Source organism: Actinotalea caeni (genome assembly GCF_009733795.1).
GTDB lineage: Bacteria > Actinomycetota > Actinomycetes > Actinomycetales > Beutenbergiaceae > Pseudactinotalea > Pseudactinotalea caeni.
Genome location: NZ_WNXX01000005.1, coordinates 114,435 through 171,175 on the forward strand (window position 1 = coordinate 114,435; position 56,741 = coordinate 171,175).

General features: G+C 72.9%; 51 protein-coding genes and 1 pseudogene (2 of these 52 cut by a window edge). 17 read left to right on the top strand and 35 right to left on the bottom strand.

Going from position 1 to position 56,741, the window contains the following annotated elements; genetic code table 11:
* Positions 1-939, bottom strand: partial view of a translation elongation factor 4 gene (lepA, locus tag GPA02_RS06270; protein ID WP_240133917.1) — the 5' end (the start) only. 954 nt of this gene lie to the left of the window's left edge; 939 of the gene's 1,893 nt are visible here — the first part of the coding sequence; it begins with the start codon at positions 937-939; its stop codon lies beyond the left edge, outside the window.
* A 99-nt stretch (positions 940-1,038) separates the two neighbouring features.
* The gene (locus GPA02_RS06275) at positions 1,039-1,629 is read right to left on the bottom strand and encodes a CueP family metal-binding protein (RefSeq protein WP_204986517.1); all 591 of its coding nucleotides are present in this window, start codon (positions 1,627-1,629) and stop codon (positions 1,039-1,041) included.
* 120 nt (positions 1,630-1,749) lie between these two features.
* Here GPA02_RS06275 and GPA02_RS06280 point away from each other — a divergent pair, with 120 nt between their 5' ends.
* The 6 genes from GPA02_RS06280 to GPA02_RS06305 all read left to right on the top strand — a co-directional run bounded on the left by GPA02_RS06280 (position 1,750) and on the right by GPA02_RS06305 (position 6,289).
* The gene (locus GPA02_RS06280; protein WP_156199059.1) at positions 1,750-2,427 is read left to right on the top strand and encodes a hypothetical protein; all 678 of its coding nucleotides are present in this window, start codon (positions 1,750-1,752) and stop codon (positions 2,425-2,427) included.
* Positions 2,428-2,522: 95 nt separating this feature from the next.
* Positions 2,523-3,461, top strand: a complete 939-nt coding sequence (locus tag GPA02_RS06285) for an ABC transporter ATP-binding protein (RefSeq protein ID WP_156199060.1) — start codon at positions 2,523-2,525, stop codon at positions 3,459-3,461.
* Positions 3,458-4,225: an ABC transporter permease gene (locus GPA02_RS06290; RefSeq protein ID WP_156199061.1), complete on the top strand. Its 768-nt coding sequence runs from the start codon at positions 3,458-3,460 to the stop codon at positions 4,223-4,225. The genes GPA02_RS06285 and GPA02_RS06290 overlap by 4 nt, the downstream gene beginning before the upstream one ends.
* A complete protein-coding gene (locus tag GPA02_RS06295; RefSeq protein WP_156199062.1) occupies positions 4,222-5,304 on the top strand; it encodes a sensor histidine kinase in 1,083 nt (360 codons plus the stop codon). The genes GPA02_RS06290 and GPA02_RS06295 overlap by 4 nt, the downstream gene beginning before the upstream one ends.
* Entirely contained in the window at positions 5,301-5,945 is a 645-nt protein-coding gene (locus GPA02_RS06300) for a response regulator transcription factor (protein ID WP_240133918.1), read from the top strand. Before GPA02_RS06295 ends, GPA02_RS06300 begins: the two co-directional genes overlap by 4 nt.
* A gap of 44 nt (positions 5,946-5,989) precedes the next feature.
* Positions 5,990-6,289, top strand: a complete 300-nt coding sequence (locus tag GPA02_RS06305; RefSeq protein WP_156199063.1) for a GNAT family N-acetyltransferase — start codon at positions 5,990-5,992, stop codon at positions 6,287-6,289.
* A gap of 10 nt (positions 6,290-6,299) precedes the next feature.
* On the opposite strand, the gene GPA02_RS06310 is transcribed toward GPA02_RS06305, so the two are convergent.
* The 6 genes from GPA02_RS06310 to GPA02_RS06335 form a co-directional block, all read right to left on the bottom strand.
* The gene (locus GPA02_RS06310) at positions 6,300-7,043 is read right to left on the bottom strand and encodes a hypothetical protein (protein WP_156199064.1); all 744 of its coding nucleotides are present in this window, start codon (positions 7,041-7,043) and stop codon (positions 6,300-6,302) included.
* Between the two features lie 167 nt (positions 7,044-7,210).
* Positions 7,211-8,053: a transglutaminase family protein gene (locus tag GPA02_RS06315; protein WP_156199065.1), complete on the bottom strand. Its 843-nt coding sequence runs from the start codon at positions 8,051-8,053 to the stop codon at positions 7,211-7,213.
* A complete protein-coding gene (locus GPA02_RS06320; protein WP_156199066.1) occupies positions 8,050-8,976 on the bottom strand; it encodes an alpha-E domain-containing protein in 927 nt (308 codons plus the stop codon). The genes GPA02_RS06315 and GPA02_RS06320 overlap by 4 nt, the downstream gene beginning before the upstream one ends.
* Entirely contained in the window at positions 8,976-10,565 is a 1,590-nt protein-coding gene (locus tag GPA02_RS06325; RefSeq protein WP_156199067.1) for a circularly permuted type 2 ATP-grasp protein, read from the bottom strand. The genes GPA02_RS06320 and GPA02_RS06325 overlap by 1 nt, the downstream gene beginning before the upstream one ends.
* Positions 10,566-10,624: 59 nt before the next feature.
* On the bottom strand, positions 10,625-11,263 hold the full coding sequence (locus GPA02_RS06330; protein WP_240133919.1) for a 3-oxoacid CoA-transferase subunit B: 639 nt from the start codon (positions 11,261-11,263) through the stop codon (positions 10,625-10,627).
* 3 nt (positions 11,264-11,266) lie between these two features.
* Positions 11,267-12,028: a CoA transferase subunit A gene (locus GPA02_RS06335; RefSeq protein WP_156199068.1), complete on the bottom strand. Its 762-nt coding sequence runs from the start codon at positions 12,026-12,028 to the stop codon at positions 11,267-11,269.
* Positions 12,029-12,357: 329 nt separating this feature from the next.
* Here GPA02_RS06335 and GPA02_RS06340 point away from each other — a divergent pair, with 329 nt between their 5' ends.
* From GPA02_RS06340 to rpsT, 3 genes are all read left to right on the top strand, one after another.
* Positions 12,358-13,551, top strand: coding sequence for an acetyl-CoA C-acetyltransferase (locus tag GPA02_RS06340; RefSeq protein WP_156199069.1), 1,194 nt, complete (start codon positions 12,358-12,360; stop codon positions 13,549-13,551).
* A 24-nt stretch (positions 13,552-13,575) separates the two neighbouring features.
* Positions 13,576-14,196 carry a type II toxin-antitoxin system PemK/MazF family toxin gene (locus GPA02_RS06345; protein ID WP_156199070.1) on the top strand — a complete coding sequence of 207 codons (621 nt, stop codon included), beginning with the start codon at positions 13,576-13,578 and terminating at the stop codon, positions 14,194-14,196.
* Between the two features lie 223 nt (positions 14,197-14,419).
* Positions 14,420-14,680, top strand: a complete 261-nt coding sequence (gene rpsT, locus GPA02_RS06350) for a 30S ribosomal protein S20 (protein WP_156199071.1) — start codon at positions 14,420-14,422, stop codon at positions 14,678-14,680.
* A gap of 216 nt (positions 14,681-14,896) precedes the next feature.
* Here rpsT and GPA02_RS06355 read toward each other — a convergent pair whose 3' ends face one another.
* From GPA02_RS06355 to GPA02_RS06370, 4 genes are all read right to left on the bottom strand, one after another.
* The gene (locus GPA02_RS06355) at positions 14,897-15,214 is read right to left on the bottom strand and encodes a glycine zipper domain-containing protein (protein WP_156199072.1); all 318 of its coding nucleotides are present in this window, start codon (positions 15,212-15,214) and stop codon (positions 14,897-14,899) included.
* A gap of 92 nt (positions 15,215-15,306) precedes the next feature.
* The gene (gene holA / locus GPA02_RS06360; RefSeq protein WP_156199073.1) at positions 15,307-16,323 is read right to left on the bottom strand and encodes a DNA polymerase III subunit delta; all 1,017 of its coding nucleotides are present in this window, start codon (positions 16,321-16,323) and stop codon (positions 15,307-15,309) included.
* Between the two features lie 65 nt (positions 16,324-16,388).
* Positions 16,389-17,834, bottom strand: coding sequence for a ComEC/Rec2 family competence protein (locus GPA02_RS06365; RefSeq protein ID WP_156199074.1), 1,446 nt, complete (start codon positions 17,832-17,834; stop codon positions 16,389-16,391).
* Positions 17,831-18,613: a ComEA family DNA-binding protein gene (locus GPA02_RS06370; RefSeq protein WP_156199075.1), complete on the bottom strand. Its 783-nt coding sequence runs from the start codon at positions 18,611-18,613 to the stop codon at positions 17,831-17,833. The genes GPA02_RS06365 and GPA02_RS06370 overlap by 4 nt, the downstream gene beginning before the upstream one ends.
* Before the next feature lie 148 nt (positions 18,614-18,761).
* Here GPA02_RS06370 and GPA02_RS06375 point away from each other — a divergent pair, with 148 nt between their 5' ends.
* A complete protein-coding gene (locus tag GPA02_RS06375; protein ID WP_156199076.1) occupies positions 18,762-20,714 on the top strand; it encodes a helicase HerA-like domain-containing protein in 1,953 nt (650 codons plus the stop codon).
* Positions 20,715-20,741: 27 nt separating this feature from the next.
* Here GPA02_RS06375 and GPA02_RS06380 read toward each other — a convergent pair whose 3' ends face one another.
* The gene (locus GPA02_RS06380) at positions 20,742-21,413 is read right to left on the bottom strand and encodes a lysoplasmalogenase family protein (RefSeq protein WP_156199077.1); all 672 of its coding nucleotides are present in this window, start codon (positions 21,411-21,413) and stop codon (positions 20,742-20,744) included.
* Positions 21,414-21,568: 155 nt separating this feature from the next.
* Here GPA02_RS06380 and GPA02_RS06385 point away from each other — a divergent pair, with 155 nt between their 5' ends.
* Entirely contained in the window at positions 21,569-22,009 is a 441-nt protein-coding gene (locus GPA02_RS06385; protein WP_156199078.1) for a hypothetical protein, read from the top strand.
* A 47-nt stretch (positions 22,010-22,056) separates the two neighbouring features.
* On the opposite strand, the gene GPA02_RS06390 is transcribed toward GPA02_RS06385, so the two are convergent.
* From GPA02_RS06390 to GPA02_RS06405, 4 genes are all read right to left on the bottom strand, one after another.
* Positions 22,057-22,473 carry a DUF1801 domain-containing protein gene (locus GPA02_RS06390; protein WP_156199079.1) on the bottom strand — a complete coding sequence of 139 codons (417 nt, stop codon included), beginning with the start codon at positions 22,471-22,473 and terminating at the stop codon, positions 22,057-22,059.
* A gap of 47 nt (positions 22,474-22,520) precedes the next feature.
* Positions 22,521-22,904 carry a DUF4260 domain-containing protein gene (locus GPA02_RS06395; protein WP_156199080.1) on the bottom strand — a complete coding sequence of 128 codons (384 nt, stop codon included), beginning with the start codon at positions 22,902-22,904 and terminating at the stop codon, positions 22,521-22,523.
* Positions 22,905-23,195: 291 nt separating this feature from the next.
* Positions 23,196-24,332, bottom strand: a complete 1,137-nt coding sequence (locus tag GPA02_RS06400; protein ID WP_204986518.1) for a sensor histidine kinase — start codon at positions 24,330-24,332, stop codon at positions 23,196-23,198.
* Between the two features lie 110 nt (positions 24,333-24,442).
* Positions 24,443-25,105 carry a response regulator transcription factor gene (locus GPA02_RS06405; RefSeq protein ID WP_156199082.1) on the bottom strand — a complete coding sequence of 221 codons (663 nt, stop codon included), beginning with the start codon at positions 25,103-25,105 and terminating at the stop codon, positions 24,443-24,445.
* A gap of 318 nt (positions 25,106-25,423) precedes the next feature.
* Between GPA02_RS06405 and GPA02_RS06410 the strand changes: the two genes are divergently transcribed.
* The 4 genes from GPA02_RS06410 to GPA02_RS06425 are packed head-to-tail and all read left to right on the top strand — an operon-like array spanning position 25,424 to position 28,870.
* The gene (locus tag GPA02_RS06410; RefSeq protein WP_162457716.1) at positions 25,424-25,837 is read left to right on the top strand and encodes a hypothetical protein; all 414 of its coding nucleotides are present in this window, start codon (positions 25,424-25,426) and stop codon (positions 25,835-25,837) included.
* The gene (locus tag GPA02_RS06415; RefSeq protein WP_156199084.1) at positions 25,834-26,970 is read left to right on the top strand and encodes an efflux RND transporter periplasmic adaptor subunit; all 1,137 of its coding nucleotides are present in this window, start codon (positions 25,834-25,836) and stop codon (positions 26,968-26,970) included. The genes GPA02_RS06410 and GPA02_RS06415 overlap by 4 nt, the downstream gene beginning before the upstream one ends.
* Positions 26,967-27,668 carry an ABC transporter ATP-binding protein gene (locus GPA02_RS06420; protein ID WP_156199085.1) on the top strand — a complete coding sequence of 234 codons (702 nt, stop codon included), beginning with the start codon at positions 26,967-26,969 and terminating at the stop codon, positions 27,666-27,668. The genes GPA02_RS06415 and GPA02_RS06420 overlap by 4 nt, the downstream gene beginning before the upstream one ends.
* The gene (locus tag GPA02_RS06425; RefSeq protein ID WP_156199086.1) at positions 27,665-28,870 is read left to right on the top strand and encodes an ABC transporter permease; all 1,206 of its coding nucleotides are present in this window, start codon (positions 27,665-27,667) and stop codon (positions 28,868-28,870) included. The genes GPA02_RS06420 and GPA02_RS06425 overlap by 4 nt, the downstream gene beginning before the upstream one ends.
* Positions 28,871-28,962: 92 nt before the next feature.
* On the opposite strand, the pseudogene GPA02_RS06430 reads toward GPA02_RS06425, so the two are convergent.
* From GPA02_RS06430 to GPA02_RS06500, 15 genes and pseudogenes are all read right to left on the bottom strand, one after another.
* Positions 28,963-30,209: pseudogene (locus GPA02_RS06430) on the bottom strand (IS256 family transposase).
* A gap of 158 nt (positions 30,210-30,367) precedes the next feature.
* Positions 30,368-32,959 (bottom strand): GH116 family glycosyl hydrolase, encoded by a 2,592-nt coding sequence (locus tag GPA02_RS06435; protein WP_156199087.1) that lies wholly within the window; start codon positions 32,957-32,959, stop codon positions 30,368-30,370.
* Positions 32,960-32,963: 4 nt separating this feature from the next.
* Positions 32,964-33,869 (bottom strand): carbohydrate ABC transporter permease, encoded by a 906-nt coding sequence (locus tag GPA02_RS06440; protein WP_156199088.1) that lies wholly within the window; start codon positions 33,867-33,869, stop codon positions 32,964-32,966.
* Positions 33,869-34,843 (bottom strand): carbohydrate ABC transporter permease, encoded by a 975-nt coding sequence (locus tag GPA02_RS06445; protein WP_156199089.1) that lies wholly within the window; start codon positions 34,841-34,843, stop codon positions 33,869-33,871. The genes GPA02_RS06440 and GPA02_RS06445 overlap by 1 nt, the downstream gene beginning before the upstream one ends.
* 73 nt (positions 34,844-34,916) lie before the next feature.
* Complete coding sequence (locus GPA02_RS06450) at positions 34,917-36,266, bottom strand: ABC transporter substrate-binding protein (protein ID WP_156199090.1); 1,350 nt, start codon at positions 36,264-36,266, stop codon at positions 34,917-34,919.
* Positions 36,267-36,351: 85 nt separating this feature from the next.
* Positions 36,352-37,488, bottom strand: coding sequence for a DUF4185 domain-containing protein (locus GPA02_RS06455; RefSeq protein ID WP_240133920.1), 1,137 nt, complete (start codon positions 37,486-37,488; stop codon positions 36,352-36,354).
* 14 nt (positions 37,489-37,502) lie between these two features.
* Positions 37,503-38,612 (bottom strand): glycoside hydrolase family 172 protein, encoded by a 1,110-nt coding sequence (locus tag GPA02_RS06460; protein ID WP_156199092.1) that lies wholly within the window; start codon positions 38,610-38,612, stop codon positions 37,503-37,505.
* Positions 38,613-38,628: 16 nt separating this feature from the next.
* Entirely contained in the window at positions 38,629-39,597 is a 969-nt protein-coding gene (locus GPA02_RS06465; RefSeq protein WP_156199093.1) for a ribokinase, read from the bottom strand.
* Positions 39,594-40,208 (bottom strand): KpsF/GutQ family sugar-phosphate isomerase, encoded by a 615-nt coding sequence (locus tag GPA02_RS06470; protein ID WP_156199094.1) that lies wholly within the window; start codon positions 40,206-40,208, stop codon positions 39,594-39,596. Before GPA02_RS06470 ends, GPA02_RS06465 begins: the two co-directional genes overlap by 4 nt.
* Before the next feature lie 621 nt (positions 40,209-40,829).
* A complete protein-coding gene (locus GPA02_RS06475; protein WP_156199095.1) occupies positions 40,830-41,867 on the bottom strand; it encodes a LacI family DNA-binding transcriptional regulator in 1,038 nt (345 codons plus the stop codon).
* Between the two features lie 99 nt (positions 41,868-41,966).
* Entirely contained in the window at positions 41,967-44,453 is a 2,487-nt protein-coding gene (gene leuS, locus GPA02_RS06480) for a leucine--tRNA ligase (protein ID WP_156199096.1), read from the bottom strand.
* Between the two features lie 33 nt (positions 44,454-44,486).
* Positions 44,487-47,378, bottom strand: a complete 2,892-nt coding sequence (leuS, locus tag GPA02_RS06485) for a leucine--tRNA ligase (RefSeq protein ID WP_156199097.1) — start codon at positions 47,376-47,378, stop codon at positions 44,487-44,489.
* 197 nt (positions 47,379-47,575) lie between these two features.
* The gene (locus tag GPA02_RS06490; protein WP_240133921.1) at positions 47,576-48,943 is read right to left on the bottom strand and encodes a mannitol dehydrogenase family protein; all 1,368 of its coding nucleotides are present in this window, start codon (positions 48,941-48,943) and stop codon (positions 47,576-47,578) included.
* Positions 48,940-50,349: a glucuronate isomerase gene (uxaC, locus tag GPA02_RS06495; protein WP_204986519.1), complete on the bottom strand. Its 1,410-nt coding sequence runs from the start codon at positions 50,347-50,349 to the stop codon at positions 48,940-48,942. The genes GPA02_RS06490 and uxaC overlap by 4 nt, the downstream gene beginning before the upstream one ends.
* Before the next feature lie 65 nt (positions 50,350-50,414).
* Positions 50,415-51,416 carry a LacI family DNA-binding transcriptional regulator gene (locus GPA02_RS06500; RefSeq protein WP_204986520.1) on the bottom strand — a complete coding sequence of 334 codons (1,002 nt, stop codon included), beginning with the start codon at positions 51,414-51,416 and terminating at the stop codon, positions 50,415-50,417.
* 68 nt (positions 51,417-51,484) lie between these two features.
* Between GPA02_RS06500 and GPA02_RS06505 the strand changes: the two genes are divergently transcribed.
* A complete protein-coding gene (locus GPA02_RS06505; RefSeq protein WP_156199099.1) occupies positions 51,485-52,312 on the top strand; it encodes a sugar phosphate isomerase/epimerase family protein in 828 nt (275 codons plus the stop codon).
* Positions 52,309-53,331, top strand: a complete 1,023-nt coding sequence (locus GPA02_RS06510) for a Gfo/Idh/MocA family protein (protein ID WP_156199100.1) — start codon at positions 52,309-52,311, stop codon at positions 53,329-53,331. The genes GPA02_RS06505 and GPA02_RS06510 overlap by 4 nt, the downstream gene beginning before the upstream one ends.
* Before the next feature lies 1 nt (position 53,332).
* On the opposite strand, the gene GPA02_RS06515 is transcribed toward GPA02_RS06510, so the two are convergent.
* The 3 genes from GPA02_RS06515 to GPA02_RS06525 all read right to left on the bottom strand — a co-directional run.
* On the bottom strand, positions 53,333-55,654 hold the full coding sequence (locus tag GPA02_RS06515; protein ID WP_204986521.1) for a fibronectin type III domain-containing protein: 2,322 nt from the start codon (positions 55,652-55,654) through the stop codon (positions 53,333-53,335).
* A gap of 123 nt (positions 55,655-55,777) precedes the next feature.
* Entirely contained in the window at positions 55,778-56,458 is a 681-nt protein-coding gene (locus GPA02_RS06520) for a vitamin K epoxide reductase family protein (protein ID WP_156199102.1), read from the bottom strand.
* Between the two features lie 52 nt (positions 56,459-56,510).
* Positions 56,511-56,741, bottom strand: the final stretch of a protein-coding gene (locus GPA02_RS06525; protein WP_156199103.1) for a metallophosphoesterase family protein. The gene runs 1,620 nt beyond the window's last position; only the last 231 of its 1,851 coding nucleotides appear in the window; its start codon lies beyond the right edge, outside the window; it ends in the stop codon at positions 56,511-56,513.

Sequence of the window (56,741 nt, forward strand, 5' to 3'; positions counted from 1 at the left end):
GTAGCCCGGCAGCGCCTCCGAGGCGGGCTTCGCGGCGTTGGTGACCGTGTCGCCGACGCGGGACTGGCGCACGTCCTTGACGCCGGTGATCAGGTAGCCGACCTCGCCGACGCCCAGCCCCGCCGTCGGCCTGGGCTCGGGCGAGGAGACGCCGATCTCGAGCAGCTCGTGGGTGGCACGCGTCGAGTGCATGAGGATGCGCTCGCGCGGGCTGAGGTGGCCGTCGACGACGCGCACGTAGGTGACGACGCCGCGGTAGGTGTCGTAGACGGAGTCGAAGATCATCGCCCGGGCCGGCGCGTCGGGGTCGCCGACCGGCTGCGGCACCTCGGCGACGATCCGGTCGAGCAGCGCGGGCACGCCCTCACCGGTCTTGCCGGAGACCTTGAGGCAGTCCTCGGGGTCGCCGCCGATGAGGTTGGCCAGCTCCTCGGCGTACTTCTCGGGCTGCGCGGCCGGCAGGTCGATCTTGTTGAGGACCGGGATGATCGCGAGGTCGTTCTCCATCGCGAGGTAGAGGTTTGCCAGCGTCTGCGCCTCGATGCCCTGCGCGGCGTCGACGAGCAGCACCGCACCCTCGCACGCCGCGAGCGAGCGCGAGACCTCGTAGGTGAAGTCCACGTGGCCCGGCGTGTCGATCATGTTGAGGGCGTACGGCACGACCTCACCGGTCGTCTCGTCGACGACGCCCCACGGCATCCGCACGGCCTGGCTCTTGATCGTGATGCCGCGCTCGCGCTCGATGTCCATGCGGTCGAGGTACTGCGCGCGCATCTGGCGCTCCTCGACGACACCGGTCAGCTGCAGCATCCGGTCGGCCAGCGTCGACTTGCCGTGGTCGATGTGGGCGATGATGCAGAAGTTGCGCAGGAGCTCCGGCGGCGTCGCTGCGGGAGCGATGCGGTCGGCCTGCGCGGACTGGCTCAGGATCGGGGGCAACGAGAGACCTCGGGGACTAGGGACGGAACCGGCTCCCATGGTCCCACGCCGCGACGCCCCGCCGGCCCCGGCCGTCCACCGGCACGGCGACGGTGTCGATCAGGTGAGCCGGAGCGAGGTGAGGCAGGTGAGGTCGTCCGGACCGGTCGTCACGACGACGTTCCCGGAGCGACCGCCGGCGGCGATCGTCACCTCGGCCTCGATGCCGTCGGGCAGCCAGTAGGCGACGTAGCCGTTGTCGAAGGTGCGGGTCGTCTCGTCGACGAGCACCTCGCCGGAGGCGGTGTCGACGATCGTCACGTCGACCTCGGTGTCGCCCATCTCGCCGGTGCAGGTCGTCAGGCTGTGGAACCAGCAGTCGTGCGTGCTCTCGACGTAGGGCGCCACCGAGAGGTGGAACAGACCCTCCGGCGTCGGGACGGCCACCTCGGCGCCCGCGCCGTCCGCGAGCACGACCTCGTCGGGACGCACCGACGCCAGCACGTCGGCCGGTCGCTCCTCGACCGGCATCGACTCGAGGAGCGCGACCATGTCGACGACGTCCATCGCCGCCAGGGAGTCGACGTCGAGCCGTGCGGCCGGGGTGCCACCGCCCGCGGCCGCGGCGTCGTCGTCGACGCCGCAGCCCGCGGTGGTGATCCCGAGCATCACGAGCCCCAGAAGGAGGGTGAGAAGCCGTGTGCGGGTCACGTCGTCACGCTAGGGCTCGCCACGGGGTCGGGACCGGGCCGAAGGTCCCGGGCCGGGGGCGGCGTCGCCACGGGTCGACGGCCTCGGGCCTGGACGGCACGCGTGCGTGAGAATGGGGGCATGAGCGGCCTCTCCGACACCCTGGCGGCGCTGGCGCGCGGCGGTGGCCAGCTACTGCGGGTGCCGACCGCGCTGCTGCTCGGCTGGGCCGGCCTCGTGCTGCTGGTGCTCGCGCTCGAGGTGTGGGCGCTGCTCGGACCGGCCGGGGGGCCGGGGCCGGTGGGGTCTGCGCTGCTGGTCGCGCTGGTGGCGCTCCTCGCTGTGCCGGTCGTCGTGCTCGCGGTGCGTCGACGCCGCTGGCTACGGCTGACCCGGCAGGCGAGCGCGGAGGCCGCGTCCGCCACGGTGGTCGTCGGCGGCTCGACCGACCTCGTCACGATCGACGCGCTCGGCGACCGGGTCGAGGACGAGATCTCGGGCATGGACGGCGAGGAGGACGTGCGCGCGGTCATGGACGCGTTCACCGAGATCCAGCAGCCGGAGGCGAGCAGCCGTGGGGCCGGCGCCCGCATGACGCGCGCGCTCGGCGTCGGCCGGCTCGCGGTGATCGGGCGGGTGTTCGGGCGCATGGAGCGTGCCCAGCGGGCGCTGCTCGCGGCCGCGGGCGGCCCGGTGCGGGCTCCCTACCTCGTCGACGACCTGCGGGTGACGGTCGCGGCGCTGCTGGGCACGGTGGCGACCGCCGTCGTCGGCGGGCTGGCGGCGCTCGTGCTCGCCGCGGTGCTGCTGGCCCGCTGAGCGGGTGCCCGGGTGCCCGGGCATGACAGCTGTCACGGTGACGACCGTGACGGGCGGGGCTGTCGCGCACCCGCCGCGCGCGCCACGCTGGACGCATGACCACGACCACCGAGCCGGCGATCGACCTCGTCGGCGTCACGAAGACCTTCACACCCGTGGGCAGACCGCCCGTCGAGGCCGTGCGCGGCATCGACCTGCGGGTCGGCCGCGGTGAGATCGTCGCCTTCCTCGGCCCGAACGGCGCCGGCAAGACGACCACCTTGGACATGGTGCTGGGGCTGACCCAGCCCACGGCCGGTCGGGTCGCCGTGCACGGCCGACCGGCCCGCACCGCCGTGCTGGAGGGGCGGGTGTCCGCCGTGCTGCAGAGCGGCGGCCTGCTGCACGACCTGACGGTGCGCGAGACCGTGCAGGTGATCGCGTCGGCGTACCGGCAGCCGCGAGACGTCGACGAGGTGCTCGAGCGCACCGGTCTGACGGCGCTGGCCCGGCGACGGGTGAGCAAGTGCTCGGGCGGCGAGCAGCAGCGGCTGCGGTTCGCGCTCGCCCTGCTGCCCGACCCCGACCTGCTCGTCCTGGACGAGCCCACGGCCGGCATGGACGTCGGTGCCCGGCACGAGTTCTGGGCCACGATGCGCGCCGAGGTCGAGGGCGGCCGCACGGTCGTGTTCGCGACCCACTATCTCGAGGAGGCGGACGCCTTCGCCCAGCGGATCGTCATGGTCGCGCGCGGCAGGGTCGTCGCCGACGGGTCGACGGCGGAGATCCGCGCCCGCGCGACCGGTCGCACGGTCTCGGCGACGCTGCCCGCGGCAACCGCCCAGCAGGCGGTCGCCACGCTGCGGCGCCGCCCCGACGTCGTCGCCGCCGACCTCGCCGGCGACCGGGTCACCGTGCGCACCGGCGACGCGGACGCCGTCGCGCTCGCGCTGCTGACCGATCTGGGCGGCTCCGGGCTGGAGATCACGACCGGCTCGCTCGACGACGCCTTCCTCGCCCTGACCGCCGACGACCTCGTGGGAGCCGACCGATGACCGCCGTCTACTACGCGATGGAGCTGCGCCGCACCGGCCGCGACGTCGTCAACCTGTTCTTCACCGCGGTGCTGCCCGCGTTCCTGTACGTGATCTTCGGCGCGAGCCAGGACTACTCGACCGACATGCTGCCCACCGGGCGCGGGAACGTCGCGATGTACATCATGGTGTCGATGGCCGCCTACGGCGCCGTGACCGCGACGACCGGCATCGGCGGCATGGCCGCCGTCGAGCGCATGCAGGGCTGGGGCCGCCAGCTCGGGCTCACGCCGATGCGCGACAGCCAGTACGTGCTGGTCAAGGCCCAGCTGGGGCTGACGATCGCGCTGATCCCGGTCGCGCTCATCTACGTCATCGGGTTCGCCACGGGCGCCGCCGGGGAGCTGCGCGCCTGGCTGCTCAGCGGCGTGCTCGTGCTCGCCGGCGCCGCGCTGTTCTCGCTGTACGGGCTCGTGTTCGGGCTGGCGTTCCGCACCGAGGGTGCGGTCAGCGCGGCGAGCGGCTCGCTCGTCATCCTGGCGTTCCTCGGGAACCTCTTCTTCCCGCTCTCCGGCACGATGCTCACGATCGCCAAGCTGACGCCGCTGTACGGCATCGTGGCGCTGGCGCGGGAGCCGCTGACGGAGGGCTGGCTGGTGGCGACCGACGGCGCCGCGCCCGTGCACGACCCGCTCTGGGTGCCGGTGGCTAATGTCGCGGTGTGGCTGACGATCCTCACCGTGCTGGCGGTGCTCCTGGTGCGGCGGGGACGCGCCCGCCAGTGACCACGGAGACGGCGCAGACGCAGCTCGTCAGCCACCCCTGGCAGCGCTGGGGCTGGCTCGCGGGCGGCGTCTGGCTGCTGTTCCTGGCCTTCCCGGTGACGACGATCCTCGAGCGCCACGCCGGCGGCGGGCAGCGCGCCCTGGGACTGGTGCTGGTGGCGTTGTTCGCGGTCGTCTACGCGCTCGGTTTCGTCCGGCTGTTCCGCTCGGACTACCCGGTACCCGGCGCCTGGCCGCTGCTGGTCGTGCTCGTCGCGCTGATCGGCGGCGTCGCGACCGTCATCGGGACCGACGCGATGGCCATGGCACCGTTCGCGGTCGCGTGGGTCGCGTGGTCGCAGCCGTGGCCGCGCGGCGGCTGGTACGCCGCGGGGCTCACGGCGCTGGGGCTGCTGGTGCTCGCGCTCGCGCCGGGCGACGACGGCGTCTACGTGCTCCCGCTGCTGCTCGTGCTCGGCTTCAGCGCGCTCATGCGGGTCTTCGACACCTTCACCGAGCGGCAGGCGGAGATCGGCGAGGCGCTGGCCGTCGTCGCCGAGCGCGAGCGGGTCGCGCGCGACGTCCACGACGTGCTGGGGCACTCGCTCACCGCGATCTCGGTCAAGGCCGAGCTGGCGAGCCGGATGCTCGAGGTGGACCAGACGCGCGCCGCCCGCGAGCTCGCCGAGGTGCAGGAGCTCGCACGCGACGCGCTCGCCGAGATCCGCTCGACCGTCGCGGGGCTGCGGGCGACACGCATCGAGGACGAGCTCGAGACGGCGCGGGAGACCCTCACGGCCTCCGGGATCACGCCGGAGGTCGTCGGCGACCCGGACGACGTCGGCGTCGCGCAGCGGATCGTGCTCGCCTGGGCGGTCCGCGAGGCGGTCACGAACGTCATCCGGCACTCGCGCGCGAGCCGGTGCCGCATCGCGCTCGGGCCGCGCTCGCTCGTCGTCACCGACGACGGCGTCGGCGCCACCGGGCCCGAGGGCAACGGTCTGCGGGGCCTGCGCGAGCGCGTGAGCGCCTCGGGCGGGACCGTCACCTCCGGCCCCGGCCCGGACGGCCGGGGCCACGAGCTGCGGGTGGAGCTGTGAGCGCGCCGTCGACGCCGGACGGCGCGGGAGCCGGCGCGATCCGGGTGCTGCTCGCCGACGACCAGGCCCTCGTGCGCGGCGCGCTCGCCGCGCTGCTCGCCCTCGAGCGCGACATCGAGGTGGTGGCCGAGGTCGGGCGCGGCGACGAGGTGGTCCCGGCCGCGCAGGCGAGCGGGCCCGACGTCTGCGTGCTCGACATCGAGATGCCGGGCGCCGACGGCATCGAGGCGACGGCGGCCGTCCGCCGCGCCCTGCCCGGCTGCCGGGTGCTGGTCGTGACGACCTTCGGCCGGCCCGGCTACCTCAAGCGGGCGCTCGCGGCCGGCGCGACCGGGTTCGTCGTCAAGGACACCCCCGCGCGCCAGCTGGCCGACGCCGTCCGGCGGGTCCACGCGGGGCTGCGGGTCATCGACCCCGCGCTCGCGGCGTCCTCGCTCGTCGAGGGCGACAACCCGCTGACCGAGCGCGAGCAGGACGTGCTGCGGCTCGCGCTCACCGGTGCCGCGGTGGCCGACATCGCGGGCGGTCTGCACCTGTCGCAGGGCACCGTCCGCAACTACCTGTCGTCGGCAATCGGCAAGACCGGCACCACCACGAGGTACGAGGCGGCGCGCGTGGCGCAGGAGCGCGGCTGGCTCTAGCCCGACGACCGCCGCGCGCGGCTGTCGGCGGGTAGCGTCGGCGGATGACCACGCTCCCCGGGCCGTCCGTCGCCGACAACGACAGCAAGCAGCGCTACGAGGCCACGCTCGCCGACGGCGAGGTCGCCGGCTACGCCGCCTACGAGCGCGCCGACGGCGTCACCACGTTCACGCACACGGTCGTCGAGCCGCAGCACGAGGGCAAGGGCATCGGGTCCGCGCTCGTGCGCGCGGCGCTCGAGGCGGAGCGGGCCGCCGGCCGCCGCATCGTGCCGCAGTGCTCGTTCGTGCGTGCCTTCGTCGAGCGCCACCCCGAGCACGCGGACCTCGTCGCGGGGTCCTGAGCCCGGCCGCTCAGCCCTGCGGCACCGGCCGCAGGAGGCCGTGGACCACGACGTGCTCCGGCGCCAGCCAGGGCGCGACGACCTCGTGCACCGCCGCGACGACGTCGTCGGAGGCGACCTCGACGGAGACCTCGAGGACGCCGTCGACGCCCGTGCCCGACCCGAGCACCTCGACGCCGGCGTCCTCGGAGTGCAGCGCCTCCTGGGCCGCCGCCGTGTCGGCGCGCGTCGGCACGTCGCGCTCGACGACGCACAGCCACCCCGGCCACACCCCGCGGAGCGCGGCGTGCGCGGCCTCGGCGTCGTGCCCGGAGGCGAGCACGACGTTGAGGGCCGACGAGCCGTCGGAGACGTAGGAGGTCGCGTAGCCGTCGAGCCCCTCGGCCGCGAGGAGGAGCGCGTCACGGGCCGCGAACCCTTCCTCGTCGTCGGGGTCGAACGACTCGTCGCCGCCGCGGTAGGGGTCGTCGCACAGCGCCGGGAACATCTCCTCGGCGCCGGGCTGCTCCGGCACCGCCCAGGCCGGCGGCTCGGCGGCGACCGGCTCGGTCAGCGTGAACGTCTCGCCGTCGTAGGTGCCGACCAGCCAGCCGGTGCCCCACGTCGTGCCCGACGCGCTCTGGGCGTCGGGGACCTCGTCCCAGTCGAGCCCCGCGACCGTCGGGCCGCCGCACTGCGGCGGGAAGGACTCCATGACACCGCCCAGGCACAGGACCGGGTCGTCCTCGCCCTGCTGCAGGACGGTCGCCTGCACGCCCTACTCCGTCGCGTCGTCGGTGCCGCCGTCGGCGGGTGCCGTGCCGGGCGCTCCTGCGCAACCGGCCACCACGGCCGCAGCGACACCGGACAGGACGACGAACCCCCGAGCTCTCATGCCCGGTACGTGTGGCGGGAGCGGCGTGCGTTGCAGCCGTCTCGATCTCACGCCTCGCGCGTGATGCGGACCTCGACCGACTGCTCGGAGCGGCCGCCGCCGGAGTACACGCCCTTCAGCGGCGCGACGTCGCCGTACTCGCGGCCGCGGGCGACGACGACGTGGTGGTCGTCGGCCGGCGTGCGGTTGGTCGGGTCGAACCCGACCCAGTCCCCCACCCAGTACTCCACCCAGGCGTGCGACTCCCCCGACACCGGCACGCCCGGCTCCGACGCCGCCGCGAGCGGGTGCAGGTACCCGGAGACGTAGCGCGCCGGGATGCCGACCGCACGGAGCGCGGCCGCGCCGAGGTGGGCGATGTCCTGGCAGACGCCCGTGCGTGCCTGCCACGCCTCGCTGGCGCGGGTGTGCACGCCGGTGACCCCGGGCACGTACTCGACCTCGTCGCGCACGCCGGTGAGGATCGCCGTCGCGGCCTCCGACGGCGTCCGGCCGCCGACGAGGTCGTGGGCCAGCTCGACCAGGTCGGGCGCGGGCTCGGTCACCGGCGTCGCGTCGAGCTGCTCGCACATCCGGTCGGCGGTCGCGGGGTCGCGCAGCACGTCCCAGCCGACCGGCTCGGCCGGCGGCGGCGTGGGCGAGACGTCGACGCGCGACTCGGCGAGCACGACCAGGCCCTCGTGCGGCGTCAGCACCTCGAAGGCGGTGACCTCGGTGCCCCAGTAGTCGGTGTAGGTCGACTGGTGGGTCGCCGGCGTCGCGGTGACGCGGGCGGCCAGCACGTTCTGGCGCGGCAGCTGGAGGGGCCGCATGCGCGCCTCGTTGTAGGACGCCGTCACGGTGCGGGCGTAGCTGAAGGTCGTGCGGTGCACGATGTGCAGCCGGGTCACCACGGGTCTCCGATCCAGTCGTCGGACACCCCGGAGGGGAAGTAGCGCAGCTTGATCGCGTCCGAGGCCTCCGAGCAGGCGCGCTGCACGTCGGCCATCTCCTCCGGCAGGTTGCCCAGCAGCTTGAGCATCGGTCGGTACTCCAGGCCGGACCGGATCCGGCCGAGCACGGTGCGGGCGTCCTCCTCGCCGCGGCGGCGGGCGCCGCGCTCGAGGGTCTCCAGGCAGGACTCCGCGCGCATGAGCGAGTACACGACCGAGCGCGGGAACGAGGGGTCGAGCAGCAGGAACTCGGCGGCGAGCCTGTCGGCCTCCCGGCCGCGGTAGGTGCGCAGGTAGGCCTCGTAGGCGCCGCACGAGCGGAGCATCGTCGTCCACCCGGGCGCCGCGCTGCCCGCGACCGCGCGGGTGGCGATGAGCCGGGCGGTCATGTCCGCGCGCTCGATCGAGCGGCCGAGCACGAGGAACTGGTGCGAGGCGTCGCGCGGGGTCGTCGCGTCGACGACGCCGCCGACGAGCGCGGCGCGCTCGCGCACCCACGCGAAGAACTCCGGCGGTGTCCACCGGGTGGTGCGGCGCAGCGCGTTCCAGGTCGTGTTGAGGCCCTCCCACAGCTCGGAGGAGAGCACCTCACGGGCGCGGCGCGCGTTCTCGCGGGCCGCCGTCAGCGACCCCGCGATCGATCCGGGCGAGGTCCGGTCCCACGCGAGGGTGTCGAGCACGTCCTGCCGCGTGACGACGACGTCCTCGGCGGGCGCGGTGGCACCCATGACAGCGAGCAGCGAGCGGCACGCGAGGTCCTCCTCGACCCAGGGGTCCTCCAGCAGCAGCTGCAGGTGGGCGTCGAGGATGCGGGCGGTGTCGTCGGCCCGCTCGACGTAGCGGCCGATCCAGAACAGCGACTCGGCGATGCGCGAGAGCATCAGGCCTCACCGCCCGCTCGGGTCTGCTGCTGCTGCTCCTGCTGCGGGTGCTGGCCCTGCGCGGTGTCGTGCGGGTTGGTGTCCAGCGGCACCCCCGTGACCGGCTGCGCCGCGGGCGGCTCGGCCGCCACGGTCGTGCGGCGTCGGCCGCTGCCGAGCACCCAGGTGTCCTTCGAGCCGCCGCCCTGCGAGGAGTTGACGACCAGCTGGCCCTCGGCGAGCGCGACGCGGGTCAGCCCGCCCGGCAGCACCCACACGTTCTCGCCGTCGTTGACGGCGAAGGGCCGCAGGTCGACGTGCCGCGGCCGCAGCGAGTCGCCCGCGAGCGTCGGCACCGTCGACAGCTGCACGACCGGCTGCGCGATCCAGCCGCGCGGGTCGGCGCGCAGCCGGGTGCGGGCGGCGTCGAGCTCCGCGCGGCTGGCGGCCGGGCCGATGATGATGCCCTTGCCGCCGGAACCGTCCACGGGCTTGACGACGAGCTCGGGCAGCCGGTCGAGCACCTCGGCCAGCGCCTCGGGCTCCTCGAGCCGCCACGTGTCGACGTTGGCGAGGATGGGCTCCTCGCCCAGGTAGTAGCGGATGAGGTCGGGCACGTAGGTGTAGACGAGCTTGTCGTCCGCGACGCCGTTGCCGACCATGTTCGCGATCGTCACCGTGCCGGCGCGCGCGGCGTTGATGAGCCCCGGGCAGCCCAGCAGCGAGTCGGGCCGGAACGCCACCGGGTCGAGGAACTCGTCGTCGACGCGGCGGTAGATGACGTCGACGCGGCGCCGACCCTCGGTCGTGCGCATGTAGACGCGGTCGCCCGCGCACACGAGGTCGCGGCCCTCGACGAGCTCGACCCCCATGAGACGCGCGAGCAGCGAGTGCTCGAAGTAGGCGGAGTTGTAGGCGCCCGGGGTCAGCACGACGACGACCGGGTCGTCGACGCCGGGCGGCGCGGCGGCCGTGAGCGCGGCGAGCAGCCGGCGCGGGTAGTCGGCGACCGGCCGGATCCGCATGCGCGAGAACAGCTCGGGGAACGACTGCGCCATCGCGCGGCGGTTGGAGAGCACGTAGGAGACGCCGCTCGGCACCCGCACGTTGTCCTCGAGCACGCGCCAGCCGTCGGCGCTGTCACGGATGACGTCGATGCCCGCGACGTGCACCCGCACCCCGTTGGCCGGGTGGATGCCCATCGCGGCCCGGTGGAAGTGCGCCGAGGAGAGGATCAGCCGGCGTGGCAGCACGCCGTCGGCGATGACCTTCTGCTCGCCGTAGACGTCGGCGAGCAGGGCCTCCAGCGCCCGCACCCGTTGGGCGATCCCGGGCGCGAGGTGGTCCCACTCGGCGCCGTCGAGGACGCGCGGCACCGCGTCGAGCGGGAACGGCCGCTCCTCTCCTCCGATGTCGAACGTGACGCCCTGGTTGAGGTAGCTGCGGGCGAGCGCGTCGGCACGCAGCCGCAGCTCGTCGGCGTCGAGCGCACCCATCGTGCGGTGCACGTGCTGGTAGGGCGCGCGGATGCCGTCGGCGCCGTCCGGCTCGGGCCCCATCATCTCGTCCCAGGCGGCTCCGCGGGGGTAGCCCTCGAACAGATCCGCCATGCCGACGAACCTACCGCCCGCAGATGTCGTGCACGTGTCGTCGACGGGCCACGACCGCCTCAGCCCAGCTCGACACGCAGGGGCGGCTCGGTGGCCGCGAGCACCTCCTCGGTGGAGACGCCGGGGGCGAGCTCGCACAGCACCAGCCCGTCCGTCTCGACGTCGATCACCGCGAGGTCGGTGATCACCCGGTCGACGACGCCGCGACCGGTCAGCGGCAGCGAGCACTCGTGCACGATCTTCGGGCTGCCGTCCTTGGCGACGTGCTCCATCAGCACGATCACCCGCTGGGCGCCGTGCACGAGGTCCATGGCACCGCCGGGGCCCTTGACCATCTTCCCGGGGATCATCCAGTTCGCCAGGTCTCCGCCGGCGGAGACCTGCATGCCGCCGAGGATCGCGGCGTCGATCTTGCCGCCGCGGATCATTGCGAAGCTGGTCGCGGAGTCGAAGAACGCCGCGCCCGGCAACGTCGTCACGGTCTCCTTGCCGGCGTTGATGAGGTCGGGGTCGACGGCGTCCTCGGTCGGGTACGGACCGACCCCGAGGATGCCGTTCTCCGACTGCAGCACGACCGTGACGCCGTCGGGCACGTGGTTGGGGATCAGCGTGGGCAGCCCGATGCCGAGGTTGACGTAGGAGCCGTCGGCGAGCTCGGCGGCCGCCCGCGCGGCCATCTCCTGCCTGGTCAGCGCCACCGCTCAGCCCTCCCGTACCGTGCGGCGCTCGATCCGCTTCTCGACGTCGGTGCCCACCTCGACCACGCGGTGCACGAACACCCCGGGCAGGTGGACGTCGTCGGGCGGGATGTCGCCGGTCTCGACGAGCTCCTCGACCTCGGCGACGCACAGCCGGCCGGCCATCGCGGCGAGCGGGTTGAAGTTGCGCGCCGAGGCGTGGAAGACGAGGTTCCCGGCGCGGTCGCCGCGCCGGGCGTGCACCAGCGCGACGTCGCACGTGATCGCCTCCTCCAGCACGTACGGCTTGCCGTCGAAGGTGCGGACCTCCTTCGGCGGGCTGGCCACCGCGACGCCGCCGGCGCCGTCGTAGCGGCGCGGCAGACCGCCCTCGGCGACCTGCGTGCCCACCCCGGTCCGGGTGAAGAACGCCGCGATGCCGGCGCCGCCGGCGCGCAGCTTCTCCGCGAGCGTGCCCTGCGGCGTCAGCTCGACCTCGAGCTCGCCCGCGAGGAACCGGCGCTCGAACTCCTTGTTCTCCCCGACGTAGGAGGAGGTCATCTTCACGATCCGGCCGGCGTCCAGCAGCAGCCCGAGACCCCAGTCGTCGACGCCGCAGTTGTTGCTCACCACCGACAGACCGCTCGTGCCCTGCGCCAGCAGCGCCCTGATCAGCTCCATCGGGTTGCCGCACAGCCCGAACCCGCCGACGGCGAGCGAGGCGCCGTCGGGGATGTCGGCGACCGCCGCCGCCGGGTCCGGCACGACCTTGTCCAGCCCGCGCATGCCCTGTGGTTCTCCCTGTGGGGATCCTGCCCCCATGCCGCTCCTCCCACCCGGCCGGAGCGGCGCACCACGGTGCGGCGCCGCCCGGTCCGGCGTGATCGTCTCGTGGTTCGTCCGCGACGTCACGGACCCTCGGTGGCGCCAGTCTCCCTCACGGCGACCGCGTGCGGGGTGCAGTCGGGCGCGCGCCGTGGGGTCGGCGCCCCGGGGGCCGAGCCCGCCGCGCGCCGGGTCCGCGCGGCTCCGACCCGGCCCACCGCCGCGAGGCAGACGTCCGCCCGGGCGGGCGGTGCGACACTGGCAGCACCCCCGAGCAAAGGAGCTGACGGATGACCTCCGGCACGAGCACGAACCCGACCGACGTCGTCGTGGTGGGCGCGGCACGCACCCCCTACGCGAAGATGGCAGGCGCACTCGCGTCGATGACCGCGGTGGAGCTGGGAGCGCACGCGATCGCGGCGGCGGTGGAGCGGGCCGGTGTCGCCCCGGCCGCGGTCGACGCCGTGCTGATGGGGCAGGTGCTCCAGGCCGGGACCGGGCAGAACCCTGCCCGGCAGGCGGCGCTCGGTGCGGGTCTCGACCCGCGCGTGCACGCCAGCGCCGTCAACAAGGTCTGCCTGTCCGGCCTGACGGCGGTGATCGACGGCGCCCGGATGCTGCGCGCCGGCGACGCGGAGGTCGTGGTCGCGGGCGGCATGGAGTCGATGACGCACGCTCCCCACCTGCTGCCGGGCACCCGCACCGGCTGGCTCTACGGCGACCGCACCGCGCTCGACCACCTCGCCCACGACGGCCTCACCGACGCCGTCGACGGCGGCCCGATGGGTGCGCTCACCGAGCGCGGCAACACTGCACGCGGGCTCACCCGCGAGGAGCAGGACGCCGTCGCGCTCGCGTCGCACCAGCGGGCGGCCGCCGCGGCGGCGCTGCTCGCCGAGGAGATCACGCCGGTGACGATCCGCTCGCGCACGGGCGATGTCGTCGTCGACGCGGACGAGGGTGTGCGGCCGGACACCTCGGCCGAGGGGCTGGCGCGGCTGCGCCCGGCGTTCGCGCCGGACGGCACCATCACGGCGGGCAACGCCTCCCAGCTCAGCGACGGTGCCGCCGCCGTCGTGCTCACCACCGCGGCTCGCGCGGCCGCCGAGGGGCTGACCGTGCTCGCGACGCTCGGGGCCAGCGGGCAGGTCGCGGGGCCGGACAACCACCTGCACAGCCAGCCGGCGCGCGCGATCACCAAGGCGCTGGAGCGCGCCGGGTGGGGTGCGGGCGACCTCGACCTCGTCGAGATCAACGAGGCCTTCGCGGCGGTGTCGGTCGCGTCGACGCGGGAGCTGGGGCTGGATCCCGAGCGCGTCAACGTGCACGGCGGAGCGATCGCGCTGGGCCACCCGATCGGGTCCTCGGGTACCCGGCTGGTGGTGCACGCGGCCATGGAGCTCGCCCGCCGCGGCGGCGGCCGGGCCGCGGTCGCGCTGTGCGGCGGGGGTGGCCAGGGGGACGCGCTGCTGCTGCACCGCTGACGGCTGCCGCTACCCTCGGGCGCCATGAGCCTGCTCTCGCGCGCCGTCCGGGTCGCCCGCCAGGTGCTGGAGACCACGGTGCGCGAGCGCGCCCGCGGTCGGTCCGGCGCCACCGCCACCGATGGCAGCGGAGGTCGCGGGCAGGGCGCGGCCACGGGCAGGGCCAGCGGCAGCGGACGCTCGCGGCCGGGCCCGGCGACCCCGTGGGAGACGCCCGCCGAGATGCGGACCGTCACGGTCTACGACGGCCCGCTGCCGCCGCTGGAGTACGCCCCGGAGGCCGACGACGAGGCCGATCCCGGGGAGCTGGTCTGGGCGTGGGTGCCCTACGACGAGAACGACGGGCGCGGCAAGGACCGGCCGGTCCTCGTGATCGCCCGGCACCGTGGTGGCTACCTGGGGCTGCAGACGACGTCGAAGGACCACGACCGGGACCGCGAGCAGGAGGCGCGCTGGGGTCGTCACTGGTTCGACATCGGGCGGGGTGCGTGGGACAGCCAGGGTCGCGAGTCCGAGGTCCGCCTCGACCGCGTCCTGCACCTCCCCGCGGACGCGGTGCGGCGCGAGGGCGCGAGCCTGGACCGCCGGACCTACGACGCCGTCGCCGCCGCGCTGCTGGCGCTGCGGGAGCGGCAGGGCCGCTGAGCGTGCCGCCCGGCCGGCGGTGACGCACGCGACACCGCGCGACCGCCCCGACCTGCTATTCTTGCCTGTCGGGTTCGCCGTTGGTTCGGCGTGCCCACACAGCGCAAACGCGGAAGCCCAGAGGCTCCCAACCCTCGTGTCCGTCTCCGCGACGCAGCGCCGACACCCTCTTCGACGTAGTCCGATCGCGCGAGCGAACCACCGAAAGAGTTCGAGTACACACGTGGCAAACATCAAGTCCCAGATCAAGCGGATCCGCACGAACGAGAAGGCGCGCCTGCGCAACAAGGCCGTCAAGTCGGAGCTGAAGACGCACGTCCGGCACGTCCGCGAGGCGATCGCCGCCGGCGACAAGGAGGCCGCGGCCGCCGCTCTCGTCGTGGCGTCCAAGCAGCTGGACAAGGCCGCCAGCAAGGGCGTCATCCACCTCAACCAGGCCGCGAACCGCAAGTCGGCGCTGGCCAAGCAGGTCGCCGCTCTCTGAGCAGCACCACCCAGACACCGCGACGGCGTCACCCCTGGAGGGGTGGCGCCGTCGTCGTCGTTCTGGCGGTGATCGGTCCGCCGACCGGCACGGGCGCGGCTCGGTCGGTCCACCGCCGTCCGACACGTCGTCCTGGCTGATCGGTCCGCCGGACCGGCGTCGGTGTCCGGCTCGGTCGATCCGACGCCGCCCGACGCGGCGCTGTCTCGGCGGTGCTCAGGGGGCCGGTTCGTCGTCGACCGACCCGGCCTCGCTCGACCCGTCGTCGTCCGACGGCGCATCGGCCTGCTGCTGGTCGGCACCGCCGGCGGCACGTTGGGCGTCGAGGGCGATGCCGAGCGCGAGTCCGATGCTCATGCCGATGGCGATGCCGAGGCCGATGTTCCTCAGCGCGACACCGAGGGCGGCGCCGATCGCCACCCCGATGGCGAGGCCGGACCCGATCCACGGCCGGCTCTGTCCCGGCTGCTCCTGCTGGTCCTGCGCCTCGGGCTGCTCGTCGTGGTCCTGCGCTCCGGGCTGCTCCTCGGTCATGCCACGAGCATCGTCGGAGCGGCCTGGTGCGTCCTCCCCCGGCGGCCGGACAGCGGGCTCGGGTCGCTCCCCCGCGGTGCGGAACCGCCCGCTCAGCGGTTCTCGCGGGCGTCGGCGACCCGGAGCACCGCGCGCTCGACGGCGAACTGCGGCTCCCGGCTCTCACCCTTGACCTCGGCGTCGGCGTCGGCCACGGCGGTGATCGCCGCGGCGAGGCCTTCCGGGGTCCAGCCGGTGAGCTCGCGGCGGGCCCGGTCGACCTGCCAGGGCGCGAGCCCGAGCTCGGCGGCGCTCGCGCCGCCTCTCCCCCGGGCCGCGGCCACCTTGGCCAGCGTGCGCAGCTTCATCGCCAGCGCGGCGACCAGCGGCACCGGGTCGGACCCGGTCGCGAGCGCGTGGCGCAGCAGCGTGACCGCCTCGGCGCCCTGACCGGCGATGGCGGCGTCGGCCACGCGGAACCCGGTCGCCTCGACACGGCCGCCGTAGTAGCGCTGCACGACGTCGGGGGTGATCGCGCCGGTGGTGTCCTCGACGAGCTGCTGCACGCCGGACGCGAGCTCGCGCAGGTCGGAGCCGAGCGCCTCGACGAGCGCACGCACGGCGTCGGCGCTCGCTCGCCGCCCCGCGCTCTTGAACCGACGGCTGACGAAGTCGACCTTCTCGGAGTCGCGCTTGAGCGGGTCGCACTGGACGACCGGGAGGCCGGCGGCGGCGATCGCGTCGAGGAGCTTCTTGCCGCGCACGCCCTTGGTGTGGCGCAGCACGATGCTGACCTCGCCCAGCTCGGGCTCGATCCGCTCGAGGTAGGCCAGGCCGTCGGTGATGAAGGCGTCGGACGCGGCGTCGACGGCGTCGACGACGACGTGCCGACGCTCCTCGAACAGCGAGGGGCTGGTGATGACGTCGAGCTGGTGGGGCTGGTACGCGGCGGCGTCGATCCGGGTGACCTCCACCTGCGGGTCACGCTCCTTGGCGAGCGCGAGCAGGTGGTCGGTGACCGCGTCCACGAAGTAGCCCTCCGCACCCTTGACGAGCACGAGCGGTGCGAGCGGGATGGCGTCGAGGTCGAGCGGGCTGAGACCCGCCGGCTTCCGGCGTGACGGTGGCACGGGGCCAGCCTGCCATCTCCCCGGGACACCCTGTGTCGGCGGGCCCGGCTGGGAGCGGCCCCGGCTCACGACGCGCTGCGCGACATCGGGCGCCGTCGCACCAGCACCGCCACCAGCACGACGCCGGCGACGACGGCGACCCACCACGGCAGGGTGGCCAGCGGCAGCCGTGCGCACCAGGTCGCGACCGCGGCCACCCAGGCGGTGGCGACGCCAGCCAGCCCGGCCAGGCTCGCAGCGGCCGACGCCGACACCGGGGCGACCAGGGTCGCGGCCAGCCCCAGCACGGTCGCGGGTGGGACCGCGGGCGCCGCGAGCGTGTTGGCCAGCACCGCGTGCACCGGCATCCGGGGCTGGAGCAGAGCCAGCGCCGGTAGGCACGCCAGCTGCGCGGCCAGCGGGACCGCGAGCGCGACCGCGAGCGGGCGCGGCAGCACGCGGGACAGCCAGGCCGCCAGCGGGCCGGACCCGAGCAGCAGCCCTGCCGTCGCGAGCACCGACAGCACGAACCCGAACGAGCTCGCGAGCCACGGGTCGACGGCGAGCAGCACCAGCACGCTCGTCCACAGCGCCGGCAGCGCCGCCCGTGGTCGCGCGAGCAGCAGCCCGAGCAGGAGCACGGCACCCATCGCCGCCGACCGCAGCACGCTGGCGGAGGGGTGCACGAGCAGCACCAGCCCGACCAGCACGACCCCTGCCACGCCGGCGCGCCACGGCCGCGGCAGCCGCACCAGGGTGGCCATGACCAGCCCCAGCACCATCGCGACGTGGGCTCCGGAGACGGCGGTCACGTGGGTGAGGCTGACCGTGCGCAGGTCCTCCGCGAGCGCCACCGGGAGCGCGCGGTCGTCGCCGAGCGCGATGCCGGGCACGAGCCCGCGCGCCTGCGAGTCGAGCCCCTCGACCGCTCGGAGCAGCCCCGCGCGGAGCCGGGCGACCCCCGCCGCCACCGGCGGCGCCCGTGCGAGCAGGACCGGCGGCTCGTGCGGCACCAGCAGCGCCCCCGCCGGGTCGCCCGGCGCGGTCGGTGCGACGCGGGCGCGCGCCTGCACCCGCGACCCGACGACGACCTCCCACCAGGAGCCGTCGGCCAGGACGAGCACCGGCACCCCTCGGGCGGTGCCGCCCTCCACCGCGGCAAGGGTAGCGCGCACCAGCAGTGTGTCGTCGCCGACGCGACGTGGCTCGCCGTCGATCCGCAGGGTCGCCACGACGCTCGTGCGCAGCAGCGGCTCGACGGTGGCTCGTCGCAGCTCCGACCGTGCCCCCGCCCAGGCCAGCGCCACGGTGACGACGACCGCGGTGAGGAGCAGGCTCGCCGCCGCCCTCCCCGGAGCGGCCCGACGGTGCCGGCCTCGCTGCGGTGTCCGCAGTCGCGCGGTCGCTGCGACGACGACCGCGAGCCCGGCCAGCACGAGCACCGCGACCCCCTCGGGCCGCAGCCGGGTGGCGGTCAGGCACGCGCACCAGCCGAGCACGGCGGCGGGCAGCAGGCGCAGGTCGCGCGTCACACGGTCACCAGGTCCCGGATGCGCGCGAGCGTGGCCGGGCCGATGCCGGCGACGTCGATGAGCGCGTCGACGCTGGCGAACGGGCCGTGCGCGGTGCGGTGATCGACGATCCGACCCGCGAGGGCGGGGCCGATGCCCGGCAGCGTCTCGAGCGTGGTGGTGTCGGCGGTGTTGACGTCGACCAGGCCGGCCTGCTGCGTCCCACCTGCGCCGCCAGGCTCGCCCCCGGCGACGGGCACCGGCGGTGTCTCGCCCTCGGCGGGCACGTAGAGCTGCTGCCCGTCGGTCACCGGTGCCGCGAGGTTGAGCGCGTCGAGGTCGGCCGCGTCGGTGGCACCGCCAGCGGCCTCGAGGGCATCGGCCGCCCGGGAGCCGGCGGGGAGCTCGACGAGGCCGGGTGCGGCGACCGCACCGGCCACGTGCACGACGACGGCCCCCGGCTGCTCCTCCTGCATCGCCGCACCGTTCGCGCCGGCCGTCGGGCCGCCGGTCGGCTCCGCAGCGCCGGCAGCGGGCTGCGTGGTGGCCGGCGGCGCCGGGTCCGCCGTCGGCGCCTGCGGCGCGGCGGGCGCCGCGGTCCAGCTGAGGACGAGGACCGTGACGCCGGCGACCACGAGCACCAGCAGCACGGCGGCGACCCGCACCGCAGCACCGGTGCGGGTCGCCCATCGGCCCGTGCGGGTGTGGCGCGGAGCCGCCTCGGTCCCCGAGCCGCTCTCGGCGCCCTCGTAGGCCACGCGCAGGTACCGCTGCAGCCGGGCCGCCACCTGGTCGTGCATGGCGACCGACGCTAGGGAGCGCACCGTCCGGCCGCGCTCCCGGTCCGGGGCTGCTGTGGACGGAGCGTCACCAGCGCGACCCTGTGGACGAGCACGCGCGTCGGCGACGCGTCGGCAACGCGCGTCGTCGTCTCACTAGGCTGCGGCCATGAGCAACGAGGCAGAGCTCGCGGCGCTGCGTGCCGCAGCGGCACAGGCGGCCGCCGAGGCCGCGGAGGCGCGTGCGGCGGCAGCCCAGGCCGCGCTGGAGGCGGCGGAGGCCGCGGCGGCCGGCGGGGCACCGGCGGCGTCGGGCGAGCCTACCGAGCCCACCGATGACGCGGCCGAGCCGGCGACGACGCCCGCCGAGGCCGCGCCCGCCGACGACGCGAGCGACGCGCCGGCCGAGACCGGCACGGCGGAGGAGCCCGCGTCCCCGACCGCCGAGGCGAGCGACGCGACCACCGAGAGCACGCCGTCGGTCGGCTCCGAGGTCCCAGGGCTGTCCGAGCACGCCGCCACGATCGCGGCCGGCTACGCCTTCGAGGGCGGCGTGCTGCCGCTCGGTGCGCTGATCGAGGACGGCGAGCCGGTGCCGCAGGCCCAGATCGGCCTGCCGCTGGCGATGATGAACCGGCACGGCCTGGTCGCGGGCGCGACCGGTACCGGCAAGACCCGCACGCTGCAGGGGATGGCCGAGGGGCTCAGCGCGGCCGGCGTCCCGGTGTTCCTCGCCGACATCAAGGGCGACCTCTCGGGGCTGGCGGTCGAGGGCGAGGGCAACGAGAAGCTGCTCGCCCGCACGCGCGCCCTCGGGCAGGACTGGACGCCGGCGAGCTTCCCGGTCGAGTTCTACTCGCTCGGCGGCCTCGGCCACGGCGTGCCGATCCGCACGACCGTCACCGACTTCGGCCCGCTGCTGCTGTCGAAGGTGCTCGGCCTCAACGACACCCAGGAGTCCTCGCTCGGCCTGATCTTCCACTGGGCCGACACCCAGGGGCTGGCGCTGCTGGACCTCAAGGACCTGCAGTCGACGATCGCGTACCTCACCAGCGAGGACGGCAAGGACGAGCTCAAGGGCATCGGCGGCGTCTCGTCGGCGACTGCGGGGGTGATCCTGCGCGAGATCGTCGCCCTGCAGGCGCAGGGCGCCGACGTGTTCTTCGGCGAGCCGGCGTTCCGCACCACCGATCTGCTGCGGCTGGCGCCGGACGGCCGCGGCGTCATCTCGGCGCTCGAGCTGCCCGACGTGCAGGACCGCCCCGCGCTGTTCTCGACCTTCCTCATGTGGCTGCTGGCGGATCTGTTCGGCGACCTCCCCGAGGTCGGCGACGCCGAGAAGCCGAAGCTGGTCTTCTTCTTCGACGAGGCGCACCTGCTGTTCAACGGGGCCTCGAAGGAGTTCCTCGCCCAGGTCGTGCAGACGGTCCGGCTGATCCGGTCCAAGGGCGTGGGCATCTTCTTCGTCACGCAGACGCCGAAGGACGTGCCCGCCGACGTGCTCGCCCAGCTCGGCAACCGGGTGCAGCACGCGCTGCGCGCGTTCACGCCCGACGACGCCAAGGCGCTGCGGGCGACCGCCCGCACCTTCCCGACGTCGGACTACGACCTCGAGGAGGTGCTCACGAGCATGGGCACCGGCGAGGCGGTCGTCACCGTCCTCACCGAGAAGGGTGCGCCGACGCCGGTGGCGTGGACACGGCTGCGCGCACCGCAGGCCTCGATGGAGCCCGCCCCGGAGGCGACCCTGACGTCGATCATCGAGGCCTCCCCCGCCATGGCCGAGTACGGCACACCCGTCGACAACGTCAGCGCCTACGAGATGCTCGTGCGCCGCATCGACCAGGAGCGCGAGGCCCGCGAGGCCGCCGAGCGAGCCGAGGCCGCGGCCAAGGAGGCCGAGAAGGAACGCATCGCAGCCGAGAAGCGCGCCGCCAAGGAGGCGGAGGCGGCCGAGAAGGCGCGGCTCAAGGCCGAGGCAGCGGCGGCCGCCCGTGCCGCCAAGGAGGCGGAGCGCAGCGCCCGCAGCCGGCGCACCGCCCTCGACTCGTTGCTGCGCTCCGCAGGGTCGACGATCGGTCGCGAGATCACGCGCTCGATCTTCGGCACCCGACGCCGCTGAGCGGCGGTCCCGCACGACGGCGAGCGCTCAGTCGCCCGGCGGCTCCTCGAGCAGCGTGAGCACCGCGAGGAGGAGCAGCACCTGCGCGGGCACGTAGGTGCCGATGACGACGGCGGTCTGCACCGCCGTCGGGAGGTCGACGACGAACCGGCCGAGCCCGAGCGTGAGGTCGGAGACCATGAACAGCAGCCCGCCGAGCGCGCCGCGGCGACCGCCCGCCGTCGCGAGCACGGCCATGAGCGTGAGCGCGGCCGCGTAGACCACGACCGGGCCGGCCAGCACCGGCCCGGCGGCCGGGGCGACGACGGCGGCTCCCGCCACCCCGAGCAGCAGGTACGGCAGCGCGGCCGGTCCTCGGAGCGCGCTGCGCCGACGTGTCGGCCACAGCGCCACGAGGTAGCACAGGTGCGCGAGGAGGAAGCAGCCGAGCAGCAGCAGGAAGTCCGTGCCACCGAGCACGTCGCCCTGCCAGGACAGCACGAGCCCGGCCAGCCACCAGCGGCCCCGGCGGCGGCGCGCCCCGCCCGCGAGCACGAGCCCGACCGCCAGCGGCGGCAGGTACAGCCACTGCGCGTAGCCGAGCCAGCCGACGTCGAAGGAGTCCGCGGCGATCTTCGCCACGCAGGCGAGCAGGCTGACCGCGACCGCCGCCCGGAGGGCCGCCGGCGCACCTGGGCGTCGGGTGGTGGTCGCCGTCATGCGCCGAGCATGCCCGACCGTCGCCACCTCCCGGGACCGTTCTCGACACGGCTCGCCGGAGCCGAGCAGGAATCGAGAAGCACCGGCACGCTCGGCTGCGTAGCGTCGTCGTCACCAGGCAGGGGGGACCCCTGGAACGAGAGGGAGGTTGCACGATGGCGCAGAAGACGACGGCCGACGGACTCAGCCAGGCGGAGCGCGAGGCGGTCAAGCAGCGCGCGAAGGAGCTGCGCGAGCAGGCGAAGGCCGGCAAGAACCGCGAGGCGGGCACCACAGCGGTGCGCGAGGCGATCGACAAGCTCGAGGGCACCGACAAGCAGATCGCCGAGGGCATGTACGCGGTCGTGAGCGACGCCGCGCCCGACCTGGTGCCGAAGACCTACTACGGCATGCCCGGCTTCGCGAACGCCGACGGCAAGATGGTCGTGTTCGTGCAGCCCGCCGCGAAGTTCGGCACCCGGTACGCGACGCTCGGCTTCGAGCAGCCGGCCCACCTCGACGACGGCGACATGTGGGCGACCGCGCTCGCGATCACCGCGTGGACCGACGACGTCGAGCGTCGGGTGCGCGAGCTGGTCACCCGCGCCGTCTCCTGACGGCGGCGCCACCGCGAGCGGCGTCGCCCCGGCGTGGGTGACGCCGCTCAGTCGTCGTCGGGGCGTGCGAAGGCGATCGCGACGAGCTCGCGGAGCACCGCCTGGTCGACGTCGGCCAGGCGCTTGACGTAGACGCAGCCGGCACCCTCGCTGTAGGAGCCGAGCGACGGCAGCCGCTGCTGCGCCTCCGGGCGGTCCTTGATGCCGTACGGGACCAGCGAGGTCGTGCGGGGCGAGAACGCGACCTTGGGCCAGTCGCCGTGGGTGCGCGGGTTGGTGGGCGAGCGGTAGTGGTAGCTGCCGTAGCCGATCATCGACGGCCCCCACATGACCGGTTCGACGCCGGTCACCTCGCTCATCAGCGCCGCGAGCGCAACGCCGTCCTCGCGGCGCACGGCCGGGGTCACGCCGGCGAGGAAGTCGGTGACCGGCACGTCGGTGGGCCGGGTCGTGGGTTCAGCCATGCGCCCACTATGGACCCGGCCGCCGAAGGCGTCCACGCGCCGCCCGGTCACAACGGCTCGGGCTGCCGCCGGCCGATCCGGCCGAGGTGCGTGTGCTGGAAGTCCTCGAGCTTGAGCCCGTAGCCGAGGGCGCGGTCGACCGCGACGTGGAAGCCCCAGCACGCGGCCACCAGCGCGAGCCAGAGGACGTCGCGACCCGCCAGCTGCAGCACGAGGTAGAGCGCGATCGCGAGCGCCGGGCCCATGTAGCTGTGGGCCAGGTTGTAGGTGAGCGCACCCGTGCGGGGACCGCGCAGGTACCCGAGAGCGGACACGTCGACGAGAAGGAAGGTGGCGAGCAGCAGCCACCAGGGCTGCTGCGTGGCGACCATCGCGAGGACGATCGCCACGGCGAGCGCACCGTTCTCGACGCGCTGGATGGTGATGGTCATGGGTGCTGCTCCTGCCTCGTGGTCCGCTGCGGCGGCCGTCGTCACGTCGGAGGTTCTCACGTGCTCCCCCTAGGTGCGTGACGCCACGGCGACGGAGATCGCGCCGGTCAAGTCTCAACTGTGGACGCCACCAACGAGGCCGCGCGGCAACTGAAATCGGTTGGAGGTCCGGCAATGCTGTGACGGGTCAGGCAGGCCAGCGATCCGATTCATGCGCGGAGGAACGCGGCCTGACATGCAGCGCGATCCCACCTCTGCGGTGCAGACTCGGCCGGGGCTCAGCCTGCGTCGTCACGCTCCGCGATCCCATGCCACGGAGACGCAGAGCCCCCCGCCCGGCTGCGGCTGGATGTCAAGGGTCGCACGGTGGGCCCTGGCGATGGCGTGGACGATGGACAGTCCGAGTCCGTACCCGTGCCCGTCCGCGTGCGAGGTGCGAACGCGGTCGAGACGCCGGAACGGTTCGAGCAGGGCGTCGACGGACTCCTCGGGGACGGTGTCTCCTGTGTTGGTGATCTTGAGCTCGACCATCCCGTTGCTGGTACTGGTGCTGATGTGCACGGAGCCGCCGGGGCGGTTGTAGCGGATCGCGTTGTCGAGCAGGTTTGCTATGAGGCGCTCGATCAGCCGGGGGTCGCCGACCACGGATGCGGGCGAGAGCTTGGCATCGAGCGTGAGGTTCTGTTGTTTCGCGGGCGATTGGCTGTGAGCCAGGCAGTCACGAACGAGGGAGGCGAGATCGATGGGTTCGGAGCTGCGGACTCCGGCCTGTCCTCTCGCGAGAGTGAGTAGGGCGTCGATGATCTGCTCCTGCTGCGCGCCGGCCGCGAGCACGCGTTCGTGGGCGGCGCGAAGGGATTCGATTGTGGCAGCTGGGTCGTCTAGGGCGACCTGGGCCACTGTGCGTTGCCGGGCGAGCGGTGTGCGGAGTTCGTGCGACGCGTTGGCGACGAAGATGCGTTGTGCCCGGAACGAGTCGTCCAATCGCGTGAGCAATCCGTCGATGGTGTCGCCGAGTTCGGTGAGCTCGTCTCGGGGGCCATCCAGGGAGAGGCGTTCGTCGAGGTTCTGAGCGGTGATACGTCGTGTCGTCGCCGTGATGGCGCGGAGAGGGCGCAGCGCTCTGGTGGCGACGATCCAGCCGAGCACGACCGAGACCAACGTCATGATGCCCAGCGCGATCGCGGATTGGCCGAGCAGCGTGAGCATCCGCTGGGTGTGCTGCTGCGCCGCGCGGTCGCGAAACTCGGCGGGGTCGAGACCCGGAGGCGTCAGCCCTGGGTCGTCGCCCGTCGTCTCCGGCTGACCGAGCGGCGGAGCACCGTCGAGGTCGACGTCGACGACCACCTCGGTGCCGTCGGGCTGGACAAGAGTGAGCGACTCCGATCGGGTCGTCTGGTCGACAAGACCATAGGTGATCGCGAGCATTGTCGCGCCGCAAGCCAGAAAGAGAACCGCGTAGAGCGCGGTGAGTCGCGCCCTGATCGGCAGTCGAAAGTGCCTCGACCGGGGACGTGGACGGCCGCGAGGTCCAGTCCTCATGAGACGATCACCCGGTAGCCGGACCTTGCGACGGTCTCGATCACGGGTGGATCGCCGAGTTTGGCCCGCAGTCTGCTCACCGTGATCTTGACGGCGTTGGTGAAGGGATCGGCGTTCTCGTCCCAGACACGTTCGAGGAGCTCCTCGGCAGAGACCGTGCGTCCCCCTGCCGTTACCAGCAGCTCGAGCACGCCGAACTCCTTGGGTGTGAGATCTCGCGGTTGGTCGTGCCGAAAAGCTCGTCGCCTGGCGGTGTCGACGACCAAGTCGCCGACGCGCAGCGCCGGAGGGTGCGCAGGCTGGGAGCGCCGCGCCAGTGCGCCAATCCGGGTAACGAGGACCTCGAAATCGAATGGCTTGGCGAGGTAGTCGTCGGCGCCCAGATCCAGGCCGTCCACCAGGTCACCCGCGGAGCCCGCCGCCGTGAGCATGAGGATCCGACTGCGACCGCCTCTTTCCACCAGCCGCGCGCAGACATCGTCGCCATGCATGGAGGGTAAGTCTCTGTCTAGGACGATCACGTCGTAGTCGTTCAGCTCGGCCCGTTCGAGACCCGAAGAGCCGTCGTAGGCGACGTCCACGGCCATGTTCCGACGCCGCAGCCCGATGGTCACGGCATCCGCCAACTCTGTGTCGTCGTCGATCACCAAGATCCGCATGCATCCAGGATGCGCCCGATCCGGTTTCGGAGCGGTTTCACCACCCATGTGTAGAAGCCCAGAAGACCCAACGCGGTCCCGCGCAGCGATACCTCCCCGAAACCACGGCGGTCCTAGAAACGGAGCATCACCGAACCGAAAGGACTCACCGACATGACCAGATCAACATCGCCGGCACGGACGCGGGCGCAAGCGCGCGGCGCAGTCTTGGCCGCATTGACCGTTGCTCTTCTTCTCACCGGGTGCGCGCCAGACAGCGGATCACCGTCGGGTGACGACTCCGCAGGGGGAAGCACTCCAGCTGGAGCCGCAGACGCAGTGGCCTACGCGCAGTGCATGCGCGACAATGGCGTTCCCGGCTTCCCCGACCCGGACTCGGACGGCGGGTTCGACGTCGTCGCGGACGAACTCGGGGTCCCGATCGACTCGGACCAGTACCGGGACGCGGAGCAGACCTGTGCACCGCTGCTGCCTACCCAGGGTTCCCACGTGCAGGACGAGGACTACCAGGCTGTGCTGCGGTACGCGCAGTGCATGCGCGATGAGGGCGTTCCCGGCTACCCGGACCCGCCGGCACCGGCACAGGGACCGGACACCCAGCGCGGGGACAGTGGTGACGGCGCCGCCATCGACCGCAACTCCCCGCAATTCCAGGCCGCACACGAAGCCTGCAAGAGCCTGTTGCCCGGTGGTGGCGAGGAGCCGGGCATGACGGAAGGGAACGCACCGTGACCACGACGGATGTGCCCCCTCCCGCGGACGATCTGGTGGTTCCGGAGCGGTCTCGCGGCACCCGCCGCCGGCGCCGGATCATCGTGGCAGCAGCCGTCATCGTCGTCCTCGCCATCGGCGGCGGTGTCCTCGCCGCAACCCTCTGGCATCGGTCGAGCCCCGCCCCGGCGGCTTCCGCCCCCGCACCCGCGACAGCAGCAGTCGAACGTCGGACCATCGCCGCACAACAGCAGGTCAGCGGGACCCTTGGCTATGCGGGCGATCTCGATGTGATCGGTCAGCTGTCCGGAACGATCACCGCGCTCCCGACGCCCGGCACCGTCATCGAACCGGGCGGCATCTTGTATCGCGTCGACGGCAAACCGGTCGTCCTCCTCGCAGGCGACACCCCGGCCTGGCGCGCATTCGAGTGGGGAACAACCGGAGTCGACGCCCAGCAACTGAACGCGGCCCTGGTCGAACTCGGCTATGCCGACGGCCTCGACATCGACCCCGAATGCGACGAGATCACCTGGCGCAGCCAGCAAGCCATCAAGAGATTCCAAGCGGCCTTCGGATTGCGAGAGTCGGGATCGCTCGACTTCGGACAAGTGGTGTTCCTGCCCAGCGCCGTGCGCGTCACGGCGACCCCGTTGACCCTCGGCGCGCCCGCCGGGGCAGGGCAGACCGTCATCGAGGGAACCTCCACCACGCCGCAGGTCGAGGCCGAAGTACCCGTCTCGCTCCTTGCTCACGTCAAAGTGGGCGATGCCGTGGCCGTCACTCTGCCCGACCTCACCACTGCATCCGGCACTGTCACCGACGTCGGCGCGGTCGCCACCCAACAGGAGAGCGGCTCCGCAACCGTCCCGGTGCGCGCGGCCCTCACAGATCCGGGCACCGCCTCCGGCCTGGACCAGGCACCGGTGCTCGTCGCGATCACGACCGAGACCGTCGAGGACGTGCTGACCGTCCCGGTCACCGCACTTCTCGCTCTCTCGGGCGGCGAGTACGCGGTCGAAGTGCTCGAAACCGGCGGCGACAGTCACCTTGTCACCGTCGAGCTCGGCCTGTTCGACAGCGCCGGCGGACTCGTCCAAGTCTCCGGCGACGGCCTTCGCGCTGGCCAGCGAGTCGTGGTGCCTGCAGCATGACCCCCGTCATCGAGCTGATCGGCGTGACACGCACCTACCCCGGCGAACCGCCGGTTGCCGCCCTCCGCGGCGTCGACCTCACCATCGAGCCGGGAGAGCTCGTCGGCATCGTCGGCCCCTCCGGATCCGGCAAGACGACCTTGCTGCAGATCATGGGCACTCTCGACCGACCCACGGCCGGAAAGGTTCGCGTCGCGGGCCGCGACACCTCCGACCTCGACGACCGGCAGCTCTCCACCCTCCGTTCAGCGCGCATCGGATTCGTCTTCCAGCAGTTCTTCCTGGACGAGCATCAGAGCGTGCTCGACAACGTCGCCGACGGACTCCTGTACGCGGGAACCCCAGCCAGCACCCGCCGCAGGCTAGGGCGCGAAGCGCTGACACAGGTCGGCCTCGAGCACAGGACCGACGCTCTTCCCTCGCAGTTGTCTGGAGGACAGCGGCAACGCGTCGCGATCGCTCGAGCCCTCATTGGCGAACCCGACATCGTCCTCGCGGACGAACCCACCGGAAACCTCGACAGCACCACGGGGAACGCGATCCTCGCCCTCCTCGACGCCCTCAACCGGCGCGGCACCACCATCGTGGTCATCACCCACGACCTCGCCATCGCCGCCCGCCTGCCCAGGCGCGTGGAGATCCTCGATGGCCGCATCGTCAGCGACACGGTCCGAGCCCACCGCAAGGAGAACGCATGACCACCGACGACGACCTCTCGCCTCGACGGCTGCGCCCGCGGGACGTGCTCCGCGTCAGCAGCATCGGCATCAGAACCCGGAAAGTCCGCGCCGCGCTGTCCGCCCTAGGGATCGCGATCGGTACAGCATCGATCGTCGGCGTCCTCGGACTCTCCTCCTCGTCGCAGGCAGGACTGCTCGCCGAGATCGACTCGCTCGGCACCAATCTCCTCACCGTCAGCACCGGGCGTGACCTCTCCGGCGACGCGGCCGCCCTCCCGGTCGATGCGCCCGACCGGATCGGTCGGATCGCCGATGTGACCGACGTCGAGTCGACCGCAGCGATCGACATCCCCATCTACCGAAACCCGTTCATCCCGGCCGTCAACACCAACAGTCTCGCTCTGCGCGCCGCCACCCCGGGACTGCCAGACGCGATCGGTGCTGCCGTCGCCCACGGCGACTTCCTCAACCCCGCCACCGGGAGGCTTCCCGTCGTGGTCCTCGGCTCCACAGCGGCGCGGCGTCTCGGCATCACCAGCGTCCACCCGGGAGCGCGCCTCTGGATCGACCGGCAATGGTTTTCCATCGCCGGCATTCTGGCCCCGGCGACCCTGGCGCCGGAGATCGATTCATCCGTGCTCGTCGGGTTCGCTGCCGCGCAGAACTATCTCGGCTTCGATGGACACCCCACCACAATCTACGTGCGCACAGACACCGAACAGGTCGCGGCGGTTCACGCTCTCCTCGCCCGCACCGCGAATCCGGAGAACCCCAACGAAGTCGCCGTCAGCCGCCCCTCGGACGCCCTGCTCGCCCGCGCCCAGGCAGAGAGCGCGCTCAACTCGCTGTTCCTCGGACTCGGTGCCATCTCGCTGCTGGTCGGAACTGTTGGCGTCGCCAACACGATGATCGTCTCGGTCCTCGAACGGCGTGGCGAGATCGGCTTGCGTCGCGCACTCGGCGCCACCAGAGGACACATCCGCACTCAGTTCTTCAACGAGGCGATCCTGCTCTCACTCATCGGCGGAGCCATCGGAGTGCTGGTCGGAGCACTCGCGACCGTCGTCTACGCGACCAGCAAAGGCTGGCTCGTCGTCATCCCGCCGCTCGCCTGGACCGGCGGGCTCGGCTCCGCACTGGTCATCGGAGCCATCGCAGGCCTCCTCCCTGCCATACGTGCTGCGCGTATGTCACCCACCGAGGCGCTGTGGGCCTCGTAACAAGCGATGCCAGGCGATTAGGCGCAGAATCCAACTCGCTGGGTCAAGTCCCCGGTAGTGGTGTAGTCGCTTCGTGACCCTTCGGTGCTGGGTCAGGCGCTGAGTTCGAGGATGCTGTCTGTCGCCTCCTCTGCTCCGGTGTCGGGGAGGAGGTGCAGGCGGCTCTTGGCGAGGATGTCGAGGCCGAGGTAGCGGCGGCCTTCGGCCCATTCGTCGGTCTGCTCGGCGAGGACGGCGCCGACGAAGCGGACGATGGCGTCGCGGTTGGGGAAGATGCCGACGCTGTCGGTGCGGCGGCGGATCTCGCGATTGAGACGCTCGTTGGGGTTGTTCGACCAGATCTGCGACCAGAGGCCTTCGGGGAACTCGGTGAACGCGAGGATGTCTGCCCGCGCATTGTCGAGGTGTGAGAAGGCGTCGGGCAGCTTGTCTTCGACGTAGTCGAGGAGCCGGTCGAACTGGGCGTTGACCGCGGCGGCGTCGGGTTGGTCGTAGACGGAGTGCAGCATCGCCTTGACTGCGGGCCAGAGGGACTTCGGGGTGACCGACATCAGGTTCGCGGCGTAGTGGGTGCGGCAGCGCTGCCAGGCCGCTCCCGGCAGGTTCGCCGCGATCGCCTCGACCAGCCCTTGGTGGGCGGCGGAGGTGACGAGGCGGACTCCGGTGAGGCCGCGGGCGACGAGATCGGCGAAGAACTGGTTCCAAGCCGACGCTGTCTCGGCCGTGGCGACGCGCATGCCCAGGACCTCGCGGCGGCCATCGGCGTTGACTCCGGTGGCGACCAGGACGACCGCGTTGATCACCCGCCCGCCTTCGCGGACCTTCATCGTGAGGGCGTCGGCGGCGACGAACGTGAACGGCCCGGCATCCCCGAGGGGGCGGTGGCGGAACTGGTCGACGTGCTCGTCGAGATCAGCCGCCATGCGGGACACCTGCGACTTGGACAGGGAGTCGATGCCGAGGGTTTGACCAGCTTGTCCATCCGGCGGGTGGAGACGCCGGCGAGGTAGCAGTCGGCGACGACGGTGATCAGCGCCGCCTCGGCGCGCTTGCGGCGCTCCAGCAGCCATTCCGGGAAGTAGGTGCCCTTGCGCAGCTTGGGGACGGCGACGTCGATCGTGCCGACGCGGGTGTCCAGCTCGCGGTGCCGGTAGCCGTTGCGCTGCGTCACCCGGTCCGGGGACGCCGTGCCCCATTCGGCGCCGCAGACGGCGTCCGCGTCCGCGGACAGCAGCGCGTTGATCATCGTCTGCAGCAGCTGACGCATCAGATCCGGCGACGCCTCGGCGAGGGCTTCACCGAGCAGGCCGGCAGGGTCGACAATGTGAGGAGCGGTCATCGTGATGACTCCATTCGAGAGGGTTGTAGGAGATTCCTCGAAGGATCACACGGTGACCGCGCCCACGTTCACAACGAGGCCGGCCACCGAGCGGTTACACCACTATGCGGGACGCCACTATCGCGCCGGCGGTCCTGGCGAACGCCCGCTGACGCCGCTCAGAGCACCGCCGACTCCCCCGCCGCGAGCCTGACCTGCACCTCGCGCGCGTCGTCGAGGTCCAGACGCAGCCGGTCGACGGCGAGGTGCCCCGCGGTGCAGGCGAGCCGCAGCGCGCCGTCCTCGTCGGCGCGGACCGCGCCCCAGCCGTCGTGCAGCACCACGGGCCAGCTCGTGCCCGGCGTCGGCCGGCGCAGCGTCAGCGTGCGGGTGCGGGCGTCCCACCGCTGCCCGGTACGGGCCTCGAGCACGCTCCACCCCGAGAGCGCGCGCACGTAGTGGTCGCCGCACTCGATCTCGTTGTACGGGTTGCGGCGACGGCCGTCGTAGCGGCCCCACACGCCGTCGAGGATCCTGCGGGACTCGGTGTGCAGGCCCTCGATCTCGCAGTGCGCGGCGACCTGGTACTCGATGCCGGTCCACACCTCGTCGCAGTAGCGCGTGGGGATCTCCGGGCGACCGCCGGTGGGCCAGGAGCACATGACCAGGCCGCTCTCGTCGCCGTCGGCGTAGGTGCGGTACGGGTGCTCGAAACCGTGGAAGTCCGGGCGCAGGTTGTGCTCGACCACCGACCGCAGCGCGGTCCGCACGTGGTCGGGCGGCAGCAGGTACCCGAGATCGAGCAGGTGCGCCCACCACTGCCCGATCAGCTGGTCGGACAAGCAGCCCTCGCCCCACTGGAACGCGACCGGGTCGCCGTCCTCGAGGACCTGCCGGTAGTACGCACCGGTGAACAGCGCCTGGTCGTACCCGGCGCTGCCGGCACGGAACCGCTGCTGCCACGCCTGCGCCCTGGCGTCGTCCCCCACGGTGCGTGCGAGCTCCTCGGCGGCCCGCAGCGCCGCCAGCCAGTACGTGCCCATAAAGGTGTTGAGGCCCGCGAGGTCGATGTCATGCGTCGAGGGCTGGATGCCGTGCAGCATCCCGGTCTCCTCCGGGTCCCACCGCCGCGCCACGTGGTCCATGAGTCGCACGACCTTGGGCCAGTACCGCGCGAGCCACTCCTCGCCGACCCCGTTGCGGACCTGCTGGTAGACCTTGAGCACCGAGGCGAGCATGCCGTCGAGCGCGGGCTCCTCCGGGCCGCCGATCGGACGGTCCCACAGCTGCCCCAGCGACGTCGGCAGGATCACCCGGTGCGGGATGAACCCCTCGGGCGCCTGCATGACGTCGAGCTCGGTCTCGCGCATGCTGCGGTCGAGCTCGGGCCACAGCCGCGCCAGCCCCTGCGCGTAGGCGAGCACGTGCGTGCAGTTGAGCGGGCAGGAGCCGCCGACGTCGCCCGACCACATGGTCGTCGACGCGCCCTGGACGCCCTCGAACGCGTACACCTCACCGGAGGCGACGCGGAAGAACGACGGGCTGCGCACGATCGACGCCTGCGCCGCGAGGTGCTCGACCTCGTCGTCTCGCAGGCCCGAGTCGAGCAGCGTCGCCGTCCAGCCTCGGGTGCGCTCGCGCAGGTCGTCCCAGTCCCGGTGCACGAGATCGGCGACCTCGCGCGCGTCGCGGAACCGCGTCGTGCAGTGGTTGCCGAGCCACTGCGGCTCGGTGCCCCACTCGGGCCTGATGCCGCCGAACTGGGTGAAGTTCGCGTACCGGTTCGGCAGCCACCACGCGAGGCTCACCCGCACCCGGCGCGTCTCCCCCGGCGGCACGTGCACCTGCGCGGCCAGACCGCCGTTCCACGTGCTGCCCTCGGGGCTCGGCCCAGCGCTCGTCCACGACGCGGTGGGCTGCGGGTCCGCCATGTCCGGCGGGACGTGCGCCCAGTCGTGCGGCCCGAAGGGTTGCCGCTGCCGCAGGAAGTCGAGGAACTGCTCGGGCGCGCTCCAGTGCGGCAGCGCGGTCGTCAGCGGCGCGTCGGCGCTCACCACGACCTGGCCCGCACCCGGGTGCCGCTGGGGCAGCGACGGGTTCTCCATGACGAGGTGCGTCCAGCGGGCGTGCCCGCCGCCGTCCCCGCCCGCCTGCTCGACGACGGAGCGGTCCACGCGGTTGACGTTGCCGCCGTAGCCGGGCGCCCGGACGCCATCGGGCTGCAGGGTGCCGTCGATCCCGAGCGGGTTCTGCATCGCGACGCCGAGCCACGCGTTGACCGGGACGTCGCTGACGTTGGTGACCGACACCGTCAGCATCGCGACCGGCAACGAGCTGGTCTCGACGTCGAGCGGCACCATCGGCGTGAAGGCCTCCATCGAGACCTGCACGGGCAACGTGTCGTCGACGTAGTCGATCTCCGCCACCGGGTACGTGGCACGGAACCGGGTCCGCTGCACCCCGCCGTGCCGGGCCAGCAGCCGCCGCTGCCACCGCGGCACCAGGTCGTCGTTGACGAGCGGGGTGTCCGTGCTGCGCAGCGGTGCGGGCGCCTGCAGCACCCGCACCGCGTCGAACGGCGGCTCCCACTGGCTCACCCGCAGGGCGAGGAAGGAGTACGGCAGGTCGCCGCGGTGGTTGCCGATGTTGTGCAGCTGCCACTGCCGCAGCGCGCCGTCGGCGCAGATGCTCACGTTGCCGGTCCCGATGCCGCCGAGCGGCATCGCGACGTGCGGGCCCTCCTCGTTGCTCAGCTCGCGCGCGTTCGCCATGCGTCTACTTCAGCCCCGCGATCTTGATGCCGCCGATGATGTGCCGCTGGAAGACGAGGAACAGGATCATCACCGGCAGCGCGGCCAGCGTGGAGCCCGCCATCAGCATGCCCAGCTCGGCGGCCCGCTCGGAGCGGAACGTCGCCAGGAACTGCTGGATCTGGTAGAGGTCGCGGCTTGTGATCGTCATGATCGGCCACACGTAGGAGTTCCAGAACGCGAGGAACGACGTCATGCCGACCACGACGAACACCGGCTTGCTCATCGGCAGGAAGATGTGGCGGTAGATGCCCCACTTGGACGCGCCGTCGAGCGTCGCGGCCTCCTCGAGCGCCATCGGCACGTTGAGGTAGTACTGCCGCATGAAGAACAGGTGCGCCGCCGACGCCGCGCCCGGGATGACGAGCACCGCGATCGTGTCGAGCATCCGCAGCCGGGTGACGACGACGAACGAGGTCAGCAGGATCGCCATGCCGGGGATGAACATCGTCGTGATGACGTAGACCCACAGCACGTTCTTGAAGGCGAACTCCAGCCGGGCGAACGCGTACGCGCCGAGCGAGTTGACGGTCAGCGAGAGGAGCGTGAACAGGATCGCCCCGCCGAAGGTCACGCTCATCGACCGCACGAACTCGGGGTCGGCGAGGATCTGCTGGTAGTTCTCGACGCGCCACACCTCGGGGAAGAACTGGAACGGTGTCGCGACGACCTCGGTGCGGCTCTTGAAGCCCGCGATCACCATCCACGCCAGCGGGAACAGCGCGAGCAGCACCAGCAGGGCGCCGGCGGCGATCTTGCCGGTCAGCACCGCCACGCCCTTGGCGCCGGTGTCGCGGCGGCCGCGCGGCCGCCGCGTCGTCCTGCCGATCTCGCTGATCGCCGGCGCGGTCACCGGAGTGTCGACCGCCATCAGCCGTCCACCGCCTTCTCGGAGTTGAGCACCCGGAAGATCACCGCCGAGATGCTGCCCAGCACGACCATCAGCAGGATCGCCGCGGCGATCGAGTAGCCGACGTAGGTGTCGTTGCGGAAGTGCTGGAAGATGTACAGGTTCGGGAGCAGGGTCCGCTCGAGCGGGCCGCCGTCGGTCATCACCAGCGGCAGCTCGAACTGCTGGACCGCCGCGGTGAAGCCGGTGATGAGCAGGAACAGGAAGATGTTCTTCATCAGCGGGATCGTCACGAAGAACGTCTTCTGGAACCAGTTCGCGCCGTCGAGGTCCGCCGCCTCGTAGTAGGTCGCGGGGATGTCGACCATGCCCGCGAGCATGATGAGCGAGCAGATGCCCAGCCCCAGCCAGATCGCGGGGACCGCCAGCGCCGGCAGCGCCGTCGCGACGTTGCCCAGCCACGCCTGCTTCTCGACACCGAACAGCCCGACGAACGCGTTGAGGATGCCGCCCTGGTAGTTGTAGATGAGCACGAAGATGATCGAGGCGATGACGCCGGAGACGATCGTTGGGATGTAGATGCTCACCTTGAGCAGCGTCGCGACCCGGCCGCTGACCGTTCTGACGAGGCTCGCGAACAGGAACGCGATGACGAGCTGGACCGGCACGACCATCACCGCGAACAGCAGGCCCCGCCCGACCGACTCGATGAACGTGCGGTCGCCCAGCACGTTCATGTAGTTGCGCCAGCCCACCGGGATCGGGTCGGTGTAGAAGCTCCAGTTGTAGAAGCTGAGGTACACCGCGTAGACGACCGGCCAGACGACGAAGATCGTCAGCAGGATCACGACCGGCGCGAGCATGAGGTACGCCATCTTGTTGCTGCGGGCGTTCATGCCCGTGCGCGCCCGTGGCTGCTTCCCGCTGGGCCGGCCGCGGCGGCGTGCCGCAGCGGTGCCGAGCGTCGTGGGCTCGGCCTGGACCGTCTGGGTCATCGTCGACCTCCTTCGTGGTCGGTGGCGCGGCTCCGGCCCGGCCGCCGTGCGCGGCCGGACCGGAGCCGAGAGGTCACGGCTGGGGAGCCGTGCCCGCCAGCTGGTTGGCCTCGATCAGCCGGTTGATCTCCGCCTCGGCGTCGGCGAGCGCGGTGCTGACGTCGGTGCCCTGCATCGCCTGCTCGAGCGCCGTCGCGAACGCCATCGAGATGTCCCACGGGTAGGACGCCTCGGGCTTGGAGAACGGCACGATCTGCTCGGCGATCGTCGCCGCCCACGGGTTCTCCGAGGACGCCGCGGCCTCGATCAGTGCCTCGTTGACGCTCGCACGGGGCGAGTACTTCGAGAACTGGGTGCCGGCGAAGTACTCGAGCAGCTGCTCGTCGTCACCGCCGCCGAGGGTGGCCTCGATGAACGCCGCGGCCTCCTCCGGGACCTCGCTCTTGGCATCGACGACCCACGTCCAGCCGCCGAGCGTGGCGGTCGGGGCCTCCGGGTCGCCGTGGAAGCTCGGCATCGGCGCGGCGCCGATGTTGCCGACCATCTCCGGGAAGTCGTTGATGAGCACGCTGGCGAACCAGGAGCCGCCCATGTTCATCGCGAGGTGACCCTCGCCGAGCGGGTTGGCGTCGGCGTACCCGGCCAGCGCCTGCTGCGGCATCGACCCGGCCTTGTACATGTCCTGCCACGCCTGCAGCAGCGGCGCGTACTCGTCACCGACCTGCGCCTCGCTCCAGTCGTCGCTGATCGGCAGGTGGCCGGCCACGTTCCACTGCAGGCCCCAGGTGCTCCAGCCCATGTCGCCCGCGGACTGCGCGGCGCCGAAGCCGTAGACGTCACCGGTCGTCAGCTGGGCGGCGTAGTCCTGCAGCTCCTCCCACGTCGTGGGCGGACCGTCGATGCCGGCCTCCTCGAAGAGGTCGGTGCGGTACCAGAGCACCGCCGAGGGCTCGACGAGCATCGGGAACGCGTAGTGCTCGCCCTCGACCGAGATCGACGCCAGCACGTCCTCCTGGACGTCGGACCACACGTCGTCGCCGATGTAGGGCGACAGCGAGGTGATCTGGCCGGTCGTGGCGGCCGAGACGACGCCGTTGTAGGCGATCGTGTACATGTCGGGCGCGTTGCCGGCGGCCTGGGCCGCCGTCATGCGCTGCTCCCAGGCGTCGCCGGGGACCTGGGTGAGGTTGACGTGGATCTCGTCCTGGGACTCGTTGAAGGCGTCGACGGCGGCCTCGTACCACTCGTTCTCGACGTCCTGGAAGCTCAGCTGCCAGAACTCGACCGTGGTGGCGCCCTCGGGGGCGTCGTCGCCGCCGGTGTCGGCCGGCTGCCCGGGTGTGCCGGACCCGCAGGCCGCGGTGAGCGCGAGCGCGCCAGCAGCGGCTGCCAGCCCTGCTGCTCGGAACCTGTTGATGCGCATCTGCCATCCTCCTCGATGACGGTGGGGGTGCTCGGTGGTTGTGGTGCGTGGGTCGTGATCGGGTGCGGGTGTCGGTTCTCGTGTCTCAGCCAGGGGCGGTCTCCAGCTCTGCGCGGTACCAGAAGACGTTGTAGGGGTCCCAGATCGACAGCGTGAACCAGAGGGTGCGGCCGTCGTCGCTGACGTAGCGGGGGTTGAGGTAGGGCCCGTACAGCCCGGGCGTCTCGGCCTGCGTCGTCAGCACGTGCGGGTCGCTCCACGGACCCCAGGGGGTGAGTCCCTCGAACAGGACGGCGTCGCCGTTGTCGACCATGGTGGTCAGCAGCCACCGCTGCGTCTGCTCGTGGTACATCACCGAGAGCTCGCCGACCGACCGGTCGAGCACCGTGACGGCGTCGCCCATGTCGGCCGACCACGTCGGGGCGCCGTCGGCGTCGATGCCGGCGAAGTAGGTGTAGGCGTCGACGTCCTCGACCGCCTCGGTCGTCGCCGGCACCCGCATCAGCTGCACGCCGCCGAAGCGGCCGGACGGGATGCCCCAGAGGTAGACGTGGTCGGTGCCGCCGTCGTCGACGGTCACCGCGGCGACCTGCACGAAGTTCCCCTCGCCCGGCCAGCGCGGCGCCTCGAGCACCTCCCATGTCTGCCCGTCGTCGGTGCTGCGGACCAGCCCGGCGTGGTCGGCGTCCCAGCGACCCGGCTCGCCCCAGAAGGTCACCGACATGTAGTAGAGGTAGATCGCGCCGTCGACGGCGAAGCCGTACGTCGGGATCTTCGTCACCTCGCCGCCGCCGGTGTTGGGGTGCTTGTCGCCGACGGCGACCTCGGCGGCCAGCCCGACGTCGTCGAGGACCCAGCCGTCGAAGGTCAGGCCGTCGCTCGGGTCGTCGTCGGTCGTGTAGGCGATGGCGTTGGAGCGCCAGTTGCCGCCGCCGCCCCCGGTCGTGCCGGGGTCACGGGTGCCGAAGGTGTCGCCGAAGACCAGGTAGGTGACGTCGTCGACGTTGACCATCGAGCCGAGGTCGGTGCCCGCGACGGCGACCGATTCGGTGTCGTTGATCGCTCCCGGGCCGGTGAGCTGCGCGACCTGGGTGACGCCGCTCACGCCGGTGACGACGAACGGGCGGTCGGTGCCGGTGCTCAGCTCCACACCGTCGCCCCCGCCGCCGGCGCACGAGGCCGCGAGCGCCGTCGCGCCCACCGTCGCCAGCACCGCCGTCATCCGTCGCACCGCCCTCATGCCAGCCTCGGGAGCCGCTGCTCGACCGGCAGCAGCGTCAGCCCGCGGGCAGGCTCCTCGGCGTACCAGTACGCGGTGGAGGACAGGTCGTCGCTGCGGCGGTTGTCGTGGCCGTGCTCGATCGTCACCCGGATCGAGGACGTGAACGTGACCGGGTCCTCGACGTGGAACCGGTACAGCGAGATCTGGCCGGACCAGTTCTCGCCACCGGGCAGCGTGATGCCGTGGTACGGCGCCGCGTAGGCCTGGCTGGGGCACCACGCGGTGTTGAAGTAGTCCTCGGTGCCGGTGCCGTGCAGCCGCGGCGGCCACGGCTCGCCGTCGACGAAGATCATGTCGTCGCCCTCGCCGTACCAGTTCCAGTCGCTGGTGTGGCGCAGGTTGGTGACGTTGAGGACGCACCCGACGTAGTGACCGCGGCCGACGGTGTCGAGGATCGTGTAGTTGCCCTCGCCGCCGATGTTGTGACCGCCGAAGAGGAACTCCGGGTTGGTCATCGAGCCCTGCTCGACGCCGTCGGTCGGGTTCTCCCGGTTCCAGCTGGCGTGGAACCGGCCCAGGCCGGGCTCGAGCTCGGCGAACGCGTCGTAGTCGATGTAGTAGTAGAACGCCATCGCCTCCGACTCGCACTCGCTCGTGAGCTCGAAGCGCGCGCGGGTGGCGAACGGCATGTGGAAGAAGGAGTTGAAGCCCTTGCCGTCCTCGGGGCTCATCTGCAGCGGCGCCGAGGCGAAGTTGACGCTGCGGGCGTGGCCCACGCCGAAGAAGTCCCCGAGCGGCACCAGCACGCTGGGCTCGGCGGCGTCGTCCCAGTAGATCCGCAGCACCAGCCGGCGCAGGTAGTCGTGGTCGGCGGTGTCGGGGCCGGCGGGGCGCAGCGGAGCGACGGTCACCCAGATGTGGTTGACAGAGCCGGCACCGCGGATGTCGGCGAGCGTGACGGTCTCGCCGGGCTGGACGGTGAGGCGGTCGTCGTTGCCGCCGGTGACGTCCCAGCTCGACACCCGCATCCGACGGTGCTCGCGCAGCCGCGGCAGGTCGCGCAGGCTGCTGCCGTAGCCGCCGTAGCGGCCGGCGCCGGCGGGCGTCGGGTGGTCGGTCGTCATCGGTTCTCTCCTCGTGTCATGCCAGTGCGTGGTCGGTGCGGCCGAGCAGGTGGTCGACCTCGTCGACGCGCGGTGCCGACGGCGCCCCGCCGTGCCGCTGCACGCTGAGCGCCGCGGCGGCGTTGGCGCGCAGCACGGCCTCGCGCAGCGGGTCGCCGGCCGCGAGCCGGGCGCCGAGGTTGCCGCAGAAGGTGTCGCCGGCGCCGATCGTGTCCACGGCGTCGACCGCCAGCGCGGGTACGTGCTCGGGGGCGGCGTCCCCCTCGAGCAGCAGCACGCCCTCGGAGCCGAGGGTGACGACGAGGGCGCCGGGGCGGCCCTGCCACCAGGCGGTCGCGACGTCGGCGACCGGGGTGTCGGCGTCGGCGTGCGCGAGCTGGCGCAGCTCGACCTCGTTGGGCACGAGCACGTCGACCATCGCGAGCAGGTCGGCGGGCAGCTCCTGGTACGGGGCGGGGTTGAGCACGACGCGGACGCCTGAGCCGTGCGCGATCCGGACCGCGGCGAGCGTCGCGGGCATCGGGAGCTCGAGCTGCACGAGCAGCACGTCGGCGCCGGCGATCGCACCGGAGGCCGCGGCGACGTCGTGCCGGGTGACGTGCAGGTTCGCGCGCGGCACGATGACGATCGAGTTCTGGCCGCCGTCCTCGACGACCGGCAGGCCGACGCCGGTGCCGGAGCCCGCGTCGGCGAGCACGTGGTCGGCCGCGATGCCCTCGGCGTGCAGGAACGCGCGGAACTCCTCGCCGAAGGAGTCGTCGCCCAGCCGGCCGATGACGCCGACCTCGGCGCCGGCCCGGCGCGCGGCGACGGCCTGGTTGAAGCCCTTGCCGCCGACGAAGGTCTCGAAGCTGCTGCCGACCACGGTCTCGCCGGGGCCCGGTCGCACCGGGGCGGTGACGACGAGGTCGTACATGAAGGACGCCAGCACGCACACGCGCGGCGCGGCGTCGGTGGGCGTGGTGCCGGTGGTCGCGGCGCTCATCGGGCCGCTCCCAGCTGGGCGCCGAGCGAGCCGCCGGGGTGCCGCTGGGCGAAGTCGGCGGGCGTGAAGCCGCTGAGCGTCATCAGCGCGGCGGCGAGCGCGTCGCCGATCGCGAGCGTGACGGTCGCCGAGGAGGTGGGTGCGAGCCCGAGCGGGTCGGCCTCCCGCTCGACGCGGATGTCGAGGTGGACGTCGCACAGCAGCGCGAGCGTCGAGGAGGGGTCGCGGGTCATCGCGATCCGGGGCACGCCCCACGCCTGCAGCATCCGCGCGAAGTGGTTGACCTCGGCGGTCTCGCCGGAGTTGGAGATGAGGATCGCGACGTCGGCGGGGGTCGCCGTCCCCGAGTCGCCGTGCAGCGCCTCGGTGGCGTGCACGAACTGCGCCGGCGTGCCGGTCGAGGCGAGCGTGGCCGCCATCTTGGCGCCGATGTGCCCCGACTTCCCGAGCCCGGAGACGAGCACGCGCCCCTGCGCGCGCCGGATCAGCCGCACGGCCTCGGCGAGCTCGGGCGCCACGCGCTCGGCCGCCGCGGACACCGCGTCGGCCTCGATGCGCATCGCCCGCACCCCCGCCGACACAGCCGCGACGACGTCGTCCTGCTCGCCCATGAAGCCTGGTCCTCCTCGACTCAGGAATCGATTTCTCAGCAGAGTAAACGATTACTCGCCGGGGGGGAAGCGGGCGGAGGTCACGGTTCGATCACGGCCGCCCCGCCGCCTCCACCTCCCGCCGAGACGACGAGGGCCCGCCCACCCAGGTTTCACCGCACTGTGGAACAGCCGCCACTTTCACCGCACTGTGGAACAGCCGCCACTTTCACCGCACTGTGGAACACGGCCCGGTTTCACCGCGCTTTGGAACAGCCGCTACTTTCACCGCACTTTGAAACACGGCCCGGTGTCACCGCACTCTGGAACACGGCCCGGGTTTCACCGCACTTCTTGCCGCCGCCATGCTTCACCGCTCTTGCCGCCGCCGTGCTTCACCGCACGTCCTGCCGCGGGCTCCACACACCTCCGGCCACGCCGTGGACGCACCGCCGTCCTCCCGCCCATCCGCGCCGAACGATCTCTCGAGCGCGACGTCGCGCCCGTCGTAGCGACTCGCCGTCGCGGCCGTTCCGACGTCGTGTGGCCGCCGTCGCTGTTGCAAAGTGCGGTGAAAGCGGGCGATGTTCCAAAGTGCGGTGAAAGTGAGGGGTGGGCGGGCCCCATCCGACCCGGCCGGGGTCAGCGGGGGCGGCGGGGGCCGGCGCTGTGGCGGACGAGGAGGCGCGGGGTGAGCAGGAGGTGGAGCGCAGGGGCGTCGGGGGCCTGACCGCGCAGCAGCAGCTGCTCGGCCGCCCGCTCCCCCATCTCCTCGACCGGCTGCGCCACCAGCGTGACGCTGGGGCGGACCATGCGGGTCCAGCGGTCGTCGTCGACCCCGACGAGCGAGATGTCCTCCGGCATCCGCAGCGCGCTCTCCTGGATCGCGCGGTAGGCGCCCGCGGTCACCGGGCCGTTGGTGGCGAAGATCGCGTCCGGACGGCGGTCCCCCGCCAACAGCTCGCGCACCATCGCCTCGGCCTCGTCGGCCCTGAGGTCGGAGCGGAGCATGCGGCGGTCGTCGTGCGGGATGCCGGCCTCGTCGAGCGCGTCGAGCGCGCCGCGCAGCCGGTCCTCGGTGGTGCTGACGCCCGAGGGTCCGGCGAGGCACACGATGTCGCGGTGCCCGAGCTCGAGCAGGTGCTGCGCGGCCATCCGGCCGGCGCGCACGTTGTCGAGCAGGATCGTGTCGCCCGGGAAGTCGTGCACCCGGCGGTCGACGGCGATCGTCGGGATCCCGGCGGCGAGCAGCGGCGACAGGTCGGACTCCTGCTCCGACGTCACCGACACGACGACGCCCGCCATCCGCTGCGCGATCGCGGTGGCGAGGTAGCCCTGCTCGCGCGCGAGCTGCTCGTCGGTGTTGCACAGCATCACCGAGTGCCCCGACCGCACCGCCACGTGCTCGACCGCCGCCACCAGCGAGGTGAAGAACGGGTTCTGCAGGTCGGAGACGATCGCTGCCCAGACGTCGGTGCGCTGGCGGCGCAGCGCCCGGCCGTTGGGGTTGGGCACGTAGCCAGAGGCCTTGGCGGCCTCACGGACGCGGCGCGCGAGCTCCGGGTCGACCGTCGAGGCGCCGTTGAGCACGCGGGAGACCGTCGCGCTCGAGACACCGGCTGCGCGCGCGACATCGGTGATCCGCACCGCGGCGGGTGCCCCCGAAGGTCGCCTGCTCACGCGGTGATCGTCCCACGGAAGCGCGCTCGCGCACGCGCGGACCGCCGTCGGACCGGCGCTCGGGTCCAGGCACGGCCGCCCGCCACGCGTCTCGCCCGCTCAGCCGACGACGACGTTGACCAGCGACGGCGGCCGCACGATCACGCGGCGCACCTCCCGGCCGTCGACGTGCTCGGCCACCGCCGCGAGCGCACGCTCGCGCAGGTCGGCCTCGGAGACGTCCGGCTGCACCTCCAGCCGCGCCCGGACCTTGCCCATCACCTGCACGACGGCGGTGACGGTCTCCTGCACGAGCAGGCTCTCGTCGACCTCGGGCCAGCGCGTGCGCGCGACCGTCGGCTCGTGGCCGAGCCGCGCCCACATGTCCTCGGCGGTGTACGGCGCGACGAGCGAGAGCAGGATCGCGACGGTCTCGACGGCCTCCCGCACCGCAGGGTCGGCGCCGCCCGGGCCGGCGTCGATCGCCTTGCGGGTGGCGTTGACGAGCTCCATCGTGCGGGCGACGACGACGTTGAACCGCCGCGCCTCGATCAGCTCCTCGGCCGCACGCACGGTGCGATGCGTCAACCGCCGCAGCTCGGCGTCGCCCGCCGTGGGGTCGGTGCCGGGCGCGGAGGTGACGTCGCCCGCGAGCCGCCAGGCGCGCTGCAGGAACCGCAGGGAGCCGCCGGGCGACATGTCCGCCCAGTCGATGTCGTCCTCGGGCGGCCCGGCGAAGACCAGGGTGAGCCGGACGGCGTCGACCCCGTAGGCGTCGATCATCGACCCGAGGTCGACGCCGTTGCCCAGCGACTTGCTCATCGCCTTGCCCTGGTTGATGACCTGGCCCTGGTTGAGCAGGGTCGCGAACGGCTCGGTGACCTCGACCATGCCCATGTCGTGGAGCACCTTGACGAAGAACCGCGAGTACAGCAGGTGCAGGATCGCGTGCTCGACGCCGCCGACGTAGGAGTGCGCGGGCATCCACGGCCGCACGCGCTCGGGGTCGAACGGGCGGGTCTCCTCGTCCGGCGAGCAGTAGCGCAGGAAGTACCACGAGGAGTCGACGAAGGTGTCCATCGTGTCGGTGTCGCGGCGCGCGTCGCCGCCGCAGCGCGGGCACGGCACCTCCACCCAGTCGGTGGCGTTCGCCAGCGGCGACCGGCCGCCCTCCTGTCGCAGCTGGTCGCCGACGAGGTCGGGCAGCCGTACCGGCAGCTGGTCGTCGGGGACGGGCACCTCGCCGCAGCCCGGGCAGTGCACGACCGGGATCGGTGCGCCCCAGAACCGCTGCCGCGAAAGCAGCCAGTCGCGCAGCCGGTAGGTGACCGCGCGCGTGCCGAGGCCGCGCCGCTCCAGGTGGTCGATCATCGCCCGGGTCGCCTCGGGGACCGTCATCCCGTCGAGGTCGATGCCGTCGCCGGCGGAGGCGATGACGACGCCGTCGCCGGTGTAGGGGCCCTCGAAGCCCTCCGGGAAGCCCTCGGGCGGCTGCACGGTGTGGACCACCGGCAGGCCGTGCGCGACGGCGAACGCGTGGTCGCGCTCGTCGCCTCCCGGCACGGCCATGATCGCGCCCGTGCCGTAGTCGGCCAGCACGTAGTCGGCTGCCCAGACCGGGATCCGCTGCCCCGTCACGGGGTTGACGGCGTACCGGCCCAGGAACACCCCGGTCTTGGGTCGGTCGGCCGCGAGCCGCTCGATGTCGGAGGCTCGGCGGACCTCCTCCAGGTAGGACTCGAACGCCGCGCGCTGCTCGTCGGTGACCAGCTCGGCCGCCAGCGGCGCGTCGGCGGCGACGACGAAGAAGGTCGCGCCGAACAGCGTGTCCGGGCGCGTGGTGAACACGGTGACCGGCTCTTCGCGGCCCTCGATCGTGAACCTCACGTGCGCGCCCTCGGACCGGCCAATCCAGTTGCGCTGCATCGTCAGCACCCGGTCCGGCCAGGCGCCCTGCAGGTCCTCCATGTCGTCGAGGAGCCGCTGCGCGTAGTCGGTGACCTTGAAGAACCACTGGGTCAGCTCGCGCTTGGTGACGGCGGTGCCGCACCGCTCGCAGTGCCCGCCGACCACCTGCTCGTTGGCCAGCACCGTCTGGTCCTGGGGGCACCAGTTGACCGGGGACGCCTTGCGGTAGGCCAGCCCGCGCTCGTAGAAGCGCAGGAACAGCCACTGCGTCCACCGGTAGTACTCCGGGTCGGAGGTGTGCAGCCGCCGCGACCAGTCGAACGCGAGGCCGTACCGGCGGATCGACTCCGCCTGGGTCTCGATGTTGGCGTAGGTCCACGCGCGCGGGTCGGCGCCGTTGCGGATCGCGGCGTTCTCCGCGGGGAGCCCGAAGGAGTCCCACCCGATCGGGTTGAGCACGTCGTAGCCGCGCAGCCACCAGTACCGCGCGAGCACGTCGTTGAGCGCGAACACCTCGGCGTGACCCATGTGCAGGTCACCGCTCGGGTAGGGGAACATCGTCAGCGCGTAGCGCTTCTCCGCACCCGGGGCGGCGGTCCCCGCGCGGAACGGGTCGAGCCGCTCCCACACGGGTCGCCAGCGCTCCTGGATCGCGGCGACGTCGTAGACCTCCGGGTCGGTCCGTGCCTCGGCACTCATCCGCCTCACCCCTCCGTGCACGCCCCCGGACGGTCAGCCCGGGACGACGTTGACCAGCCTCGGCGCCCGCACGATCACCTTGCGCACGGCGCGCCCCTCCAGCGCCCGCCTGGCGCCCGCGGTCGCGAGCGCCAGCTCGGTCAGCTCCTCCTCGCCGATCGACGGCGACACCTCGAGCCGGTCGCGGACCTTGCCGGCGACCTGCACGACGCAGGTGACGGTCTCCTCGACCAGCAAGGACGCGTCCGCCTCCGGGAACGGCTCGTACGCCAGCGAGCGGGCGTGCCCGAGCCGCGACCACAGCTCCTCGGCGATGTGGGGCGCGACCGGCGCGACCATGAGCACGAGCGGCTCGACCGCCTCGCGCGGCACGGCGGGCATCCCCACCAGATGGTTGTTGAGCGTGATCAGCTTGGCGATCGCGGTGTTGGGGCGCATCGCGGCGTACTCGGTGCGGACGTCGTCGACGGTCCGGGCCACGAGACGGCGGGTCTCGTCGTCGGCCGGGTCGTCGGTGACGCGCAGCGCACCTGTCTCCTCGTCGACGACGTTGCGCCACAGCCGCTGCAGGAACCGCTGCGCACCGACGACCGCGCGGGTCTCCCACGCGCGCGACTGGTCCAGCGGACCCATCGACATCTCGTACACGCGGAAGGTGTCGGCGCCGTAGGCGGCGTACATCTCGTCGGGCGTCACCATGTTCTTCAGCGACTTGCCCATCTTCCCGTACTCGCGGGTGACGGGCTCGCCGCGCCAGGTGAAGACCGGCTCGCCGTCGGGGCCCTCGGAGGTCTCGACCTCCTCGGCGGGGACGTACACGCCGCGCGCGTCGGTGTAGGCGTAGGCCTGGATGTAGCCCTGGTTGAACAGTGTGTGGAAGGGCTCGGAGCTGGACACGTGGCCGAGGTCGTAGAGCACCTTCTGCCAGAACCGTGCGTAGAGCAGGTGCAGCACGGCGTGCTCGACGCCGCCGACGTACAGGTCGACGCCGCCCGTGGCCTCGCCGGGTCGCGGGCCCATCCAGTACCGGTCGATCTCGGGGTCGACGAGCGCACGGTCGTTGCGCGGGTCCAGGTAGCGCAGCTCGTACCAGCACGAGCCCGCCCAGTTCGGCATCGTCGAGGTCTCGCGCCGGTAGGTGCGTGGGCCGTCCCCGAGGTCGAGCTCGACCTCGACCCACTCGGGCAGCCGCGACAGCGGCGACTCCGGCTCGGAGTCGGCGTCCTCGGGGTCGAACGTGCGCGGCGAGTAGTCGGGCACGTCCGGCAGCTCGACCGGCAGCATGCTGTCGGGCAGCACGTGCGGGCGGCCGTCGGCGTCGTAGACGACCGGGAACGGCTCGCCCCAGTAGCGCTGCCGGCTGAACAGCCAGTCCCGCAGCCGGTAGGTGACGGTGCCCGCGCCGAGCCCCTTGGCCTCCAGCCACGCGACGATCGCCGTCTTGGCCTCCTCGAGGCCCAGGCCGTCCAGCGAGATCTCGTCGTTGGCGGAGTTGATCGCCGGCCCGTCGCCCGTGTAGGCCTCGCCCTCCCAGCCCTCGGGCGGCTGCACGGTGCGCACGACCGGCAGCCCGAAGCGGGCGGCGAACTCCCAGTCGCGCTCGTCCTGGGCGGGCACCGCCATGATCGCGCCGGTGCCGTAGCCCATGAGCACGTAGTCGGCGACGAAGACCGGGATCCGACCGCCCGTGACGGGGTTGACCGCGTGGCTGCCGGTGAACACACCGGTCTTGTCGCGGCCCTCGGTCTGGCGGTCGAGCTCGGTCTTGCGGGCGGCCGCGCGGCGGTAGGCCTCGACGGCGTCGCGCGGGCTGTCGTGCCCGCCGCGCCACTCCTCGGGGGTGCCCTCGGGCCAGGCGTCGGCGTCGGCCAGCGCCCCGACCAGCGGGTGCTCGGGCGCCACGACCATGAAGGTCGCGCCGAACAGCGTGTCGGGGCGGGTGGTGAAGACGGTGAGGTCGCCGGCATCGGTGGCGAACCGGACGTGCGCACCCGAGGAGCGGCCGATCCAGTTGCGCTGCATCGTCTTGACCTTCTCGGGCCAGTCGATCAGCTCGAGGTCGTCGATCAGCCGGTCGGCGTAGGCGGTGATCCGCAGCATCCACTGCTTGAGGTTGCGCTGGAACACCGGGAAGTTGCCGCGCTCGCTGCGACCGTCGGCGGTGACCTCCTCGTTCGACAGCACGGTGCCCAGCCCGGGCGCCCAGTTGACCGGGGAGTCCGACACGTAGGCCAGCCGCAGCGTGGCGAGGTAGTCCTCGCGCTCGCCGGCGTCCAGCGCGTGCCAGTCACGGCCGTCGGGCAGCGTCCGCTCGCCGGCGTCCAGCTCGGCCACCAGCTCGGCGATCGGGCGCGCACGCCCGGAGCCGCCGTCGGGGCGCGGCGCCGTCTCGTCGTAGAACGACTCGAACAGCTGCGTGAAGATCCACTGCGTCCAGCGCACGTAGTCGGGGTCGGTGGTGGCGAACGTGCGGCGGTCGTCGTGGGCCAGCCCCAGCCGGCGCAGCTGGGCGCGCATCGTCGCGATGTTCTGCTCGGTCGTGATGCGCGGGTGCTGCCCGGTCTGCACCGCGTACTGCTCGGCGGGCAGCCCGAACGCGTCGTAGGCCAGCGCGTGCAGCACGTTCTTGCCCTGCATGCGCTGGAACCGCCCGACGACGTCGGTCGCGATGTAGCCCAGCGGGTGCCCGACGTGCAGCCCCTTGCCGGAGGGGTAGGGGAACATGTCGAGGACGTAGAACTTCTCCGCCGCGGCGTCACCGGCGAGGTCGCCGGTGGGGTTCGGCGCGTGGAACGTGCCCTCGCGCTGCCAGCGGTCCTGCCAGCGCAGCTCGATCTGCTCCGCGAGCGCCGCGGTGTACCGGTAGGGCGGCACGTCGGCTGTCGCGTCCTGCGTCGTGGTGGTCTCGCTGCTGTGGCTCGTCACGTCGGTCCTCGTGTGTGGCGCTCGTCGTCAGGTGGCTCCCGGGCACAAAAAAGCCCCTCGGGCGAGGGGCGGCCGCGGCGGAGAAGGTGTCTCGCCGCGGCTAGGTAAGGAGCAGCCTGGAGCGCATGGGGGTCATGCTACCCCGCCCCCCGGACTCCTCGCGCGGGCCGGGGCGCGCCGCCCGGCCCGCGCAGTCGTCACCGCGCGTGGATCTCCTCCACCTGGGTCAGCACGGCGGCGGTGAGCTCGTCGTCGCCGCCGAGGCCCAGCAGCTCGAGCACGGCCGGCACCGCCTCGGGCAGCTCGCCACCGGTCGCGGCCGCGAGCGCGGCGTCCACGGTGGCGTCCTTGACCGGGGCGCCCTCGCCGCGCAGGTGCAGCACCCAGCCCGCGAGCGTCGTCGCGCCCCCGGTCGGCACCCGCCCGGCTGCCCGCTCGGCGGCGACCACCGGCACGGTGCGCACCGGCAGCTTCTGGGAGCCGTCGTAGGCGATCTGTGCGGTCAGGTGGCGCACGCGCGGGTTCGCGTAGCGCTCCAGCAGCGCGTCGGTGTAGGCGGTCATCTCCGCGCCCGGCAGCGCGAGGTGGCGCGCGGCCTCGGCCCACCACTGCTCGACCCAGCCGCGGCACGCGGGGTCGGCGATCGCACGGTCGATCGTCTCGTGGCCGCGGATCGAGCCGACGTAGGCGAGCTGGCTGTGCGAGCCGTTGAGCAGCCAGAGCTTGCGACGCTCGTGCAGCTCGACGTCGTCGACCAGCTGTGCGCCGGCGTCCTCCCAGCGCGGCCGGCCGGCCGGGAACGTCCCGCTGACCACCCACTCGGAGAACGGCTCGGTCGGGACCGGTGAGGCGTCGTCGGCGCCGGTCGCGGCGCGCGCGACCGCACGGTCGTCGTCGGTGGTCGCGGGCGTGATCCGGTCGACCATCGAGGTGGCGAAGTCGACGTGCTCGTCCACCCACGCGACCAGCCCCGGCTCGACGGCGTCGGCCAGGCTGCGCACGACCCGCGCGAGCGCCTCGCCGTTGCTGGGCAGGTTGTCGCACGACATGAGCGTGATCGGCCCGGCGCCGGCCGCCCGGCGCGCCAGCAGCCCGGCGACGAGCTTCGCGGGCGCGGTCGAGACGGCCGCGCGCGGGTCGGCACGCAGCGCCACGACGTCGGCCGCGACGTCCGGGTGCGCCAGGTCGGCGGCGCCGTCCGGACCGCGGCGGTAGCCGGCCTCGGTCACCGTGAGCGTGACGACGGCGACAGCCGGGTCGGCGAGGTAGCCGAGCAGGGCCTCGTGCTCGTCGGCGCGGTGCACCGCCACGATCGAGGAGATCACCTCGGTCTCGTCGCCGTCGGGCCCCTTGGTGATGAGCGTGTACAGCCCGTCCTGGGGCCCGAGGGCGTCGGCGGCGTCCGGGCGCCGCCCGGTGAACGCCGCGATCCCCCACGCGTCGGCGTCGGGCGCGTGGTGGGTGTACCAGGCGACGTGGGCGCGGTAGAAGTTGCCGACCCCCAGGTGCACGATCCGCACGGGGGCGGCCGCCGGCATGCCCGGCAGCGCACGCGAGAGCCTCACAGCTTGAACACCTTCCGCGGGTTGGTGGCCACCAGGTCGTGGATCGCCTCGTGCGCCTCGTCGAGGTCGAGCAGGTGCTCGGCGACGAGTCCTGCGAGGTAGCCGGCGTCGAGCCGGCGCGACATGTCGTGCCGCGCCGGGATCGAGCAGAAGGCGCGGGTGTCGTCGATGAAGCCAGAGGTGCGGGAGAACCCTGCGGTCTCGGTGACGGCGGCGCGGAACCGGCGGATCGCCTCGGGCGCGTCGATGAACCACCACGGCACCCCGACGTAGACGCTCGGGTAGAACCCGGCGAGCGGCGCGAGCTCGCGCGAGTAGGTCGTCTCGTCGATCGTGAACAGCACCAGGTGCAGGTTCGGGTGCGTGCCGTAGGCGTTGAGCAGCGGCTCCAGCGCCCGTGTGTACTCGACCGCGACCGGGATGTCGCACCCGACGTCGGGCCCGAACCGCTCGTAGGTCGCGCGGTGGTGGTTGCGGCGCACGCCCGGGTGCAGCGTCATCACGAGGCCGTCCTCGCACGACATCCGCGCCATCTCGCTGATCATGTGCCGCCGGAAGGCGGTGGCCTCGGCGGCCGAGATCGTGCCGGCGCGCGCGGCGTCGTACAGACGCGACGCCTCGGCGTCGTCGAGCACGAGGGTCTCGGCGTCCTCCACGCCGTGGTCGGCCGACACCGCGCCGTGCTCGACGAAGTAGCGCCGGCGCGCCTCGAGCGCCGCGACGTACCCGGCGTAGGAGCCGACGTCGGTGCCCGCGGTCTCGCCGAGCCGGTCGACGCGCTCGTTCCAGGTGCTCTCGTGCGGGTCGAGGTAGCGGTCCGGCCGGAACGTCGGCACGACCCGACCGGCGAACGTCTCGTCGGCGGCGAGCGCGTCGTGCGGGGCCAGGTCGTCGCACGGGTCGTCGGTGGTGGCGAGCACCTCGATGCCGAACCGCTCGAACAGGGCGCGCGGGCGGAACTCCGGCTGCGCGATCTTCTCGGCGATCGTGTCGTAGATGCTGTCCGCGGTCGCGGCGCTGGGTCGCTCGGTGACGCCGAAGATGCCGGCGAGCTCGTCGAGGAGCCAGTACCGCACGGGCGTGCCCCGGTAGGCGCTCCAGTGCTCGCACAGCAGCCGGAACGCGCGTCGCGAGTCCGCCTCGTCGAGCGGGCCGCGGCCCACCCCGAGGTCCTCGAGCGGCACGCCGTGCGCGTGCAGCATCCGGTTGACGTAGTGGTCCGGCGTGATCAGCAGCGACGTGGGGTCGCGGAACGGCACGTCCTCGCTCAGCCACTGCGGGGGCACGTGGCCGTGCGGGCTGATGATCGGCAGCCGCGCCACCCCCTCGTACAGCTCGCGAGCCACGGCGCGCGTCGCCGGGTCCGTCGGGAGCAGACGGTCGGGGTGCAGGTCGAGTCCTGGCATGCTGCACATCGTCGGGGCGGGCCGACCGGCGCGGCCACCGATTGCCACGCCTTGCTCCACCCGCCTCAGGAGCGCCCGGCCACCGGCCCGGTGCTCGCGCGCGTGACCAGCTTGGTCGGCAGCAGCAGCGGCTCGGTGCTGGAGCTGCGGGCGCCCCCGACGAACGCCAGCACGTGCCGCACGCCGCGCGACCCGAGCGCGCGCTGCGGCGCCGCCACCGTGGTGAGCCCCGGCGTGACGATCTCGGCCGACGGCGTGTTGTCGAAGCCGATGACGCTGACGTCCTGCGGGACCTCCTTGCCCATCGTCTGGACGCCGCGCATGAAGCCGATCGCCACGAGGTCGTTGTAGGCGACGACGGCGCTGGTCGGGTGCGCGGCCCACGCCGCCGCCGCCCGGACCCCGCCGTTGAGGGTGGGGGCGACCGGGCCGACCCGCCGCACCGTGATGCCGAGCTCGGTGCGGGCGTCGCGCAGCGCGCGCCACCGGACGCCGTCGGGCCAGGCGGCCTCCGGGCCGGCGAGGTAGGTGACCTGCTTGTGTCCGAGCGCCGCGAGGTGCTCGGCCGCGCGGCGCATGCCGCGGCCGTGGTCGACCATGACGCTCGGCAGCCCGCCCACCTCGCGGTTGAGGACGACGGTGGGCTTGACCTTGGCGACCTGGCGGACCGCGGTGTCCGACATCCGCGAGCTCGCCAGCAGCACGCCGTCGACGCTCTGGAGGATCTTGTCGAGCAGCTCGCGCTCCCGGCCGGCGGACTCGCGGGTGTCCGCGAGCACCATCGCGTAGCCCGCCTCCGCCGCCGCCTCCTCCGCGCCACGGGCGACCTCGGAGAAGACCGGGTTGCCGATGTCGGCCAGCAGCACCGCGATCATCGACGTCGTGCGGGTCGAGAGCGCGCGCGCCTGCGGGTTCGCCCGGTAGCCGAGCTCGGCGGCGACCGTCCGGATGCGCTCCGCGGTCTCGGCGTTGACCCGGCCGGGCCGCGAGAAGGCGCGCGAGACCGTCGACGGTGCGACGCCAGCGGCGCGTGCGACGTCGTAGATCGTGGTGGGCCGGTCCGCCATCGCGGGAACGCTACAACACGCGGCAACCGATTGCCATACGGGAGCCGGCGGGGGTTGCATGGTGCCCCATGTGGACGTTGAGCGGCTTCGCCGACGAGATCTCGCCCGACCTGCAGACCCAGCTCGACACCGTGACCGACCTGGGCCTGACGCACATCGAGCTGCGCAGCGTCTGGGAGGTCAACGTGCTCGACCTCACCGCCGCGCAGCGCGCCGAGGTGGCCTCGGCGCTGCAGGAGCGCGGGCTGCGGCTGTCCTCGATCGGCTCCCCCATCGGCAAGATCGGCATCACCGACGACTTCGCGCCCCACCTGGACCGGATGCGGCACGCCGCCGACGTCGCGCTGGAGATGCGGGCGCCGTTCGTGCGGATCTTCAGCTTCTTCATCCCCGAGGGCGACGACCCCGCCGCGCACCGCGACGAGGTGATGCGGCGCATGACCGCGCTCGCCGAGGTGGCCGCCGAGGCCGGCGTCATGCTGGTCCACGAGAACGAGAAGCACATCTACGGCGACGTGCCGCAGCGCTGCCTCGACATCGTGCGCACGGTCGACAACGACCACCTGCGCCTCGCCTGGGACGCGGCCAACTTCGTGCAGTGCGGCGTCCGGCCGTTCACCGACGGCTACGAGCTGCTGCGGCCCTGCACCGAGTACGTGCAGATCAAGGACGCGCTGCTCGCCGACGGCCAGGTGGTGCCTGCCGGTGCGGGCGACGGCGAGGTCCGCGAGACGATCCGGGCGCTCGCGGCCGACGGCTTCGACGGGTTCTTCTCGCTCGAGCCGCACCTGGCCGCGGCCGGCACCTTCGGCGGCTACTCCGGGCCGGACCTGTGGCGCGCGGCGCACGCGGCGTTCACGGCCATCCTCGACGAGGAGGGCATCCCCTACGCATGAGCGAGGCGAGCGAGCACCCGACCAGGCGCGCCGTCGTCGTCGGCGGCGGCGAGATCTCCCGGGTGCACCTGCGCGCGCTCGCCGGGATGGGTGTGGAGGTGGCCGCGGTCGTCGACCACGACGCCGACCGCGCGCAGCGGGCGGCGGCACCACTGGGCGCGGCCGCCCACACCGCTCTCGACGCCGCGCTGACCGACGGCGGCGTCGGGCCCGTCGACGTCGTGCACGTGTGCACGCCGCACGACCAGCACCTGCCGGTCGTGCTCGCGGCGCTCGCGCGCGGTACCCACGTGCTCGTGGAGAAGCCGCTCGCGCACACGCTCGCCGATGCCGAGCGCGTCGTCGCGGCGGCCGAGGCGGGGTCGCGCAAGGTCGGCGTCGTCCTCCAGAACCGCTACAACGCGACCACCCGCGCGATGAAGGAGGTGCTGGCCGGCGGCTCGCTCGGCCCGGTGCTGGGCGCATCGGCGACCGTGGTGTGGAGCCGGACCGCCGACTACTACGCCGGCAAGCGCTGGGCGGGGCAGCGCCCCCGCTCGGGCGGCGGCGTCCTCATCAACCAGGCGATCCACACCGTCGACCTCGTGCAGTGGCTGCTGGGCCCGGTGACGTCGGTGAGCGGCCGCGCGTTCCGGCTGCTGCCGATCGACGGCGTCGACGTCGAGGACACCGCGGCGATCGCGATGACGCACGCTGGTGCGCACGGCGCCGAGGTGCGCAGCACGTTCTTCGCCACCGCGGCCAACGCCGTCAACGAGCCGGTCACGATCGACGTCACGTGCGAGCGCGGCTCGCTGTCGTTGCGCGGCGACCTCACGGTCACCGACGCCCAGGGCGGCGAGACGGTCGTCTCCGACTCCCCCGCGGTCGCGGGCGCCCCGGCGTACTGGGGGCGCTCGCACGAGGCGCTCATCGGCGACTTCTACGCCCGCCTGGACGAGCCCGAGCCGTTCTGGATCGGTCCGCGCGAGGCGCTCGAGGCGCAGCGCATCCTCAGCGAGGTCTACGCCCGGTCCTGAGTCACCTCTCGCAACCCACGCCGTCGCCGTTGCCATCGAGACCATACGGGTCGACACCGCGCTTCTTCACGTACACCGGGCCGCGCACGTACGCGGGCCCGTTGCCGCTGCCACCCGCGCAGTCGACGTCGGAGGCGATCGGCACGCAGGCGCCCGAGTAGGCGGGGTGGCACGAGCTGGAGCTCGCGGGCTTCCGCGGCGTCAGCGTGAGCGTGCTGCTCCACGCGCTGCGACCGACCGCGTTCGTGGCGGCGACCCGGAACCTGTAGGACGTGCCGTTCGCCAGACCCGTGATGGTGCGGCTACGGGCCGAGGCACCGACGGTGGCGACCGTGCGCCACGTGCCGCCGGAGTACCGCTGCACCACGTAGCCGGTGATCGCGGCCCCGTTGCTGCTGGGCGCGGTCCAGCGGATCGTCACCTTCCCCGCGGCGGCGGTCCCGCTGACGGCCGGCTTGGAGGGGACCGTGCGCGGCTTCGTGCTCACCTTGGCCGACGCAGGCGACTTCCCCGCGGCGTTCACCGCGATCACCCGCACGTAGTAGCGCGTGCCGTTCTTGAGCTTCCTGATCGTGTAGCTCGTCGCCGTCGGCTTGATGCTGCTGGACGCGGTCTTCCACGTCGTCCCGTTCGTGGAGTACTGCACCACGTACGCCGTGCGCGAGGCGCCGCCCGACGACGACGGCGCCGCCCACCGGACGGTGATCGCCGCCTTGCCGGGCGTCAGCCGCACCGAGCGCGGCGCGGACGGCACCGTGCGCGGCTTCGTGCTCACCTTGGCCGACGCGGGCGACTTGCCGACCGCGTTCACCGCGATCACCCGCACGTAGTAGCGCGTGCCGTTCGTCAGCTTGCTGATCGTGTAGCTCGTGGCCGACGGCTTGACCGTGCTCGAGGCCGTCTTCCACGTCGTGCCGTTGGTCGAGTACTGCACCACGTAGGCCGTGCGGTCGGTCCCGCCCGACGACGACGGCGCCGTCCAGCGCACCGTGATCGCCGCCTTGCCCGGGGTCAGCTTGACAGAGCGCGGCGCCGACGGCGTGGCCCAGGTCGTCGCGCTCGCGGTGCCCGAGACCGGGCTCGTCCCCGCGGCGTTCACCGCTCGCACGCGCACGTGGTAGCGGGTGCCCGCCGCGAGGCCGCTGATCGTGTGGCTCGTGGCCGAGGGCTTGACCGTGCTCGAGGCCGTCTTCCACGTCGTGCCGTTGGTCGAGTACTGCACCACGTACGCGGTGACGGCCGCGCCGCCGTCGTCGACGGGTGCGGACCAGGAGACCGTGACGGCCGCCTTGCCGGGGGTCACCGTGACCCGCTGCGGCGCGGACGCGACGGTCCGGGGCGTCACCTCGACGACCGACGAGGGTGCGGAGCGACCGACGGCGTTCTCGGCGACGACCCGCGCCCGGTGCACGACGCCGTTGACCAGCGACGCGATCGTGGCCGACGTCGCGCCCGGGGCGAGCTCCGCCCCCGTCACCCAGGTGGCGCCCGCGTCGTCGGACACCTCGACGAGGTAGCGCGTGAGCGGCGCACCGCCGTCGGAGGTGGGGTGCGTCCACGTCAGCGTCATCGCGGCGGCCCCCGCGGTCACCGAGACCACGGCAGGGGCCGCCGGCACGCCCAGCGGCGTCGCCCACACGACCTCCGACCAGGTGCCCGGCCCGACCGCGTTGGCGGCCCGTACCCGGAACCCGAACGGGACGCCCGCCGTCAGACCCGTGACGGTGTGCGACGTCGCCGCGGCACCGAGCGCGCCGGCCGCGCTCGTCCACGACACGCCGTCGGTCGTCGTCTCCAGCTCGTGGTGCGTCGCCGCGGAGCGGCCACCGGCCGGGGCCGCGCCCCACGTGACGGTGACACTGCCGGTGCCAGGTGTCGCGGCAGGTGCGAGCGGTGCGAGCGGGGAGGCGTCGGCGACCACGGTGCACGCGTCGCCGTCGCCGACGCCCTCGGACGTGCGCGGCGCGACCTCGATGACGTGCTCACGCCCGGGCTCCAGCCCGTCCGCGAGGTACGCGGTCTCGACGACGCCCTCGGTGACGACAGGGTCGGCGCCCGACGGCGTCACGACCACGGTGTAGTCCTCCGCCTCGGCGACGGCGTCCCACGACGCCTGCACCGCGCCGTCGAGGACCGTGCACGTCAGACCGAGGTCGGCGGTGCCGACCTCGCTGCCCTCGCTGCCGTCCTCGGGGTCGTCGGCCAGGGCCGACGTCGCGCCACCGGTCACCAGCACCGCCGCCACCAGCGTCGCCGTCGTCCGGGCCCCCAGCCGGACGAGGAACCGACGCACCTCCTCGCGCGTCGACATCACGTTCTCCACCGCACACCGACCATTCGTTCGACCAGCCTGCAGCCCCTGCAGTGGCGTCACGGTAGACCACGAAGGCGCCTCGCGCGAGACGTCCTTACGCGCGGCGCGGTGGTGTCGCGCCGAGCGGGTTGCTCAGAGCAGCGAGGACCACCGGTCCGCGAGCGCGATGAGCGCGACCGCGACGACCAGCAACCACCACAGCGCGGTCAGCACCCACCTGTACTGGACGAGCAGCGCGCGCAGCCCCGACCCCGCCGGGAGCGCACCGTTCTGCGTCGAGCGCGCCACCGTGTGCACGAACAGCGGGATCATCACCGCCCAGACCAGCGCGCACCACGGGCAGATCGCGCGGATCGAGAACAACGCCTGGTACTGGAGCCAGGTGACGAACCCGATGCCGAACAGGGTGCCGCCGAGCAGGCCGCGCCAGTACCAGCGCGGCAGCCGCACACCACCGAGCAGCAGCGCACCGGTGGCGACGACCACGGGGAACGCGAGCATCCCGATGACGACGTTCGGGAACCCGAAGGCGCTCGCCTGGGGGCTGCCGAGGAACGCGCCGCAGGTGAGGAACGGGTTGATGTCGCAGATCAGCGTCGCGTCCGGGTCCTTGAGCTTGTGGATGTACTCGATCGTGAGCATCGCGGCGGCGAACGCGCCGAGCACGCCGGTGACGACCAGCAGCAGGCCGTAGCCGCGCGAGGCGCCGCCGGCGCGCTGGTGCTCGGTGCCGGCCCACCGGTCCTCGAGCGGCTCCAGGTCCCCGGCGGCGTCGTCCGGCTCGAGCCTTGTCTCGTCCGCTGTCGTGCTCACCGAACCCACTCCTCACCGCGCGACGTCCTCTGCCGGGCCAGGATAGGTCCGCTCACCCGGCGTCGGTGTCCCACGGCCCCTCCCCCGCCGGCGGCACCGGGATCTCGACGGGCTCCTGCGGCATCGGCGGGAACGACTGCCACGGGCCCAGTGTGACCGTGCGGTCGGTGTCGATCACGACCAGTCGGAAGTCCAGCGGCCGGTGGTTCGCGCGGTCCCACCGGATCGTCGTCAGCGTCGCGGGGTTCTGCAGCGGGCCGATGGTCGGCGTGTCCTTCGTCGC

Excerpts from the sequence above, each read along its gene's own strand:
- GPA02_RS06280 (WP_156199059.1), top strand. The coding sequence starts at position 1,750 with ATGAGCGGCCTCTCCGACACCCTGGCGGCGCTGGCGCGCGGCGGTGGC.
- GPA02_RS06285 (WP_156199060.1), top strand. The coding sequence starts at position 2,523 with ATGACCACGACCACCGAGCCGGCGATCGACCTCGTCGGCGTCACGAAG.
- GPA02_RS06290 (WP_156199061.1), top strand. The coding sequence starts at position 3,458 with ATGACCGCCGTCTACTACGCGATGGAGCTGCGCCGCACCGGCCGCGAC.
- GPA02_RS06305 (WP_156199063.1), top strand. The coding sequence starts at position 5,990 with ATGACCACGCTCCCCGGGCCGTCCGTCGCCGACAACGACAGCAAGCAG.
- GPA02_RS06320 (WP_156199066.1), bottom strand. The coding sequence starts at position 8,976 with ATGCTCTCGCGCATCGCCGAGTCGCTGTTCTGGATCGGCCGCTACGTC.
- GPA02_RS06325 (WP_156199067.1), bottom strand. The coding sequence starts at position 10,565 with ATGGCGGATCTGTTCGAGGGCTACCCCCGCGGAGCCGCCTGGGACGAG.
- GPA02_RS06335 (WP_156199068.1), bottom strand. The coding sequence starts at position 12,028 with ATGCGCGGGCTGGACAAGGTCGTGCCGGACCCGGCGGCGGCGGTCGCC.
- GPA02_RS06340 (WP_156199069.1), top strand. The coding sequence starts at position 12,358 with ATGACCTCCGGCACGAGCACGAACCCGACCGACGTCGTCGTGGTGGGC.
- GPA02_RS06345 (WP_156199070.1), top strand. The coding sequence starts at position 13,576 with ATGAGCCTGCTCTCGCGCGCCGTCCGGGTCGCCCGCCAGGTGCTGGAG.
- GPA02_RS06355 (WP_156199072.1), bottom strand. The coding sequence starts at position 15,214 with ATGACCGAGGAGCAGCCCGGAGCGCAGGACCACGACGAGCAGCCCGAG.
- GPA02_RS06370 (WP_156199075.1), bottom strand. The coding sequence starts at position 18,613 with ATGCACGACCAGGTGGCGGCCCGGCTGCAGCGGTACCTGCGCGTGGCC.
- GPA02_RS06375 (WP_156199076.1), top strand. The coding sequence starts at position 18,762 with ATGAGCAACGAGGCAGAGCTCGCGGCGCTGCGTGCCGCAGCGGCACAG.
- GPA02_RS06380 (WP_156199077.1), bottom strand. The coding sequence starts at position 21,413 with ATGACGGCGACCACCACCCGACGCCCAGGTGCGCCGGCGGCCCTCCGG.
- GPA02_RS06385 (WP_156199078.1), top strand. The coding sequence starts at position 21,569 with ATGGCGCAGAAGACGACGGCCGACGGACTCAGCCAGGCGGAGCGCGAG.
- GPA02_RS06390 (WP_156199079.1), bottom strand. The coding sequence starts at position 22,473 with ATGGCTGAACCCACGACCCGGCCCACCGACGTGCCGGTCACCGACTTC.
- GPA02_RS06395 (WP_156199080.1), bottom strand. The coding sequence starts at position 22,904 with ATGACCATCACCATCCAGCGCGTCGAGAACGGTGCGCTCGCCGTGGCG.
- GPA02_RS06400 (WP_204986518.1), bottom strand. The coding sequence starts at position 24,332 with ATGCTCGCGATCACCTATGGTCTTGTCGACCAGACGACCCGATCGGAG.
- GPA02_RS06405 (WP_156199082.1), bottom strand. The coding sequence starts at position 25,105 with ATGCGGATCTTGGTGATCGACGACGACACAGAGTTGGCGGATGCCGTG.
- GPA02_RS06420 (WP_156199085.1), top strand. The coding sequence starts at position 26,967 with ATGACCCCCGTCATCGAGCTGATCGGCGTGACACGCACCTACCCCGGC.
- GPA02_RS06425 (WP_156199086.1), top strand. The coding sequence starts at position 27,665 with ATGACCACCGACGACGACCTCTCGCCTCGACGGCTGCGCCCGCGGGAC.
- GPA02_RS06435 (WP_156199087.1), bottom strand. The coding sequence starts at position 32,959 with ATGGCGAACGCGCGCGAGCTGAGCAACGAGGAGGGCCCGCACGTCGCG.
- GPA02_RS06440 (WP_156199088.1), bottom strand. The coding sequence starts at position 33,869 with ATGGCGGTCGACACTCCGGTGACCGCGCCGGCGATCAGCGAGATCGGC.
- GPA02_RS06445 (WP_156199089.1), bottom strand. The coding sequence starts at position 34,843 with ATGACCCAGACGGTCCAGGCCGAGCCCACGACGCTCGGCACCGCTGCG.
- GPA02_RS06450 (WP_156199090.1), bottom strand. The coding sequence starts at position 36,266 with ATGCGCATCAACAGGTTCCGAGCAGCAGGGCTGGCAGCCGCTGCTGGC.
- GPA02_RS06455 (WP_240133920.1), bottom strand. The coding sequence starts at position 37,488 with ATGACGGCGGTGCTGGCGACGGTGGGCGCGACGGCGCTCGCGGCCTCG.
- GPA02_RS06460 (WP_156199092.1), bottom strand. The coding sequence starts at position 38,612 with ATGACGACCGACCACCCGACGCCCGCCGGCGCCGGCCGCTACGGCGGC.
- GPA02_RS06465 (WP_156199093.1), bottom strand. The coding sequence starts at position 39,597 with ATGAGCGCCGCGACCACCGGCACCACGCCCACCGACGCCGCGCCGCGC.
- GPA02_RS06470 (WP_156199094.1), bottom strand. The coding sequence starts at position 40,208 with ATGGGCGAGCAGGACGACGTCGTCGCGGCTGTGTCGGCGGGGGTGCGG.
- leuS (WP_156199096.1), bottom strand. The coding sequence starts at position 44,453 with ATGAGTGCCGAGGCACGGACCGACCCGGAGGTCTACGACGTCGCCGCG.
- uxaC (WP_204986519.1), bottom strand. The coding sequence starts at position 50,349 with ATGCCAGGACTCGACCTGCACCCCGACCGTCTGCTCCCGACGGACCCG.
- GPA02_RS06500 (WP_204986520.1), bottom strand. The coding sequence starts at position 51,416 with ATGGCGGACCGGCCCACCACGATCTACGACGTCGCACGCGCCGCTGGC.
- GPA02_RS06505 (WP_156199099.1), top strand. The coding sequence starts at position 51,485 with ATGTGGACGTTGAGCGGCTTCGCCGACGAGATCTCGCCCGACCTGCAG.
- GPA02_RS06510 (WP_156199100.1), top strand. The coding sequence starts at position 52,309 with ATGAGCGAGGCGAGCGAGCACCCGACCAGGCGCGCCGTCGTCGTCGGC.